The following is a 55,664-nucleotide window of genomic DNA, read 5'->3' as shown; positions in this document are numbered from 1 at the left end:
CGTCGGGCAGTCGCTGCGCGAAGCCTGTGCGTCGTCCGGCGATGCTTTCCGCTTCGGCGGCGAGGAATTCACCGCCCTTCTGCCGTCCTTCGGCGAGGCGGACGCCATGGTGCTTGCCGACATGCTGCGCGACAAGATCGGCGGCGTCGCACTCTCTTATGCCGGCCAGCGTCTCGGCGCCGTCTCCGTCTCCGTAGGCGTGGCGGCTTCGCCTACGGGCGGTTCGGTCGAGACACTTGTGACGCGTGCCGACGCGGCCCTGCTGGAGGCGAAAGCCGGCGGCCGCAACCGGACGATTGCTGCAAGCAACATCAGAAAATCGGCCTGAGGCGCAGGTCGGCTCCCTGCCGGCAACCGCCATGATGCCATGCCCCCCGGTCTGGCAGAAATTGCCACGCCGGGTCTGCTGTCGCTTATAGTGGACTGCGGGAGGGCGCATGGCCAAGGATCATCGGATGATCGTCGCTGGTGCCGGCAGCATCGGCTGCCACGCCGGGGCGTGCCTGGCGCTGGCCGGGCGCGACGTGAGCCTGTTGGCGCGGCCTCGCGTCACTGCCGCGATCAAGGCCGGCGGCCTGCGGGTCAGCGACGTCGACGGCTTCGACCGCCTGCTTGCCGCCGGCGCCATCGCAGTCACGATCGACCCCTCGGTGCTGTCCCACGCCGATGTCGTGCTGGTTGCCGTCAAGAGCGGCGACACCGCCGCCATGGCAGAGCTTGTCGCCCGGCATGCGCCGGAAAGTGCTGTCGTCGTCAGTTTGCAGAACGGCATCGACAACGCCGCCAAGCTGCGCGCAGCGCTTGGCCGGCACCGGGTGGTGGCTGGAATGGTACCGTTCAACGTCGTCCAGTCGGCCGAAGGCGAGATGCCACTACATGTCCGTCGCGCCAGCGCCGGCACGGTGCTGATCGAGGCGGGAGACGAAAGCTTGCGCAAGCTGCTCGACGTCGCGGGCTTTGCGGTCGCCACCCACGCCGACATGCCGGCGGTCCAGTGGGGCAAGCTTTTGATGAACCTCAACAATGCGCTGGTGGCGCTGTCCGGGTTGCCGCTGGCTGCACAACTGGCTGACGGCAGGTGGCGCCGCATCCTCGCCGGGCAGATCGATGAGGCGCTGGCGGCGATGAAGGCGAATGGCATCGCAGCGGCGAAGGTCACGACGGTGCCGCCCGCGCTGCTGCCGACCGTGCTGCGCCTGCCCGACTGGTTGTTCCTGCGCCTGGCCAAGCGCATGCTGGCCATCGACCCGATGGCGCGGTCGTCGATGTGGGAGGACCTCGAGCGGCGGCGGACGACCGAGATCGACGCGTTGCAGGGTGTCATCCTTGAGCTGGCGCGCAAGTCCGGAACGCCAGCCGCCCTGACCGAGCGGATCGTCGCCCTGGTGCGCGACGCCGAAACAAGGGGCAAGGGGTCGCCCAGGTTGAAGCCGGAGCAGGTCGCGGGCAGCTAGCGCGGTCAGCTAGCGTCGGGCCGTCTCGATCATCGTGATCTTCTGCCAGATCTTGCGCGACAGGTTCGAGCCGAGTTCCTCGATGTCGTTGACCGCCTTCAGCACCACGTCGTCATTGACCGACTGCGCGAACAGGGCGGCGAGCTTGCCGGTCAGCGACAGCATTTCGGAGCAATAGTCGAGATAACGCGCAAGGTCTGCCGACTTGGTGATGCGTGCCGGCGAATGCGGGGTGGGGCTGAAGCTTTCAGACAGCGTCGCCGGATCCTTGGTCAGCTGGTGCATGTCGATGACATGGATCAGCGAGCGCAGCCCGTGCAGCTGCCTGAACGTGCGCTTGCGCTTGATGTGTTCCTCCGCGCGGATCAGCGCAAGGAAGCCGAGCCCGGCGAGGATCAGCGTGTTAAGCGAGGCCTCTATGCCTTGCACGAAATCGAAGGCGCCGGTCGAGATGCGGTCGAAGGACAGGATGGTGCCGATGAACAGGAAGATGCCGGCACCCGACGCTATCGCCAGGCCGATGAGGATGCGCAGCCACCAGATCGGCTGCTCCAGCGCCTTGGCCGACGCGGCGAGGTCGCGTGCCAGGCGGACAAGCTCCTGGCTGACACGGGACAAGCCCGCATCGGGAAAACGTTCGCTGACGCGTTGGCTCAGTGTTTCGGCTGTTGCGATGATCTTGGCCGGGTCGAGCGTTCTGTAGGACATCGCACCCGGCCCTTTGCTTCAGGTTATTTCGGCGCGTTTGTGTAATTGCCGAACTGGTTCGGACCCGGCGTTCCGGGGAAGAAGCACAGCGCGATGAAGGCGAAGATCGATACCACCGGAATGAACAGCGCCACCGCAAACAGACCTGGCTTGTCGAAGTCGTGCAGGCGTTTGACGCTGAAGGCGATATGCGCCCACAGGAAGATCAGGAAAGTCGCCATGAACAGCATCGACCAGACCTGGGCTGCGCCGCTTTCCGGATGCACCCGCATGAACTGGTAGAGCGGGAACGACATCACCACCAGCATGAACAGGAAGCCAAGCAGATAGGCCGCGCGGTTGACGCGGCCCGAGAAGCGAAAGAACAACCAGAAGAGCTGGGATTTGTCAGGCAAGTGGGTCCGGTCCGAATTGGTTGGCGCCCCTGGTGCCTTCGAGGATGCCGAGTTCGACCAGGATCCAGATGGCGCCGATGACGGGCACGAGTGCGATCAGGCTCCACCAGCCCGACTTGTCGCGGTCATGCCAGCGTTTGGCATAGATTGCCAGTGCGAAATAGATCATGCCGATGGTGACGATGATGGAGATGACGCCGGCGCCTGAATTGCCGATGTCGAGGCCGAGCATCACGTCGAGCAGGTTGGCGACGATGCTGACGACGGCCATCACGCCGACACCGGCCCAGAACTTGGCTCGGTTGATGCGACCGTCAAAGCTGGTCAGAAGATACTTCCAGTCCATTTCACCCCTCCGAAGCTAACCGGCGCACATCTCTCTTGCGCCGGCTGAAGTTGCTTCGGTTTCAGTGAAAGATCAATCGCGCAGCAGCTCGTTGATCGAGGTCTTGGAACGGGTCTTGGCGTCGACGCGCTTGACGATGACGGCGCAATAGAGGCTCGGGCCGGCATCGCCGTTCGGCAGCGCCTTACCTGGCAGGGAACCCGCGACGACGACCGAATTGGCCGGAACCTCGCCATAGAACACCTCGCCGGTGGCGCGGTCGACGATCTTGGTCGACTGGCCGATGAACACGCCCATGCCGAGCACCGAGCCTTCGCGCACGATGCAGCCCTCGACGACTTCCGAGCGCGCGCCGATGAAGCAGTTGTCCTCGATGATGGTCGGGCCGGCCTGCATCGGCTCGAGTACGCCGCCGATGCCGACGCCGCCGGACAGGTGCACGTTCTTGCCGATCTGGGCGCAGGAGCCGACCGAAGCCCAGGTGTCGACCATGGTGCCGGTGTCGACATAAGCGCCGACATTGACGAAGGACGGCATCAGCACGGCGCCTGGGGCAACGAAGGCCGACTTGCGCACGACGGCCGAGGGCACGGCGCGGAAGCCGGCCTTTTCGAAGTCGACAGCGCCCCAGCCGTCAAACTTGGACGGCACCTTGTCCCACCACGACGCGCCGCCGGGTGCACCCGAGATCAGCTCCATCGGGTTGAGGCGGAAGGACAGCAGCACTGCCTTCTTGAGCCACTGGTTGACCTGCCATTTGCCGTCGTCCTGGCGCTGGGCGACACGGGCCGTGCCCTTGTCGAGCAGGTCGAGCGCGGTCTCGATGGCGTCGCGGACTTCGCCGCGGGTCGACGTCGAAATGCCGTCGCGTTCCTCGAACGCCCGATCGATGGTCTTTTCCAGGCTGGCGAGATCGGGCTTCGACATAAACATCTCCGTTACGGGCCGTTAAGGTTAAGGCTTCTAAGCTGGCATAAAATCGCGCGGACCCTATTTCAGGCTTATCTGGGGGTCAATCGCGGTGACGCCCCGGAATGTCGCGGGCAACGAAATTTGAGGTCGAACATATAATGAATCCAATGGACAAGGCTGGCTGGACGCCGCTGCCGCACTCCGACGAGGATCTGGAGCGCTCCAAGAGCGTGCCCGACACGCCGCAGACGCGTGCCTCGACCTACCGGCTTGCCTGGAACGATGAAGACTTCATGACCCAGCGCGACCTGCGCCCGGTGCGGCTGCAGCTCGAACTGCTCAAGACCGAGATGATCCTCGCCGAGCGCGGCATCCGTTCGACGGTCATCCTGTTTGGTGGTGCGCGCATTCCGGAGCCGGGCGGCGAGGCCTGGGCTGCCAAGAACGAGACGCAGCGCAAGAACCTCGAGGCCAACAGCAGATATTATGACGAGGCGCGCAAGTTTGCCCGCCTGTGCTCGCAGCATTCGGCCGCGTCCTACTATCGCGAGTTCGTCGTCGTCACCGGCGGCGGGCCGGGCGTTATGGAAGCCGGCAACCGCGGTGCCGACGATGTCGGAGCCCCCTCGATCGGCCTCAACATCGTGCTGCCGCACGAGCAGGCGCCCAACCCCTATGTGACGCCGGAGTTGTGCTTCAATTTCCACTATTTCGCCATCCGCAAGATGCACTTCGTCATGCGCGCCAAGGCGGTCGCCGTGTTCCCCGGCGGCTTCGGCACGATGGACGAGTTCTTCGAAACGCTGACGCTGATCCAGACCGGCCGCATGGAGCGCGTGCCGGTCATCCTGTTCGGCAAGTCATTCTGGAAGCGTGCAATCGACCTCGATTTCCTCGCCGACCAGGGCACGATCACGCCTGGCGACCAGGACATCATCGACTTTGTCGACACTGCCGACGAGGCCTGGGATATCATCGCCAAATTCTACAGCCTTTGAGCCGGCGTCCAGCGGCCGCGGCCGATGGACGAGCGTCACCAGCACGAAGGAAATGATCATCAGCAGATACCAGGCGCCGAGCTTCTGGATCGATACCGGCGTCCAGCCATCGTGCTGGCCGGGATAGATCCAGGCGCGCGACCAGGTGCCGATGTTCTCAGCAAGCCAGATGAACAGCGAAACCAGCAGGAAGCCGAGCAAAAGCGGCATGCGGTGGCGGAAGCGGAAGACGCGGTAGTGCACGACGGTGCGGAAATAGAGCACTGCTGTGACGGCAAACAGTCCGTAGCGGATGTCGATGATGAAATGGTGGGCGAAAAAATTGACGTAGATCGCCGCGCACAACAGCACAGTCGCCCATAGCGGCGGATACGACGTGTAGCGCATGTCGAAGATGCGGCTGACGCGGGCGAGGTAGGAGCCGACGGCCGCATACATGAAGCCCGAAAACAACGGGACCGCGCCGATGCGGAACAGGCTGTCTTCCGGGTAGGCCCAGGAACCTGCCTGTGTCTTGAACACCTCCATGGCCGTGCCGACGATGTGGAAGATCAGGATAACCTTGGCTTCCGACGGCTTTTCCAGCTTGAGCGCCAGCATCGCCAGCTGGATGGCGACGGCCGAGAGGAACAGGAAGTCGTAGCGAGCAAGGGCGCCCCCGTCCGGCCACCACAGCTTGGTCGCCATGATCAGCGCCAGCATGGCGCCGCCGAACAGACAGGCCCAGGCCTGCTTCAGCCCGAAGACGAGGAATTCGACGACCGCGCCAGAGAGGCCTCCGGCGGGCAGGCGGTCGAGAACGGCATGGGCCGCTGCATCGATCCGCGCCTCGACCGAGGTGAAACGGCTCAAGCGGCGTTGGCCTCGACGATGGTGGTCAGGAAGCTTGCGAGATCGTCGGTGACGTAGTCGACGTCGTCCTCATGCGTCGGATCGCTTTCCCAGATCTCGGAGAAGGTCGGCTCGAAATTGCGCGGCACGATCAAGACCGTGGTCATGCCGAGCGACTTCGGCACCGACAGGTTACGCGCCAGGTCCTCGAACATGACAGCGTTGGCGCCTGTCACCTTGTGCAAGGCGGCGAAGGTCTCGTAGGGCTGGCGCGCCGGCTTGGGCGTAAGCCCCGCGGCGACGATGTCGAAGATGTCGTCGAAATGGTCGAGGATGCCGAGCTGGCGCGCGGTGCGCTCGGCATGGCTGCGGTTGCCGTTGGTGAAGATGAACTTGCGGCCCGGCAATTGGCGGATGGCGGCACCCAGCACCGGGTCCGGCACAAGCCAGGAATAGTCGATGTCGTGGACGTGTTCGAGGAACGCGTCGGGGTCGATGCCGTGACGCTGCATCAGCCCGTTCAGCGTCGTGCCGTACTCCAGATAGAGCTCCTTCTGGAGCTTGCGCGCATCCTCGCGCGACAAGGTCAGAAGCTCCGCGACATAGCCGGTCATCTTCACGTCGATCTGCGAAAACAGATTCGAGTGGTGCGGATACAGCGTGTTGTCGAGGTCGAAGACCCAGTCGGTGACGTGGTCGAAGCGAGCGGGATCGGGTGTGTCGGTCATGCCGCCCTTATGCCACGGTTCGAGAATTTTGGAAGCACCTGCATAAGGCCAGTCTGGCTCTCGACAATGGCCAAAATTCGTTGGACACCAGATTCAACATGGTGGGTCAAATTTTAACTACCGATGAAAGATGACCTTCAGTTGATGCTGGCATTCCAAAGCCGGCAGGGAGTCGAAATGAAAATCGTCGTTCTTAAAACAGCCGCTGTGACCTTGATTTCAATCTTGGGTTCGCTTGCACTGGTCTTGACGATCGTGCCGGCGCTGGGAGGAAAAGTTGGCGCCATCGCCTGGCTGATGTGCTTGCTGTGCCCACTGTTCATTGCGCCTCCGCTGGGTTTCTTCACCTTCATGCAGGAGAGGAAGCTCAAGCTTGCCCATGAAGACCTGACACGGGCCCACGCTCAACTCGCCGCCGCCCATCGCCGCCTGTCGGAAAAGGCGAGCCGCGACGAGATGACAGGCATGCTCAACCGCGAGAACTTCTTTGCCGCGCTCGACGGCAGCAGGCGCAAGAGCGATCGCGGCGCGCTGCTGATCATCGACGCCGACCATTTCAAGCAGATCAACGACAGTTTCGGCCACCTGACTGGCGACCAGGCGTTGCTGCAGATCGCCGCCGCCATCACCCGTGGCGTGCGCGGCGGCGACATCCTTGGCCGCATCGGCGGCGAGGAGTTCGGCGCCTTCCTCGTGGGCGCGACGGTTGACGAAGCCAAGCTGGTGGCTGAGCGCATTCGCAGCGAGGTCGAGGCACTACGCTTCCAGCCGAGCGACGAGCGGGCCGTGCCGCTGACCGTCAGTATCGGTGGCACCGACTGCGAAGCGGAAGCAAATGTTTCCGAACTGATGCGCAACGCCGACAAGCGCCTCTATGAGGCAAAACGCCGGGGCCGCAATCGCGCCATCTTCGACATGGGCGTTCCCGAAGCGGCATAGCGGCCACGAATCGGTCACATGGTTTGGGTGGGGGCGTTGGCATTTGCCGCTGCCCCTTCTTGCTTTCGAGGGCGTTCGTTACCCTTCACCACGACGAATATCCCGCACGAAAATCGCGGTACATTCCGGTCGCCCCAAGGCCAAAAATGAGCGTGGGCTTAGACAACAGGCCGATTCGCCCTACATCGATCGCGTCGGCCTCGGATGTAGCCGGCATTACTGGTGCAACGTTTTTTCCGAACCTGTCGAAACCGGGCGGTTCTGAACGACCTATGTCCGCATGCGTGATGCGACTTTGAAGCAGATGCCTGCATGGAACCGTTCGGCGGCCTCACGGGCAGTGGCAGTCCAACGGTCGGCTTCCGAAGTCAAAGGAACCGGAAATGACATTTTCCCATAGCTCGCAGCCAACGCCCGAGGACGCCTATCCAAGGCGATGGATTGCGATGGCGATCCTGCTCCTGGCCGGCTTCATGAATCTGATCGACGTGACAATCGTCAATGTTGCCTTGCCGCGCCTGCAATCCGGGCTTGGCGCGACAAGCAGCCAGATCGAATGGGTGGTGGCAGCCTATGTGCTGGCCTTCGCGCTCGGCCTGCTGCCGTTTGGCCGGCTTGGCGACGTTGTCGGCCGCAAGCGTCTGTTCCTGATCGGCGTCGCGAGCTTCACCGTGTTTTCGGCGCTGTGCGGCCTGGCGCCGACGATGACGACCTTGATCCTTGCGCGCGTGCTGCAGGGCCTGGCCGGCGCCATGATGATGCCGCAGGTGCTGGCGATCACCCAAGTGATCTTTCCGCCGCAGGAACGTGGCTTCGCCTTCTCGCTCTTCGGCCTGTCGGCGGGCCTTGCTTCCGTCGCCGGTCCTCTCGCCGGTGGCATGCTGATCAGTGCCAACATTTTCGGCCTCGACTGGCGGCCGATCTTCCTGGTCAACATCCCGATAGGCATCATGGCGGTGATTGCCGGCCGGGCGCTCATCCCGGACATGCCTGGACGGCCGGAGCTGACGCAGGATCCGCTCGGCATTCTGATCGCCAGTGCCGCGGTCTTCCTGCTGGTGTTTCCGCTCATCGAGGGTCATGCCTATGGCTGGCCGCAGTGGACCTTCGTGATGATCGCACTGTCGCTCGGCGCAATGGTCAGCTTCTTCCTGCACCAGAAGTCGCGGGCGAAGGGGGGGAAAAGCCAGTTGCTTCCGGTAGCCCTGATGACCAACGGCAACTTCATGCTCGGCTCGGTGATGACCATGACCTTCTTCTCCGGCGTGGCGGGCTTCTTCCTGGTCCTTGCCGTCTTCCTGCAGACCGGTTTCGGCCTGACGCCGCTGCAGTCCGGGCTGACGACGGTGCCGTTTCCGATCGGCGTGCTGATCGCGTCGCTGATCTCGGGGCGGCTGGGCAGCCGCTGGCCGCAGCGGCGCATCGTTGCCGGCGCGCTGGTCATGGGCATCGGCATGGGCTGGCTGCGTTTCGTCGTCGCCAATGTCGGCGACGCCGTCGACCATTGGAACTTCGTCCTGCCGCTTTTGATGTGCGGCTTCGGCATGGGCATCGCCATCTCGTCGCTGTTCCAGACGGTGCTGTCTACCGTGCCGCCGCGCGATGCAGGTTCGGGCTCGGGCGCCGTGCAGGCCTTCCAGCAGATCGGCGCAGCCCTTGGCATTGCCGTTACCGGACAGATCTTCTTCTCGACCCTGGCCGTCAAGGCGAGCGAGCTTCCGCACATCGCCTTCGTCTCCGCCATGGAGCACGCGCTTGTCTACGAGATGGTGGCATTCGCCCTGGTGGCGGCGATGGTGTTCTTTCTGAAACCAGCCACCCCGCAAGGCAACCGCGGCCAAAGTGTCGAAGACAGGCAGCCGCTGTCCGTGGAGATGTGACGGCGCGCGCGGTCCGCTGGATCAATGCATCACCCCGAAAATCGATTCCGAATTGCGGGGTGATGCTGTAGACGCGGACATGCGGCCGCTCCGGCCGTCTTCAAGCCGACACTGAACCGACATGCCATTGTGGATCCCCATCACCATTGCCGCCGCCTTCCTGCAGAACCTGCGGTCGGTGGTGCAAAAGCACCTGAAAGGGGTGATGGGCACGACCGGTGCCACATTCGTGCGCTTCGGTTTCGGCTTTCCCTTCGCGCTTGCCTTTGTCGGGGTGCTGCATTTCGTCGTCGGCTACGAACTGCCGGCCCTGAACAGGACGTTCTTTGCCTGGGCGGTGGTCGGCGGCCTGGGCCAGATCGCCGCGACCTTCCTGTTGATCCACCTGTTCTCGTTCCGCAACTTTGCCGTCGGCACCGCCTATTCGCGCACCGAACCGGCGCAAGCGGCGTTGTTCGGGCTGTTGTTCCTCGGCGAACGCGCGACGGCGGGTGCTGTCGCGGCCATTGCCATCAGCGTCTTCGGCGTGATGCTGATCTCTGTCGCCCACACCGCATTCACAGCGCGAACGCTGGTGACCTCGGTGCTCAGTCGCAACGCGCTTATCGGTCTGGCCTCCGGTACGTTCTTCGGCATTTCGGCGGTCGCCTACCGTGCGGCGTCGCTGGCGCTCGGCGGGCCGAACTTCATGATGCAGGCGGCGGTCACGCTCGCCGTCGTCATCGTCTTCCAAACGCTGATCATGCTGGGCTGGATTCTGTGGAGGGAGCGCGACGAGCTGCCCCGCATCGCCAGGGCCTGGCGGCCGGCGCTGTTCACCGGTCTCGTCGGCGCCTCGGCTTCGTTCGGCTGGTTCATGGCGATGACGTTGCAGCAGGCGGCGATCGTCAAGTCACTCGCCCAGATCGAGATGCTGTTCACCTTCGCGTCGAGTGTCTTCTTCTTTCGCGAGCGCATCAACCGGCTCGAAATAGCCGGTTGTGCGCTGATCGTCGGCGGCATCCTAGTGCTGCTCGCTCTGGGCTGAGAGCCTAGACCGTCGCTGGATCGCGCGGCGGCTCGCCTTTCCAGCGCTTGATGATGCCGGCGAGGTCGCTGTTCTGGAAGGCATCCTTCAGCGTGTCGAAGGACGGCAGCACGAAATAGGCGCGCTGGAATTTGTCAATCTCGTAGGTCGTGCGCATCACCGTTTCGATGTCGAACGGCACCTGGTGCGCATCGGGGCTTTCAACAGCGAATTGCAGCTCGGTGAAGGACGACATCAGGCCTGCGCCGAAGGCCTTCAGCGGCTGGCCGGGTTCCTGCATCAGGCCGTATTCGGCCGTGTACCAGTAGAGCCGTGTGATCATTTCGTCGCCGCCGAGCGCGATCAGATCGGTCGCCTTCTCGCCATACATCTGCATGAAGTCGCCGAACACCGGCTGGCTCAGCACTGGCACATGGCCGAAGAAGTCGTGGAACATGTCGGGCTCGACGATGTAGTCGAGCTCGTCGCGCGTCCTCAGCCAGTTGGTGACGGGGAAGCGACGGTTGGCCAGGTGGTCGAAGAAGGGTTGCGCCGGGATCAGCCCGGGCACCGCCACGATCTCCCAGCCGGAGAGCTTGCGCAGCTTGTCACTGACGTCATGAAAGTCCGGAATGCGGTCGACCAGGCCGAGCGCCGACATGCCGTCAAGATAGGATTTGTGCGCCAGCCGCTGGGTCAGGCTGGTCTGGCGGTCGCACAGAGTGCGCCACACATCCTGCTCGGCAGCGCTGTAATCGTATTTCTGCTCGACGGTGAAATCCGGACGGCAGACGCTGTAGTCGCCGCGTAGCCCCTGGTCCGCGCACTCCCGTGCATAGTCTTGAACGCTCACGCTCATGTCCGATCCTCCCCGGAAACAGCTTCGATGAAGGAATCATAGGCGCTGGAGGCGAGCGGAATTCACCTCTTTGCGAGTGTTCGATGTTGTTTTGAGGTATATTTACCCAAATCTCCAAAATGGATGGTGAAAATGCCTCAGTTTGATGAGTTCGAGATCAGGATGCTCGACATTCTCCAGCGCGATGGACGCAAGCCGGTTTCCGAGATCGCGCAGGAGATCGGCCTGTCCAACACGCCATGTGCCCGACGTTTCGAGGCGCTGCAGGAAGCCGGCGTCATCAAGGGCTTTTCCGCCCGCATCGGACGCCGCGCCGTCGGCCTCATGGTCGAGGTCTTCGTCCAGGTCAGGCTGGTCAGCCACAGCGACGATTCGCCGGAAAAGTTCATCGCCGCCGTGCAACGCATGGACGAGGTCTCGGCCTGCTGGACGATGACCGGCGACTACGACTTCCTGCTGCATGTCATGGTGCCCAATGTCGACGACCTCAACGCCTTCGTCATGCACCGGCTGATGCGCCTGCAAGGCGTCCGCGACGTCCACACACAGCTGGTGCTGCAGAACATCAAGGGCCCCGGCCACGTGCCGCTCGCGCATTTGCGGGGCTAGGGAGCGACTAGGGATCGGGATAGGTGAGCGGGTAGCGCTCGCCAACGAGACAGTTGACGGGTTTCGAGGCCTGGATTTTCAGCACGCCGGGTGCATCCGCGATGCCGCCGACTTCGAGCACGAGCTTGCGGCGGATGGCCGTGACGAACTCGGATGCGAGGTGGATCGGCAGCACGAACGAGCCCGGCCCGCCGGTGACGCATTCGGCGTAATAGCGGTCGATGTCTTCCAGGCTGCCCGTCGGCCGGACGAGGATCGGCAGGCCGTTGATGACGATGCCCTTTGCAACCGCATTGTTGCGGGCGACCTCTACCGGCGCTCCGAGGTTGTTCGGTCCGTCGCCCGAAATGTCGATGACCTTCTTTTCTCCGCGGAAGACATTTTGCTCCAGCAGGTTGGCACCGAATGCCACCGCATTCGAGATCGACGTGCCGCCGGATCCGCCGATGGGCTTGACGGCGAGGGCGGAAGCGAAGGCATTGGCGCTCGCGGCATCGTCGATGATCTGCCAGGGGATCACCGATTCTGGCCGCACGTTTCCCGCCCACTCGAAATAGGTCACCGCGATGCGGCCGCGCGAGCCCGCCAGCACGGCATTGATGAAGTCGGGGTGGCGCAGCGCCTTGACGTAGCCGGCGCGCTGAAGCGCAAACTCGCCTTCGTCCATCGAACTCGAAACGTCGACGGCCAGCACCAGTTCGACATCCACCGTCCGGTCGTCCACGTCGATGGTCGGCGTGGCAGGCAGTTCGCAACCCGTGCAAAGGATCAGCGCCAGCGCAGCCAGCATTGTTCATCGTCCGAGGGACCCGGAGGTCAGTGTGTGTCAACGCAGGGAAAATGAAAGTCGCAACGCTTCAAGGCTTCGTGATTACGAGGCCTGCTCTTGAAACGACAAGGCCGGCAAAAGCCGGCCTGTCTTTGCGCACTGGGCAGGTCAGTCCTGCTGCTTACGGAACGATCAGCGTTCCCGCGCCGTGCTCGGTAAAGAGCTCGAGCAGCACCGAATGCGGCGTCTTGCCGTTGAGGATGACGACACCTTCGACGCCGCGCTCGATCGCCTCGATGCAGGTCTCGACCTTGGGGATCATGCCGCCCGAAATCGTGCCGTCCTTGATCAGCGCCTTGGCGTCGGCAACCGTCAGTTCGTCGATGAGTTTCTTGTCCTTGTCGAGCACACCGGGCACGTCGGTCAGGAACAAGAGGCGCGACGCCTTGACGGCACCGGCGATGGCACCCGCAAAGGTATCGGCGTTGATGTTGTAGGTGTGGCCGTCGCGGCCGGGCGCGACAGGCGCCAGCACCGGGATCATTTCGGAACGGGCCAAGAGGTCGAGCAGCGTGCGGTCGACTTCGACCGGCTCGCCGACGAAGCCGAGATCGATCACCTTCTCGATGTTCGAATCGGGGTCGACCATGGTCTTCTTGGCCTTTTCGGCGAAGACCATGTTGCCGTCCTTGCCGCACAGGCCGATCGCCCACTCGCCTTCGGCGTTGATCAGGGCGACGATCTCCTTGTTGATCGAGCCGGCCAGAACCATCTCGACGATCTCGACGGTTTTCTGGTCGGTGACGCGCAGGCCGCCCTCGAATTTCGATTCGATGCCCATCTTGGTCAGCATGGCGCCGATCTGCGGGCCGCCGCCGTGCACGACGATCGGGTTGACGCCGGACTGCTTCAGTAAGGCGATGTCGCGGGCGAAGGCGCGGCCGAGCTCTACATTGCCCATGGCGTGGCCGCCATATTTCACCACGACGGTCTTGTTTTCGTAGCGCTGCATGTAGGGCAAGGCCGCGGAGAGCAGGGCAGCCTGCATTTCGGCGGTGGCGGCGACGTTCGTCGTCATCGGCATGGTCCCGGATCGGTGGAAAAGGTCGGCGCGGTCTTAACCGGAAACCGGGCAGGGGGCAAATGGTTCGATGGCCTTGGCACAAAAGCCGTTTTGCTGGCGCGCGGCGGAAAATGGTTGCATGTCGCCCGGCCCTTTAAACAGCAGTTGCAAATAGTTCCGCGCCACGTAACTTGGCGTGCATGACCCCGCACGACATCACAAAGCTGATTGTTCGGACCTCGATGAAGGACCGTGCGGCCTTCGATTTGCTCTACCGGCAGACGAGCGCGAAACTTTTTGGCGTCTGCCTGCGTGTATTGAACGACAGGGCAGATGCCGAGGAAGCGCTGCAAGAGGTCTTCGTCAAGATCTGGACGAAAGCGGACCGCTTCGCAGTTTCTGATCTCAGCCCCATTTCGTGGCTCGTAGCAATCGCGCGCAATCATGCGATCGATCGCATACGGGCGCGGCGTCAGGCGCCTCTCGCGATCGACGAGGCGCTCGAGGTCGCGGACCCGGGGCCGGGGCCAGAGGCTGCAGCAGTGGCGGGCGGTGAAGCCGAGCGCATCCATGGCTGCCTGGAGGAACTTGAAAAGGACAAGGCTGCCGCTGTCCGCGGTGCCTATCTCAAGGGGGAGAGTTATAACGAACTCGCGGACCGCCATGGCGTGCCGTTGAACACGATGCGTACCTGGCTGCGCCGCAGCCTGCTCAAACTCAGGGAATGTCTGGAAAGATGACGCTCGCGCAAGACAATGGACAGGAACGTGGAGGCGACGACCTAGTCGCTGCCGAATACGTTCTCGGCGTCCTGCCTGCCGACGAGCGGCGTCAGGCCAGCGCCCGCATCGACGGCGAGCCTGGTTTCGCCCGCATGGTCGATCAATGGGAAGTGCATTTTTCCCCGCTCGCCGCGGCCTATCCGGAGATCGAGGCCCCGGCCTCGGTGAAGCCGGCGATCGACCGCAGGCTGTTCTCGGGAACCGCCACGTCGCCGGCACCCAGTGCGCAAGGCTCCGCGGGCCTGTGGGCCAGCCTTGCCTTCTGGCGCGGCCTGGCAACGGCGGCGGTCGCAGCCCTGTCCATCTACATTGCTGTTCCTTACATCAATCCGCCGGCCCAATTGCCGCAGGAGCGCATGGTCGCCTCGCTGGCTGCCGATGGCAGCGACGTCAAGTACATGGCGATGTACGACGCTGGCAGTGGCCAGATCGGCCTTTCGCACGTCTCCGGCGAGCGCGCCACCGGCAGGGATTTCGAACTCTGGATGATCGAGGGCAGCAACGCTCCGGTCTCGATGGGCGTCATCCCGGTCGGATCGACGATCCATATCGACGTCGATCAGGCGATGCGTGACAAGCTCGCCGCAGGCGCCGTGCTTGCCGTCAGTCTCGAGCCGACGGGCGGCTCGCCGACCGGTCAGCCGACCGGTCCGGTCGTTGCCGCCGGCGATCTGCGCGACATCTGATCCAGAAAAATTTGCTCGAATTTGTGGCGGGCTGAAACTTTTCCCCTGTGAAGATCGTACCTATAAGGTTTGTCAAAGATTAAGTTGAAAGAAATGAAATATTTTTCTCTAGAAAGTGAAACTAACTAATTTCGTGTACCGTAACTCCTTGTGCCTTTCCATCTAGGGAAACAACCCAAGGAGTTACAATATGCGTAAGATCTCTCTCGCTTTGCTCGCCGGTGCCTTTTCCGCTCTCGCCACCTTCGCCTATGCTGAAAACCCGATGGTTGGCGGTGCCGCGATGTTCGCCGACAAGAACATCGTCGAAAACGCGGTCAATTCGAAGGACCACACCACGCTCGTCGCTGCCGTGAAGGCTGCCGGCCTGGTCGAGACGCTGCAGGGCAAGGGCCCGTTCACCGTTTTCGCACCGACCAACGAAGCCTTCGCCGCACTTCCGGCCGGCACGGTCGAGACCCTGCTCAAGCCCGAGAACAAGGACAAGCTGACCAAGATCCTGACCTGCCATGTCGTTGGCGCCAAGGCGATGGCTGCCGATGTCACCAAGATGGTCGCCGATGATGGCGGCGCCCACAAGGCCAAGACCGTAGGCGGCTGCGAACTGACGCTGAAGGCCGATGGCGGCAAGGTCACGGTGACCGATGAGAATGGCAACGTCGCCAATGTCACGATTGCCGATGTCGAGCAGTCGAACGGCGTTATCCATGTCATCGACAAGGTTCTGCTGCCCAAGATGTAAGCCCGGGGGGCAGCGTGGTTGTGCGACGCTGTCGCTCCCTGAGGCGCGCGCAATCGGCAAAGCGCCCCGCAACGGTCAGCGTTGCGGGGCGCGGCCTGTTGTGCGCAAGCTTGTCGGTTTTCGCGCCAAACCCTCAAGCCCTGTTGATTTCGTCGTGATGCGGCGCCGGCCTATGGTCGGCTGGGAGAAATGCCATGGACCGCCGTACATTCTTGCTGGGCAGTGCCGCGATCGCCGTTCTTGCCGGCTTCGTCGTCTCGAGGCGATTGACCATCGCCGACCAGGCATTGGCTGAAAACTTCGAAGTCACCAAGACCGACGCCCAGTGGCGCGCGATCCTTTCTCCCGCCGCCTTTGCCGTGCTGCGCCAGGAGGACACCGAGCCGCCGGGGTCGAGCCCGCTGCTCAACGAGCACCGCAAAGGCACCTTCAACTGCGCCGGCTGTGACCTGGCCGCCTATTCGTCCGCTACCAAGTTCGATTCCGGCACCGGCTGGCCGAGCTTCTGGGATGCGCTCCCCAATTCGATCGGCACCAATGTCGATACCTCGCTGATGATGACCCGCACCGAAGTTCATTGCCGCCGCTGCGGCGGTCATTTCGGCCACATCTTCGACGACGGGCCACCTCCGACCGGAAAGCGCCATTGCATCAATGGGCTGGCACTGACGTTCCGCCCTGCCGCGGCCTGACCTTTTCTCGAAAAATCCCCTTGACCTCAAGATATATTGAGGTTGCATCAATGCGCTCTCACGAAATCCCGAATGGAAAAAGGAGAGCGGAAATGATCCAGAATATAGAGAACGATCAGAACGGCCCGGTGGCGTTCGTCAACATCTTCACCCTGAAGCCGGGCAAGCTGGACGAGTTCATCGCGTTGCAGAAGATCAACCTGGACCGTTCGATAGGCAATGTCCCGGGCTGGCGCGGCAGCCGGCTGCACCGGGCGATCGACGGCAATACGGCGATCATGATCAGCACCTTCGACACGGTTGCCGATCATCAGCGGGTTCATCAGACGCAAGGCTTCGCCGAACACATCGCCAAGGTCGGGCCACTGATCGAAAGCGTGACGCCGGCCTACTACCAGGTCGTCCACGAAGTGACGCAGGCCTGAGGCCGGTTGCCTCAGGCAACATGCGATGGCGGCCCTGATCAGCCGCCGTTGACCACCAGCGCGATCGCCGCGCGCAGTTCGTCCAGGCCTTCGTTCTTCTCGGACGAGGTCGCAAGAACGGTCGGGAAGGCGGCGGCGCGTTTCTTGATCTTGAGCAATGTGTCTTCGATCAGCGGCTGCACGCCTGCGGCCTTGATCTTGTCAGTCTTGGTCAAGACGATCTGGTAGGAGATCGCGGCCTTGTCGAGCAGGGTCAAAACCTCCTCGTCGTTCTTCTTGATGCCGTGGCGGGAATCGATCAGCAGGTAGACGCGCTTGAGCGTCACCCGGCCGCGCAGATAGTCGAACACCAGCTTTGTCCACGCGTCGACCTGTTCCTTCGGCGCCTGGGCGTAGCCGTAGCCGGGCATGTCGACCAGCGCCATCGGCGGCAGGTCGCCTGCCTCGCCGGAAAAGCCATCCGGGACGAAGTAATTGAGCTCCTGCGTGCGCCCCGGCGTGTTCGAGGTGCGGGCCAGGCCGCTGTGGCGAACCAGTGCGTTGATCAGCGACGACTTGCCGACATTCGAACGGCCGGCGAAGGCGATCTCCGGTGGCCCTTCCGGCGGCAGGAACTTCATGGACGGCACGCCGCGGATGAAAACCCACGGGCGCTTGAAGAGCTCGGCATCCACCGTGCGATTGGTCGTATGTTCGTTCAAGCCGCTGCCTCCAGCAGAGAAATATCCGAGCCGCGAATGGCCTTGAGGTTGCGGCCGATCTTGTCCACCGGCCAATCCCACCAGGCAATCGTCAGAAGCCGTTCGATGGTCTTGTCGTCGAAACGCTTCTTGACCACGACGGAAGGATTGCCGGCTACGATCGCATAAGGCGGTACGTGTCTGCTGACAACCGATTTCGCAGCAATGATGGCGCCGTGGCCGATATGAACCCCCGGCAGGATCACCGCTTCCATGCCGATCCAGACATCATTGCCGAGCACCGTGTCGCCGCGGACCTCCTGCTGCCAGGTGGCAAGGTCGAAGCCTTCCTCCCAGCCATGGCCGAAAATGTTGAACGGATAGGTCGAAAAGCCGGACATGGCGTGATTGGCGCCGTTCATGATGAAGCGCGCGCCTTCGGCGATCGCGCAGAACTTGCCGATGATCAGCTTGTCGCCGATGAAAGGGTAGTGGTGAAGCACGCATTTCTGCTGGAACAGATCGGGTCCGTCGGGATCGTCGTAGTAGGTGAAATCGCCGATCTCGATGTTTTCGGCGTCGACGAGCGACTTGAGGAAGCCGACACGCTTGTGCATCGGGATCGGGTGCTTGAGCGAAGGGTTAGGTCCATGCATGGCATTTCGTCCCCATTGATACACCTCCCTACCAGTATAGCGCGATCCGCGACGAAGACATCGGGTGCGATGATCTTGGAACATGTGGTTCTTGGATAGCTGAAGGGCCGGCTTGTTCGGCCGAGCTGCAAACCGGGGTTCCGCAAGGGCTTGCAGAACCCCGGCCTTTGCCGAGACGGTTCAATTCTGACCGGGGGGGATGGTCAGAGACCGCCACCCCGCAGGCTGATGCTTGAGAGGCATTGCTCAGCTACGCAGCAAGCAGGAAAAAAGTTTCAGCCCTCGGTTGAAGAAAATTCAGAGTCCTCAATGCGAAAAGCCCCGGAGTTTCCGGGGCTCTTCGGTTCGTCTCGACGGTCCGGCTATTCGGCCGGTGTCGGTTTCTTCTTGAACAATGCCATCAGATTGTCCCAGAGCTCGATCTTGGCGCCCTGGCGCTTCATGATCACGCCCTGCTGCAGGATCGACAGGGAGTTGTTCCACGCCCAGTAGATGACAAGGCCCGCCGGGAACGATGCCAGCATGAAGGTGAACAGGATCGGCATCCAGGTGAAGATCATCGCCTGGGTCGGATCCGGAGGCGTCGGGTTCATGCGCATCTGCAGGAACATGGTGACCCCCATGATCAGCGGCCAGACGCCGATCATGAGGAAGGCGGGAACGCCCCAGGGCAGCAGGCCGAACAGGTTGAACAGCGAGGTCGGATCCGGAGCGGCCAGGTCGTGGATCCAGCCGAAGAACGGTGCATGGCGCATTTCGATGGTGACGTAGAGCACCTTGTAGAGCGCGAAGAACACCGGGATCTGGATCAGCACCGGCCAGCAACCGGCCAGCGGGTTGATCTTCTCGGTCTTGTACAGCTCCATCATCGCCTGCTGCTGCTTCATCTTGTCATCCGCGTATTTCTCGCGGATTTCCAGCATCTTGGGCTGCACCATCTTCATGTTCGCCATCGACTTGTACGACTTGTTGGCGAGCGGGAAGAAGATGGCCTTGACGATGACGGTGGTGGCGAGGATCGCCAGACCGAAATTGCCGAGCAACTTGTAGAGCGTGTCGATGAGCCAGAACATCGGCTTGGTGATGAAATAGAACCAGCCCCAGTCGATCAAGAGGTTGAACTGGCGGATCTGGCGGTCCGCTTCATAGGCGTTGATCTTGGCCACTTCCTTCGCACCGGCGAAGACCAGTGTTTCGACGGTGGCTGACTGGCCAGCCGCGACCGTGATCGGGTCGGTCATGAAGTCGGCCTGGTAGCGTGGGCGGCCGTCCGCGAAATAGGAGAAGCGCGGCTGGAACGGCTGCTTGGCCGAAGGCACCAGGGACGCGGCCCAGTACTTGTCGGTGATGCCGAGCCAGCCGTTGGTCGACTTGCCGGGCAGGATCTGCTTGTCCTCCTCGATCGTCGAGTACTTGATCTCCTGCAGGCCTTCCGTGCCGGTGACGCCGATCAGGCCTTCGTGCAGCACGTAGGTCGAGGCATGCAGCGGCTTGTCGAAGCGGGTCAGGCGGCCGTAATTCGAAACCGCGACGTCGGCGGCGCCGGCGTTGGTGACCGTGTCGGTCACCGTGAACATGTAGTTCTGGTCGACGGCGATGGTGCGCTTGAAAGTCAGGTTCTTGTCGTTGGTGTAGGTCAGCGTGACAGGGGTTGCCGGCGTCAGCGTGGCATTGGCCTCTGCCGTCCAGACGGTATCGGGCCCGGGCACGGCGCCCGTGGCTTCGGAGCCGACGAAGCCGATCTCGCTGTAGAAGCCGGAGGGCAGGGCCTGCGGGTTCAAAAGCTCGATGACAGGCGAATTCGGTTCGACCGTGACGCGATAGTGTTTGAGGCTGATGTCGTCGATGCGCGCGCCGGTCAGGTTGATCGAGCCCTTGAGGCTTGGCGTGTCGACCGGGATGCGGCCGGAAGCCGCGAGCGCCTGGGCGCGGTCGGCCACGGCGACCTGGGTCGTCGGTGCGCCGGGGACACCGGCCTGAGGCGTCGCGGGCATGCTGGCGCCAGCGCCCGGTGCGGCACCGGGCTGCGCGGCCGGCGTCTGCTGAGCCACGCGCTCGGCCTCGATGCGCGCGGCTTCGCGCTGCGATTCGACGCGCGGGTTCATGTAGAACACCTGCCAGAGCGTCAGGATCAGCACCGACAAGGCGATGGTGATGAAGAAGTTACGGTTGTTTTCCATCGAAAGCCCTTATCGCGTTCCGCGAATACGCCGAGAAAGTTCGGCCGTTATCTGGCCGAAGGGGGCGGTGAGCACGTCTTCGCGCCCGACGATCACATAGTCTTTGCCGGCGGCCATGTCACCTGCGGCATGTGTACGAACGGCTTCCCTGAGGCGCCGCTTGACGCGATTGCGGACAACCGCGTTGCCGACTTTCTTGGTGACGGTGTAGCCGACCCGCGGCCCCGCACTGTCGTCGCGATCCAGAACCTCGACGAGAAAAAACCGCCCGCGCCGCTTGTCACCGCGGCGGACGGCCAGAAACTGTTTTCTTTTCAGAAGCCGTTCGGGGCCGCGTCCATGCGGAGCAGACCCCTCTGGCTTGCCGTCAGCGGGCAAGGTTCCCGCCTATGGCTTAGGCGGAAAGCCGCTTGCGGCCGCGGTTGCGGCGAGCTGCGACGACGCCGCGACCACCCTTGGTTGCCATGCGAGCACGGAAACCATGACGGCGCTTACGGACGAGTTTGGACGGCTGATAGGTACGCTTCATTTGTTTTTACACCGCGGCGTGCGGCCCTTCTTGATTCTGTCACTTTGTAACAGGAGCTTGGCTCAGCTTGCTTCGACGCGATCAAAAACCGCGACGGAAGCGGGTCCCGAGCGTGTGCGGGCTTATAGAAAGAAGGTACCGCGAAGTCAATCCGCCCGTGCCGGCGCCACCGAAGGTTGATTCCTGCTGTCAGCAGCAGACAGGGGATAGCGTCCCGGCTCTGACATTTTGCAGTGCGGAATTTGCAACTGCGTTGTGATCGCCTATCTTTGCCATAAAGGGGATGCAAGGCAGTTCGTGCTCATTTTAGTCCGAAGCGCATCATTCTCGCACTGGCCTCGCAGCAAAGAACAGCATGACTGAAGCAGCCGATACCGGTGTATTTCCCGGAAAACAGGCGGACCGTGCGGTTCCGCTTTCGCGCGGCCTGTCGGCCAAGCTGCTGCTGCTGACCATCGCCTTCGTACTCTTCGCCGAAGTGCTGTTCTTCCTGCCCTCGGTCGCAAGCTTCCGCATTCGCTGGCTCGAAGAGCGTCTGGCCACTGCAGCCGCCGTCGCCACGATCCTGGTACAGGGCGACCCGACCACACTTTCCCGCGCCGCCCAGAACGACGTGCTGGCGGCGATCGGCGCCAAGGCGATCGCCGTTCGCGATGGCGGCGTGTCCCGCCTGCTTGTCGTCGCCGACATGCCGCCCGAAGTCGACGAGCATATCGACATCGCCAAGGAAGGCGTGCTGGACTCGATGCCCGACGCCATCGACACGCTGCTGTTCGGCGGCAACCGCATGCTTCGCGTCTATGGCCGGGTCGGCGAGAGCGCCAAGGAGTTCGAACTCGTCATCCCGGACTATCGGCTGCACCGCGCCATGCTCGCCAATGCGCGCTACATCGTCTTCGTCTCGCTGCTGATCTCGCTGTTCACCGCGGCACTCGTCTATGCCGCCATCGACCGCATCATGATCAGGCCCATCCGCACCATGACACGCTCGATGCTGACCTTCTCCGATGCGCCGGACAATCCCGCCGGCGTCATCGTGCCCGAAGCCCGCTCCGACGAGATCGGGCTCGCCGAGCGCGAACTGGCGGCGATGCAGACGCATCTGCAGCGGATGCTGCACGAACAGAAGCATCTCGCCGACCTTGGTCTTGCCGTATCGAAGATCAACCACGACATGCGCAACATCCTGGCCTCGGCGCAGCTGATGTCCGACCGCTTGCGCATGGTCAAGGATCCTGCCGTGCAGGCTTTTGCGCCGAAGCTGCTGAGGACGCTCGACCGGGCGGTCGCCTATTCCGAGAACGTGCTGTCCTACGGCCGCGCCCAGGAGCCGGCGCCGGCGCGCCGACGCCTGCGGCTGAGCCAACTGGTCGATGACGTCCACGGCCTGCTCGGCCTCGAGGCCGAGCAGGGCATCGAATTCTTCAATGCCGTCGATACCGAATTCGAGATCGAGGCCGATCCCGACCAACTATTCAGGGTGCTGACCAATCTGTGCCGTAACGCCGTGCAGGCCATGGCGGGTGCCGCCGACAGCGCCATCGTCAATCGCCTGACCGTCTATGCCGAGCGTGAGGGCAGCGTCAGCCGCATCCTGGTTGCCGATACCGGCCCTGGCCTGCCGCAAAAGGCGCGCGAGAACCTGTTTGCCGCCTTCCGCGGCTCGGCCCGCAGCGGCGGCACCGGTCTTGGCCTCGCTATCGCCTACGAGCTGGTGCGTGCCCATGGCGGCCAGTTGGAGCTTGTCGAGAGCGCCGGCGGTCGCACAGTGTTTGCCGTCACCATTCCCGATCAGCCGGTTCGCCTCGATGAGGCGCGCCAGGGCATGCGCCGTCCGGCCTGATCAAAAAACTTTGCCGGCGGCGGCTTGCATTTCCCAATTCGAGCCGTTAGGTAGCGCCGGTCGCTGCAGTCGATTGACCGCAACGTGTTGGCCGTTCATTCGGCCTGATGCGCGCCCGTAGCTCAGCTGGATAGAGCACCAGACTACGAATCTGGGGGTCAGAGGTTCGAATCCTTTCGGGCGCGCCATCTTCCAAGCCGCAACGTCTCAAGTCTCCTGGCCTGGCTAGAGGTCGGTCATCTTTATGCCGCGTCGGATTTGCTGCGCCACCAACTCGATGAGGTTGAGGAGTAGGACTTGCCCGCCCGGGTACGTCGACGTCTAAACCAGGTGCCACCATGGGTGACTAAGAACCAGGAGTGGCTGGAGCGCACTGCCTCTCCCATCCGGACGGCCACCAGTCTCCGCGCAGGTGCCCGTGGTCGTCGTCGGTAATCCAGGTTAGCGGCTCCGCGCTTCAAGTCTTCGCATCGGCGCAATGCCCATTCCAGCATCGCCAGTGTCATGAAACCAATTGTTGTTTCGTCTGCCTGCTGCTCGCGCCAGCAGAGCGCCTGACGGCATCGCTGCCATGACTGTTGCTGCGCTGGACGGCATCAAGGGCATGCAAGGTGCCGCGCTGGCCTCGACAATGGCACAAGGCTGTTCAGCAGCGGTAGCGCCGCCAGCCGATCGATGAAGCTGGAGCCTGCCTGCCGCAAGCGCCTCTCGTTGCGTCACGGGGCGCCGACAGCTTTTCCCAGAAAGTTTGAACAGGGCGGCTTGCAATTCGCCAAGTCAGCGGCTAGTTAGCGCCGGTCGCTGCGGTCGATTGATCGGAGCGTCCCGGCCGTTTCCTTGATGGCCTGTTGCGCGCCCGTAGCTCAGCTGGATAGAGCACCAGACTACGAATCTGGGGGTCAGAGGTTCGAATCCTTTCGGGCGCGCCATTTTCCCGCACCAATGCAGTCAGGTCACTTCACTCCAGACTGGGCCTTGTCTATTGCCTGCTCGCCCTGAGGCATTTCGCTGGCCCGTCGTTCAGCTGACCGTATTTTCCTTCTTGTGCTCGCAGTCGTGGCCGCTGCCCTGGCCGCCCGGCTGCGGACAGTTTTCACCGGTGCATTCCTGGGCTTGGGCGCGAGTGATCGCTGTCGGCCCGCCGGCACTGGCGACCAGAAGAATGGCGGTCGAGAGGGTGAAAAGGAGCAGGCGCATGACATCTCCTTGTGGCTGGGGCGGCTAAATGCCGGCGCGAAGGCCGGTTGGCGCGGCATGATCGACGTCGCGCGGCAAGTGGGTTGCCCTAGCGGCAGCATAGCGCAACTTGCCTTGCGGTAAAGCGCTGCTCCGCGGGGCTGACGATGGGGAAACAATGCCGCAGGGCGGCAGTGCGTCGCCATCGTATTTGCATTTGCCGCGCCGGCATTTTTTGTTTAAGGCCAAGCTCATGTCGCACTTGCCCGAGACTTTGCTCGCCGGTTATCGCAACTTCATGAACGGTCGCTACGCGGCCGAGACGGACCGTTACAAGTCCCTGGCGCGCGAAGGCCAGTCGCCCGAGACCCTGGTCATTGCCTGCTGCGATTCTCGTGCCGCACCCGAAACCATCTTCGATTCCGGCCCTGGTGAGCTGTTCGTCGTCCGCAACGTCGCCAATCTCGTGCCGCCTTATTCGCCGGATGGTGAGTTCCATTCGACCTCGGCGGCGCTCGAGTTCGCCGTGCAGGCGCTGAAAGTCAAGAACATCGTCGTCATGGGCCACGGCCGTTGCGGCGGTATCCGTGCAGCTCTCGACCCCAACATGGCGCCGCTGTCGCCCGGCGACTTCATAGGCAAGTGGATGAGCCTTGTGGCACCGGCTGCCGAAACTGTGACCAGCAACACGATGATGACGCAGACCGAACGCCAGACGGCCCTCGAGCGCATCTCGATCCGCTACTCGATCGCCAATCTGCGCACCTTCCCGTGTGTGAAGATTCTGGAGCAGAAGGGCAGGCTGGAACTGTTCGGCGCCTGGTTCGACATCTCGGCCGGCGAGTTGTGGGTCATGGATCGCGAAACCGGCGATTTCGAGCGCACCTCCATCGCCTGACCTTGGCCGCTGGCCTCATTTCAAAGACTTGAATGGCCTGACGTCTCCGGCCTAGCTTTGCGCATGAGCCTTGGACGCCTGTGCCATGGCCGCGCGGCGAGGAGCCAAGCCATGACAACTGCCCAGCCCCGTCATTTGCTCGACGGCAGCCATCGCCGCATGTTCATCGGTGGCGCCTGGGTAGAGGCGGCGTCCGGCCAGACGATGGAAACGCGCAATCCTGCCACCGGCGTCGTCATCGCCACGGTGCCGCGCGCCGGCAAGAAGGATATCGAGCGCGCCGTCGCCGCTGCGCGCAATGCGTTTGATGGTCCATGGAGCCGTTTCAAGCCGCATGAGCGGCAGAAGCTTCTGCTCAGGGTCGCCGAGCTGTTCGAGCGCCATTGGGAAGAGATCTGCGTTTCCGACACCACCGACATGGGCCTGCCCATCGCGCGTGCTCGGGGCAATGCCAACCGCGTCCTTGGCATGCTGCGCTATTATGCCGGCATGGCGACGGCGCTGCACGGCCAGACCATCGACAACTCGCTTGCCGGCGACATCGTCTCCTACACCCGCAAGGAGCCGATCGGGGTCGTTGGCGCCATCATCCCGTGGAACGCGCCGACCGCAGCGTCGGTCTGGAAGATCGGCCCGGCATTGGCCACCGGTTGCACGGTTGTGCTGAAGCCGTCGGAGGAGGCGCCGCTGACCCCGCTTCTGATCGCCGAACTGATGGCCGAGGCTGGTGTCCCCGACGGCGTCGTCAACATCGTTACCGGCACCGGCACCGAGGCCGGCGCGCCGCTCGCCGAGCATATGGGCGTCGACAAGATCGTCTTTACCGGGTCGACGGCCACCGGCCAGAGCATTGTCCGCGCCTCGGCCGGCAACCTCAAGCGCGTGTCGCTTGAGCTCGGCGGCAAGTCGCCGGTCATCGTCTGCACTGATGCCGATCTCGAGCGCGCGGTGCCGGTTGCCGCCATGTCTGTCTTCGCCAATTCCGGCCAGATCTGCATCGCCGGCTCCAGGCTGTTTGTCGCGCGACAGATCCACGACGAGTTCGTCGCGCGGCTGGCCGCCTATGCAACCGGCTTGCGCATTGGCAACGGCATCGACCCCGAGACCGAGATCGGCCCGCTGATTTCGCTCCGCCAGCTGCAGCGCGTCGAGGGCTTTCTGCGCGCCGGTTCGGAGGAGGGCGCGCGGCTCGTCGTCGGTGGCACCAGGCTGTCGCAAGGCGCGCTGGCTGCAGGAAACTTCGTCGCCCCCACCGTCTTCGCTGGCGTCTCCGACACCATGCGCATTGCGCGCGAGGAGATTTTCGGACCGGTTATCTCGGCCCTGCCGTTCGACACACTCGACGAGGTGGTGCGGCGCGCCAACGACACTCCATACGGCCTCGCCGCCGGCGTTTTCACCCGCGACCTCGCCACTGCCCACCAGCTGTCACGACGGCTGCAGGCCGGCTCGGTATGGGTCAACACCTATCACGCGATCGACCCGGCGGTGCCGTTCGGCGGCTACAAGATGAGCGGCTACGGCCGCGAGGGCGGCACTGATCATCTCGACGAATACCTCAACACCAAGGGCGTGTTCATCCGTATCGATTGAGGGCGGCCGCAACGAAAAGGCCGCGCCCGGCTGCCGGGCGCGGCTTCTTTTTTCGGCTGTGTGCAGTCTATTCAGTCCATCAGCTGGAATTCGTAGAGCCTGCGATAGAGGCCTTCGGCCTCGATCAGGTCGGCATGGCGACCCTGCTCGACGGCCTTGCCGTCCTGCATCACCACGATGTTGTCGGCCTGGTGAACGGTCGACAGGCGGTGCGCGATGGCAATCGTCGTGCGGCCGGATGAGAGTTTCTCCAGCGCCTCGCGGAACAGCGCTTCGGACTCGGCATCGAGTGCGCTGGTGGCTTCGTCGAGCAGCAGAACATTGGCATCGCGAAGAATTGCGCGGGCAATCGACAGGCGCTGCTTCTGGCCACCAGAGAGCAGGGCGCCGTTTTCGCCGACCTGCGTGTCATAGCCGCCCTTGAGCGCCATGATGAAGTCATGCGCGTTGGCCGCCTTGGCGGCTGCGATCACCTCTTCATCGCTGGCGCCGTCGCGGCCAAGGCGGATGTTGTGCATGATCGTGCCGGAGAACAGGAACGTGTCCTGGCTGACATAGGCGATGCGGTCGCGGACCGAATGCAGTGTGGCATGGGCGATGTCCTGGCCGTCGAACAGCACCTGGCCGCTGCTGGGGTCGTACATGCGCATGATCAGGTTCATGATCGTTGACTTGCCGCTGCCCGAAGGGCCGACCAGCGCCGTCATCTTGCCGGGCGGGAAGGTGAGGTCGAGATCGCGCAGCACCGGTTCGCCGTCGGCATAGGAAAAGCTGACGTCCTTGAGCTCGATCTTGCCGGAACCGGGCACGAGAGCCTCTGCGCCCGGCTTTTCCGCAAGCGTCAGCGGACGGTCGGTGAGTTCGAACATCATGCGCACGCCAACCAGACCCGCTTCCAGCGAGACACGGAAGCGGGCCAACCGCTTGGCCGGCTCGTAGGCCAGCAGAAGCGCGGTGATGAAGGACATGATGCTGCCCGGGGTTTGGCCGCCCTGGACGACCAGATAACCGCTGACCAGCACGACGCCGGCGATGGCAAGGCCGGCAAGCGTCTCCATGATCGGGCTGGTACCGGCTTCGAGGGCCGCGATGGAGTTGGCGCGCCTTTCGACGTCGGAGACGGCGCGATGCATGCGGACTCGCATCGTCGCTTCCAGGTTGAACGACTTGACGATCCTGACGCCGATGGTCGTTTCCTGCATCACCTGCACGATCTGGGCCAGCGACATGAATTCGGCCTCCATGATCTTGCGCACGCGGCGCAGGATCAGGTTGACGCCGAAGATGGCGATCGGCCCGACGATGAAAGCGACCAGCGACAGCACCGGCTGCTGGTAGACCATCACGGCTATGAGACCGATCAGCGAAAACAGGTCGCGCACGAACGAGGTGACGATGACGTCGAGCACAACGCGCGCCGCCTGCGCATTGTGCGTGACGCGGGTGATCAGGTCGGCCGAAGGGATCGAATGGTAGAAGGAAATGCCCTGCGCCAGGATGCGGTCATAGATCTTGCGCTGGCGGTCGGCGATGATCGAGTTGCCGACGCGGCTCAGGAAAAATGCCTGCACGAAGGTCGCGACACCCTTGAGGATGAAGATCCCCGCAACCATCGCCGCGATCATGTAGACGCGGTTGATATCCTTGCCGATGACGAATTCGTTGGTGATGTCCTGCATGATCCAGGCGCTGGCCGCCGTCATGGCGGCCACCACAAGCATCGCAACGATGGCGATGCCGTAGCCAAGCGCATGCTGGCGGAACGACTCCCTGACCAGTCTCCAGATTAGGAGATGATTCTGCGACGGACGAAAAAATCGAGGCAAATCAATAAGTCCTTTGGGCGCTAATCCCCCGCGCCGGCCTGTATAATGCAGCTCTCCGCGAAGGGGAACTGTCGTTGATCTTAGGCTCCGGGCTTACTGTCGCAGCATCCATGGCCCAGTGGACAGCCGGCTACCGCAGATTGCCGCTTCCGGCGATTTCGCATACCGTTGACCAAACGATAAAAAGTCGCCTTCGCCAAAAAAGACCAAAACCAGCCAGAGGTGGATCGTATGCACAGCAGCTCCAAAAATTCAGGCATTTCCAGACGCACGTTGATCAAGGCCGCGGGTGCTTCCGCCGCGGTCGCGGCCGTGGGCTTGCCCGGCCGGCTTTTCGCCGCCGACCCGATCAAAGTCGCGGCCATCTACACCGTCCCGGTCGAGCAGCAGTGGGTCAGCCGCATCCACAAGGCGGCCAACGCCGCCAAGGATCGTGGCGACATCGAATATGTCTATTCGGAAAACACCGCCAACAACGACTATGAGCGCGTCATGCGCGAATATTGCGAGGCCGGCCACAAGCTGATCGTCGGCGAGGTCTTCGGCGTCGAGGATGCTGCCCGCGCAGTCGCCAAGGACTACCCCGACGTCGCCTTCCTGATGGGCTCGAGCTTCAAGCCCGATGCAGCCGTGCCGAATTTCTCGGTGTTCGACAACTACATCCAGGATGCGTCCTATCTCTCGGGCCTCGTTGCCGGCGCGATGACCAAGTCGAAAAACATCGGCATGGTTGGCGGCTATCCGATCCCAGAGGTCAACCGCCTGATGAACGCCTTCATGGCGGGCGTGAAGGAAGTGGCGCCAGACACCAAATTCCAGGTCGCCTTCATCGGCTCGTGGTTCGATCCGCCCAAGGCCAAGGAAACCGCCTTCGCCCAGATCGATGGCGGTGCCGACCTGCTCTACGCCGAGCGTTTCGGCGTGTCTGACGCCGCCAAGGAAAAGAAAGTGCTGGCCATCGGAAACGTCATCGACACTCAGGCCGACTATCCCGAAACGGTGGTCGCCTCCGCACTCTGGCACTTCGAGCCGACGCTCGACAAGGCGATCGCGGAAGTGAAAGCCGGCACCTTCAAGGCCGACGACTATGGCGTCTACTCCTTCATGAAGAACGGCGGCTCGTCGCTTGCGCCGCTTGGCACCTTCGAGGGCAAGGTGCCTGACGAGATCAAGGCCAAGGTCGCCGAGAAAGAAAAGGCGATCAAGGACGGCTCGTTCACTGTCGAGATCAACGACGCCGAGCCGAAGTCGAGCTGATGACAGCGTTCTTCTCCCCCCGTTTACGAGGGAGAAGATGCCGACAGGACGATGAGGGGCAACGTATCCTCTCCGATTTCGGCACTGCCCATCATCCGGCCCTTCGGGCCACCTTCTCCCCGCAGGCGGGGAGAAGGGACCTCCAGCTGCCGTCGCCGCTTCATGACAACTGAGCCCAGCATCGTCCTTCGCCTCTCCGGCATCACCAAGCGTTTCGGCCCGCTGACGGCCAACGACGCCATTTCCTTTGAGCTGAAGCGCGGCGAGGTGATCGCGCTGCTCGGCGAGAACGGCGCCGGCAAGACGACGTTGATGAACATCCTGTTCGGCCACTATGTTGCCGACGAAGGCACTGTCGAGGCGTTCGGCAAGCTGCTGCCGCCGGGCGATCCACGCGCGGCCCTCGATGCCGGCATCGGGATGGTGCACCAGCATTTCACCCTCGCCGACAACATGACCGTGCTGGAGAATATCGCGCTGGGCACCCAGGGCCTGTGGCGAGCCAGGCTCGACAGGGCAGCCGCGCGCCGTCGCATCGAACAGTTGTCCGCTGATTTCGGCCTGACCGTCGATCCTGCGGCTACCGTGGCCACACTGTCGGTGGGGGAGCGCCAGCGCGTCGAGATCCTCAAAGCGCTCTACCGCGACGCCCATGTGCTGATCCTCGACGAGCCGACGGCAGTGCTGACGCCGGCCGAGACCGACGCGCTGTTCCGCACGCTGAAGCTGCTCGTCGCCAAGGGCCTTTCGATCATCTTCATCTCCCACAAACTTCATGAGGTGATGGCCGTCAGTGATCGCGTGCTGGTGCTGCGCGCCGGCCGGCTCGCCGGCGAACGGGAGACGAAATCGACCGACCGCAAGGAACTTGCCGCGCTCATGGTCGGCCAAGAGGTCAAGCCGGCAGAGGTCAGTCCGGTCCATGCAGGTGCGGCCCTGCTGGCACTCGACCGCGTCTCGACGGCGCGCCATAACGGCGCCGGCCTCGACGAGGTGTCGCTGACACTCAACGCCGGCGAGATCACCGGCCTTGCCGGTGTTTCCGGCAACGGGCAGGCAGCGCTCGCCGCACTCATGTCAGGCACCCAGCGCCCGACCGGCGGCGCGATTTCCATCGCCGGCCACGCGGTTGGCGACTGGTCCCCGCGCGCCGCCCTCGGCCATGGCATCGCCCGCATCCCCGAGGACCGCCATGCCGTCGGCACGATCGGCGACATGAGCGTTACCGAAAATGTCATCGCCGAGCGTTATGGCAGCTCACGTTTCAGCCGCATGGGCTTCCTCGACTGGACGGCGGCGCGCCGCTTCGCCGAGGAGATCATCGCCGACTACGACGTCAAATGCCCATCGCCCGAGGCGCGCATCCGCCTGCTTTCGGGCGGCAACATGCAGAAGCTGATCCTCGGCCGCGCGCTCGACCCCGAACCGGCGGTTATCCTCGCCAGCCAGCCGACGCGCGGCCTCGACGTCGGCGCCGTCGCTTATGTCCACCGCATGCTGCTCGCCGCGCGTGAGCGCGGCGCGGCGGTGCTGCTGATCTCGGAGGACCTGGAGGAAATCCTGGCGCTTTCCGACCACATCGTCGTGATGTCCAAGGGCAGGTTGTCCGCGCCATCGGCGCGCGGTGAACGGACGATCCGCGAACTGGGTGAACTGATGGCCGGACATGGCGAAGAAGGGCAGGCAGCGTGAGCATGGAACGAGAGGCACTCCACGCCACCCCTCTCTGTCCTGCCGGACATCTCCCCCGCAAGGGGGGAGATCATGCTCCCATTAGCGCCACAGCCAGTCACCAACGTCGCAATGCTGGTCCTTGCAAGCCAGCAGGGCGGTCGCGGTCGGCGCCGCAGCCAATCTCCCCCCTTGCGGGGGAGATGTCCGGCAGGACAGAGGGGGGTGCTGTCCCGCAAACATCTCGGGCCACGGAGCAGACCCATGCGGCTTGAGCCCAAACCCGCGCCATCACTGGCGGTCACGCTATTGTTCCCGCTGGCGGCGATCGTCGCCACGCTGCTCATCACGTCGTTGCTGGTGCTCGTCGCCGGTGCGTCGCCGCTGTCGGTGTTCTACCTCGTTGCCAAGGGTGCGGCTGGTTCGCAGTTCGCGCTCCTGGAAACCCTGACGCGCGCGACGCCGCTGATCTTTACCGGGCTTGCCGTTGCCGTCGCCTTCCGGGCCAAGCTCTGGAACATCGGGGCCGAGGCGCAGCTCTATGTCGGCGGCATCGTCACCGTGGTGCTCGGCACCGGCGCGCTGCCGCTGCCCGCGCCCATTCTCATCCCTATCATCATGGTCGCCGTCATGGCCGCGGGCGCGTTGCTGCTGCTCGGACCCGCCGTGCTGAAGACCCGCTTCGGCGTCGACGAGGTTGTGACTACGCTGCTGCTCAACTTCATCGTGCTGCTGTTCGTGTCGATGCTGCTCGAAGGCGTGCTCAAGGACCCGATGGGGCTGGGCTGGCCGCAGTCGCAGAAGGTCATCGCCGAGGCGCAGCTGCCGCGCATCATCCAGGGCAAGCGCCTGCATTATGGCTTCGTCATCGCCATCGTCTCGGCCATTGTCGTCTGGGTCATCATGAAGAAGACCGTGCTCGGCTACGAGATGCGCGCCGTCGGCCACAACCCCGAAGGCGCGCGCTTCGTCGGCATTCCCGTCAATCTCGTGCTGATGAAGACGGCACTCCTGTCGGGCGGCCTCGCGGCGCTCGCCGGCTTCTCCGAGGTCTCGGGCCTCAAGGGCAACCTGACGCTCGACCTGTCGCCGGGCTACGGCTACTCGGGCATCGTCGTTGCCATGCTGGCAATGCTGAACCCGCTCGGCGTGATTGCCTCGGCCATCTTCGTCGCCGGCATCTTCGTCGGCGCCGATGCCATGAGCCGTGTTGCCAAGGTGCCGAGCTACATCGCCGACGTCATGGTCGCCACGTCGCTCTTGACGATGGTGGTAGCGATCCTGCTGACGCGCTTCAGGGTGAGGTGGAGGTGATGATCGCTGTGATCCTTCGCGCCTCGCCTGCCGGCCATCTCCCTCACAAGGGGAGAGATCAGTCGCATCGACGCCACACCAGTTCCTTTTGTTTCCCGGGGTGCTTTGGCAGACACGGAGTTTCCGTTCCGAGGCGAACGATTGTGCGAGGCGCTGGCGACGGCCTGATCTCCCCCCTTGAGGGGGAGATGGCCGGCAGGCCAGAGGGGGGCAACGTCGAGCGCCAGCGTTGTTTGGTATCGAGGCGGAGAGCTCTCTGATGGATGCGCTTGAAATCCTCTTCACCGCCTCTTTCTGGGTCGCCGCCATCCGCATTGCTTCGCCGCTGATCTTCGCCACCATGGGCGAGCTGATCTGCGAGCGCGCCGGCGTGCTCAATCTCGGCATCGAAGGCATCATGACCGCCGGAGCCTTCGCCGGTTGGTTCACCGTCTATGCCGGCGGCGACCTGTGGACCGGCGTTCTTGTAGCGGCCCTGGCGGGGGCCATGTTCGGCTTGTTGCATGCGACGCTGACCGTGCCGCTCGGCCTGTCGCAGCATGTCGTCGGCATCGGTGTCACGCTGCTCGCCACCAGCCTCACCTATTTCACCTATCGCCTGGCGCTGCCTGAGGTAACCTCGCCGCCCAAGATCGAGCCATTCCAGCCATTGCCGATCCCTGGTCTGTCCAAGATCCCCATCGTCGGCGAAGCGCTGTTTTCGCAGACGCCGCTGACCTATCTCGCCTTCCTCACCGTCGCCGTCGTTGCCTGGGTGCTCTACCGAACACCCGTTGGCCTTGCCGTCCGCGCCGCCGGCGAAAACCCGGCGGCCGTGGAAGCGCAGGGCATCTCGGTCACCGGCATCCGCATGGGCGCGGTGGTGGTCGGCAGCGCGCTGATGGCCGTCGGCGGCGCCTTCCTCACAATGTCGGCGTTCAACTCGTTCTTCTTCGAGATGATCAACGGCCGTGGCTGGATCTGCATCGCACTCGTGGTGTTCGGCTCGTGGCGGCCGGGCAAGGCGCTGATCGGCGCCATCCTGTTTGCCGCCTTCGACGCCTATCAGGTGCGCCTGCAGCAGATGTCGGGCGGCGTCGTGCCTTACCAGCTGTTCCTGATGATGCCCTATGCGCTGTCGATCCTGGCCCTGATCCTGGTGGCGCGCCGCGCTACCTATCCGAAAGCGCTGATGATCCCCTACCAGAAAGGCGAGAGATGAGCTTCGACCTGATCGTCAAGGGCGGTACGCTGCCCGATGGAACCGTCGCCGATATTGGCATCAAGGGCGACAGGATCGCTGCCATCGAGCCGAAAATCGACGCAGCGGCCAGGAACGTCGTCGACGCTTCCGGCAACCTCGTCACACAGCCCTTCGTCGATCCGCATTTCCACATGGACGCGACCCTGTCCTACGGCCTGCCGCGCATCAACGCTTCGGGCACGCTGCTCGAAGGCATCTCGTTGTGGGGCGAACTCAAGCCGCTGCTCACCCATGAGGCTGTCAAGGAACGCGCACTCGCCTATTGCGATTGGGCCGTGTCGATGGGCCTGCTCGCCATTCGCACCCATGTCGACACCTGCGACGACCGCCTGCTTGCCGTCGAAGCCTTGCTTGAGGTCAAGAAGCAGATCGCGCCCTATATCGACCTGCAACTCGTCGCCTTCCCGCAGGACGGGCTCTATCGCTCGCCCAATGCACGCGCCAACACCATCCGCGCCCTCGACATGGGTGTCGATGTGGTCGGCGGCATTCCGCATTTCGAGCGCACAATGGCCGACGGCACGCGCTCGGTGACCGAACTCTGCGAGATCGCGGCAGCGCGCGGACTGATGGTCGACCTGCATTGCGATGAAACAGACGACCCGCTGTCGCGCCACATCGAGCAGTTGGCCTACGAGACCCAGCGTCTCGGCCTGCAGGGCAGGGTGGCCGGTTCGCACCTGACATCGATGCACTCCATGGACAATTATTACGTCTCGAAGCTTTTGCCGCTGATTGCGGAAGCCGGCGTGTCGGCGATCCCCAACCCGCTCATCAACATCATGCTGCAGGGGCGCCACGACACCTATCCCAAGCGCCGCGGCATGACCCGCGTGCCGGAAATGCTGAAGGCAGGCATCCGCGTCGGCTGGGGCCAGGACTGCGTGCTCGACCCCTGGTATTCGCTCGGCACTGCCGACATGCTCGACGTCGCCTTCATGGGCCTGCACGTCGCCCAGATGTCTTCGCCTGCCGACATGCGCCGCTGCTTCGACATGGTGACCAAGGTGAATGCCGAGATCATGAGGCTCGACCATTTCGGGCTCGAAGTCGGCAAGACCGCAAGCCTCGTCGTGCTCGACGCCGGCAACCCGATCGAAGCGGTGCGCCTGCGTGCCGAACGATTGTGCGTTGTCGCCAAGGGCAAGGTCGTGGCCGAGCGCCCGAAGCGCGAAACCGTGCTGTCCATCAGCGGACGTCCGGCAAGCATCAACCGTCGCCATGTGGTGCCGCCGCAGGCGAATTGACCTGCTCTGGGGCGTGGCAGCCAGTCACAAAAAAGTCTACAACAGAACTCAAGATTCGCGGCGTCGCGGAAGGAGCAGGTCATGTTGTCGAGGTCGGTTTTCCTGGTTTTCGTGGCAGCTTTGCTTGCCGGCTGCGTGTCGGCGGAAGAACAGCGCGCCCGCGACGAAGACAATTGCCGCTCCTACGGCTTCACCAAGCGCAACGACGCCTTCGCCGAGTGCCTGCAGCGCATCGAGCTCGATCGCCGCGCCGAGTTCCGCCAGAGCAAGTCGTCGTTCGACGACTGGAACCGGCCTGTCGTGGTCTATCGCCCGATCGTCGTCGCGCCGAAGCCGTAACCGCTGGTACTGCGACAGGGCAACGCATGGTCCAGGCCAGATTGCCCTCGCCATTGCTCTTTCAAGCGCATAGATAGCCTCAATCCGGGCCCGTCGCCCGGCGGATTGGCACCATGACGTTTAGACAAGCCCTGGCCCTCCCGAAGAACAACATGGTTCTTGCGGGCATCCTCCTCATGTTGCTGGGCGACTTCATGTTCGCGCTCAACGATGCGATGGGCAAATGGCTGGTCGAGAGCTTCTCGGTCGGACAGGTGCTGTTCATCCGCTCGATCGGCGCCTTCATCATTCTTGGCCCGATGATCTACAGGCAGGGGCTCGGTCCGCTGACCAATGTCGAGCGCCCCGGCCTGCAGGTGTTGCGTGTCGTGCTCGCCACCGCCGACACCGCCTTTTTCTACGCCGCCGTCGCCTATCTGCCGCTGGCCGACGTCATGACCTTCTACATGGCCGGCCCGATCTACATCGCCGCGCTGTCGCACTTCTTCCTCGGCGAAAAGGTCGGCTGGCGCCGCTGGCTGGCCATCGTGCTTGGCTTTTGCGGCGTGGTCATCGCGCTCCGCCCGTCGTCGGCGTCGCTGTCCTGGCCGTCGCTGTTTGCCGTTGTCGGCAGCATGTCCTTTGCCATCAGCCTGATCCTCAGCCGCAAGCTGCGCGCCACCAACGACACGACGCTGGTGACCTGGCAGACGGTAGGCGCGCTGATCATGGGCGGCGTCCTTGCCGCCTCCGACTGGCAGCCGGCAAGCGCCATCGACTGGTCGGCCATGCTGTTGCTCGGTGTCGTCGCCTGCGCGGCACATCTGCTGATCACCCGCGCCCTCAAGCTCGCGCCCGCCTCGCTGCTTGCGCCGCTGCAATACACACTGCTGATCTGGGCCGTGGTCATGGGCATCGCCTTCTTCGGCGACTATCCGGATGCGCAAATCCTGATCGGCTCGGCGATCATCGTCATCGCCGGCCTATTCATCTTCCACCGCCAGAAGGTGGTCGACAAGGCCGAACCCGAGACGGTGCCGACCAGCGTACACTGACAAGTTTAGCTCCTTCACCAATAGCGGGTTTAGCCTCTCCCCAGAAGCGGGGGGACGTCGGCCTGCTCTCGGCAATGAGGTGTCATCGGCGGTAAGATGTTCGGATACCTCCCCCTTGTGGAGAGGGGGGATAGACCTACCGCCCCAGCACCAGCGCCCAATAGCGCTTGTCGCTGCCTTTGCTCTCGCGCACATAGGCGAGGCCGAATTTGCCGAAGCGCGGGTCGAGCATGTTGCGGCGGTGGCCCGCCGAGTTCATCCACATCGAGAACAGCTTGGCCGGCTCCATGCCGCCATGGGCGATGTTTTCGGCCGCGGCGCCCTCGACGCCGCCATCCTTCATGCGCGCCGCGAAATCCTTGCCCCAGCCGGTGGTGTGCTCCATCTTGCCGCTGCGCGCCATGTAGGCGGCTTGCTGCAGGGCGGCGCGCTCAAGCGTCGAGTCAGGGCTCAGCGGCGGCAGGCCATGCTCGGAGCGGATGGTCTGCAGGTAGGTGACGCCGGTCGACGACGCACCGGATCCGTCGCCGGCAATGTTGGCTGCAGTCTGGCAGGCGGCCAGGAACAGCAGGGGCCCAAGAGCGGTCGCCCGCATCACCGTACCTGTCAGTCGCGCCATGGTCTTTTCCTTGTCTGTCGTCATTGGCGACCGTTGATAAGGTTGATCATGGCTTTTTGGCGAGCATGGCGCCTCGGGGTGGGCGGGACCTTGGGACCGCGCACGACCTTTTCCGAGGATCGATTCTGGCTTTGCCGGTCGCAGCTACGCCTTCACCCTTGCCGCTGCCGGATCGAACAGCGGCTCCATATGGATCTTCGCCGGCACGCGCTCCATGGCAACGACAAGCTCGTAGCTGCCACCTGCAAGGAAGGCGTCGTCGACGCCGCCGGTATTTCTGACATAGCCGAAGCCGATGTTCTCGCCGACCGTGTAGCCATAGCCGCCGCTGGTGAGGTAGCCGACCGGCTGGCCGTCGCGCAGGATCGTCTCTCGACCGACAAGCACGACATTCTTGTCGTCGACGGTAAAGCAGGCAAGCCGCTTGGTCAGCGCCGCGTCGCCGAGCTTCTCCAGCGCCTTGCGACCGAGGAAGTCGGTGTCTTTCCTGAGCTTCACCGCCCAGCCGAGCCCGGCTTCGAATGGTGTGTCGTTGGGGGTGATGTCGGAACCCCAGGCGCGATAGCCCTTTTCCAGGCGCAGCGATTCCAGCGCGCGGTAGCCGACAGGGCGGATGCCGTGAGGCTGGCCCGCCGCCATCAGCGCGTCGAACACCTCACCGGTGGCGCCGATCGGCACATGCAGCTCCCAGCCGAGCTCGCCGACATAGGTCACGCGCAGCGCCCGTACGGTCGCACCGGCGATGGCGACCTCTCTGACATGGCCGAAGGGGAAGGCCGCGTTGGAGACGTCGGCAGCAGTGACCGCTTCGAGCACCCTCCGCGCATTCGGCCCCATCAATGACAACGTGCCGAACTGCTCGGTCACGTCGACCAGCTTCGCGTCATATCCAGACGGGATGTGGTCGCTGATCCAGGCGAGATCGTGGGTGCGGAAGCCGGTGCCGGTGACGATGTAGAATTTGTCGTCGGCCAGCCGGGCAACGGTGAGGTCGGCCTCGATGCCGCCGCGCGTGTTCAAGAGCTGCGTGTAGGTCAGGCGTCCCACGGGCTTCGACACGTCATTGGCGCAGATGAAGTCGAGCGCTTTCTGCGCGTCCTTGCCAATCATCTCGTATTTGGCGAAGGACGACTGGTCGAACACGCCCACCGCCTCGCGCACATGCCGGTGTTCATCGCCGACCGTCGCGAACCAGTTCTGCCGGCCCATGGCGTAGACGTCCTTTGGCTCTACGCCTTCCGGGGCGAACCAGTTGGGCCGCTCCCAGCCGAGCTTGGAGCCGAACACGGCACGGTGCTTCTTCAGCCGCTCATAGAGCGGCGACACGATATAGGGCCGGCCGCTGGCATATTCCTCGTGCGGATAGCCGATCGTGTAGTGCTTGCCATAGGCCTCGAGCGTGCGGTCTGACACCCATTGCCGGTCGCGGTGCAGGCCTGAGAAGCGCCTGATGTCGACCACCCAGAGGTCGAGCGGCGCCTCGCCGTCGACCACCCATTGCGCCAGCACCCAGCCGGCGCCGCCGCCCGAGGCGATGCCGAAGGCGTTGAAGCCGGCGCCGACGAACATGTTCGAGCATTCAGGCGCCACGCCAAGGATGAAATTGCCGTCGGGCGTGAAGCTTTCCGGCCCATTGATCATCTGCTTGACGCCGACATCGGCCAGTCCGGGCACACGTTCGATCGCCTGCACCATATGCTGCTCGAAATGATCGAAATCGTCGTCGAACAGGCGGAATTCCCAGTCGTTGGGCACGTCATCGGTGGTCCAGCCCTGCGGGTTTGGCTCGTAGCCGCCCATGACAAGCCCTCCAACCTCTTCCTTGAAATAGGTGCGACGGTCGGGGTCGCGCAGCGTCGGCGCGTCGGTGGCGAGGCCGGGCAGCTTCTCGGTGATGATGTATTGGTGCTTGACGGGCTGCAGAGGCACGTTGATGCCGGCCATCGCACCGACCTGCCGCGCCCATTGGCCAGCGCAGTTCACCACCTTGTCGCAGGCAACGTCGCCCTGATCGGTCTTCACCTTGAGGATGCGACCGTCCTTCATCTCGAAGCCGGTGACGTGCACGTTTTCGAACAGTTTGGCGCCATGCATGCGCGCGCCCTTGGCCAGCGACTGGGTGATGTCGGAGGGGCTCGCCTGGCCGTCGGTCGGCAGCCATGACGCCCCTGCCAGGTCCGAGGTGTCCATCAACGGCCACATGCGCTTGACCTCTTCCGGCGACACCAGCTGCATGTCCATGCCGAAACTCTTGGCGGTCGTCGCCAGCCGCTTGTATTCTGTCCAGCGGTCCTGGTTGGTGGCAAGCCTGAGGCAACCGGTCATCTTCCAGCCGGTGGCAAGCCCGGTCTCGGCCTCCAGCCCCTTGTAGAGCTCGACCGAATATTTCAGCACCCGCGTGATCGAGGCCGACGAGCGCAACTGTCCTACCAGGCCCGCCGCGTGCCAGGTCGAACCCGAGGTCAACTTGCCCTGTTCGAGCAGGATCACGTCGGCCTTGTGGTCGCGTGCCAGGTGATAAGCCGTCGAGCAGCCGATGATGCCGCCGCCGATGACGACGATCTGCGCGTGCGAGGGGAGGGCCATAGCTACAGTTTCCCGTACTGGTTCTGGTAGGTTTCGAGCGCCGCCTTGAATTTTTCGAGGTTCTCGGCGGTGTAGGCGACGTAATCGCTGCCCGGGGCGGTGAGGTACAGTTCCGAGACCATGCTCCACATCGCCTCGCGCAGCAGCGAGGCGCATTGCATGGCCTGGTGCGAGCGCCGGATCGCCTGGTCGGGTCTGCCGCCGAAATAGACGGTCAGAAGCTCGTCCGACTCCTCCGCCGTCATGCCGGCATTGGAGGCGGTACCGGCAAGGTCGAACATCGCGGTCGAGAAACCGGCATATTCGAAGTCGATGAGCCAAAGCCTCGAGCCGTCGTCGAGGAAGTTGGCCGGCAGCAGGTCGTTGTGGCTGAAAATGATCGGCAGCGGCGCTTGCGCCTTTTCCAGCTTGTCGGCCAGGTCGAGATAGCGCGCCAGTTCCTGACACATCCGGCTGTTGCCGGCGGCCAGCGTGCGGGCATAGTCACGGATGACGTGGAAGGCCCAGAACATGAAGCCCGCGCCGGAGACATGGCGGGGCATCTCGTCATGGAAGCGCTTGACCAAGTGGGCGATGCGTCCGGCATTGGCCCGCACATCGTCGGCGCCATAGGTCTTGGCGCCGAGGAACGCGCTGACCATGACGCCAGGCGCGGCATAGCGCAGCTCCGGTGCAAAACCGGCCTCATGGGCCGCACGCGCCACCATCGCCTCGCGGTCGCGGAAGACGTGATGGAACGGATAGTCCTGGCCGAAGCGGACGACATGGCGGCCGTTGCCGTCTTCGACCAGCCAGCTCTCGTTGCTGATGCCGCCCTTGAGTGGCGCAATTGTCAGCGTCCCGTTCCACAGGGGCAGGGCGCGAATGCGGTCCATTGTTGTCAACGCAGCCATCCCCTTACTCCAATCCCAGCCGTGCCTTTGTCCGAGCGGCCCCGGCCGAGATCAGCCGGTCGGCAATGATGGCGATGAAGGCCACCGCCAGACCAGCAACAAGCCCGCGTCCAGTATCGGCCTTGGTCAGGGCGATGTAGACCTCCTGGCCAAGATCCCGAGTGCCGACGAGCGCCGTGATCACAAGCATCGACAGGGCAAACATGATGGTCTGGTTTAGCCCCAACATGATTTCGGGCAGCGCCAGCTTGATCTTGATCCTGGTCAGCAATTGCCATTGCGTGCAGCCCATTGCGGTGCCGGCTTCGATCAGGCGCGGATCGACCTTGCGCAGGCCATGCACGGTGTAGCGAATTGCCGGAGAGATCGCATATGCCACCACCGCAATCATGGCGGTGAAGTCGCCGACACGGAACAGCATCACCGCCGGCATCAGGTAGACGAAGGATGGCAGCGTCTGCAGTGTGTCGATGATCACCTGCACCCAGTTCCACAGCCTGTCGCGCTGGGCAGCGGCGATGCCGATGGGAACGCCGATCAGGCAAGCCAGAACGACGGATATTCCGCACAGATAGACCGTGATCATCGCCTTTTCCCACTGGCCCGTGGCGGCGATCAGGAAGGCAAGCGCGCCGGTCAGCATTGCCAGGCGAAGGCCACCGAGGCGATAGCCGGCGAAGGCCAGGAGTGCTGTCACTCCCGCCCAGGGCAGTCCGAGCAGCAGTCGCTTGAGCGGCACCAGTATGTTCAGCAGAACTGCGTTCTTGGCCGCTTCCAGCGTATCGAAGTAGTTGACGTTGATCCAGCCGACGACATTCGACCAGAACGAGCCGGTCGAGAGCTGGAGCGCCGGCGGATAGGTTTGCAGTGCCGGCATGGCGAGACCGGCAACACCGGCCAGAACGATCATTGCCAATGCCGCCACGATGTAGGGATGACGAGCCGGGAGGCTGGTCGACACGGCGGGCGGCGTCATTGTGCCGGCGCGCGCGGCAAACGCCTGGCTCAAACGGTCGAGCGCGATCGCCAGTGCGACGATGGCAAGTCCAGCCTCCAGGCCAGCGCCGATGTCGAGGCGCCGCAACGCCGCCAGAACATCGAAGCCGAGGCCTCCGGCGCCGATCATCGAGGCGATGATCACCATATTTAGCGACAGCATGATCACCTGGTTGACGCCGACCATCAGGCTGTCCTTGGCCGATGGCACAAGCACACGCCATGTCATCTGCCGGCGCGTGCAGCCGATCATCCTGCCAAGGTCGAGCGTGTCGGAAGGCACCGCGCGCAGCGCGAGCGTGGCAATGCGGGTCATCGGCGGCATCGCGTAGATCACCGTCGCCACCACTGCCGCTGTCGGCCCGAAACCGAACAGGAACAGGATCGGCACCAGGTAGGCAAAGACCGGAATGGTTTGCATCAGGTCGAGCACTGGGGTGAGTGCCCGTTCGAACCAGTGCCAGCGATAGGCAGCAATGCCAAGCAGCAGCCCGCCAATCACCCCGATCGGCACCGCAACCAGGATCGAGGCGAGCGTTGCCATTGCGCTCTGCCATTGGCCGAAGGCTGCCAAGAAGCCAAAGCACAGGACCACCAGTGTCGCGAGCTTGCGGCCTCCGGCATGAAAGCCGATCAGGCCAATGGTCGCGGTCACTGCGACCCATGACAGCGGTGGCAAAATCTGGACCGCGCCTGAGCCCTGGCCTTTGAGAAAGCCGGTCGCCAGCAGGCTGAGCGCGCAGCGGTAAGGCAGGTCGATCAGGGCAGCAATGAACCGGGTCAGGTCCTTGAAGCTGAACAGTCCGAAATGCGCCTCATTGACTAGCCATTTCATGAAATCGCCGATCCATCGTCCAGCGGGGATGATCGCTGCACTGGGATATTCGAAGGCCCAGTCATAGGCCCCGCCAAACCGCCAAAGCACGATGAAGGCGCCGGCAGCGACGATCCAGGGAATGAGCCCGCGCGGCAAGCCAATTGGACCGGCGGCAGCTTCGACGCTGGAGTTGGCCGGGGCGGTCATCGTCATCCCCGCATCAGCACGTCGACGACGTCGGTTCGAAGCAGTTGGCCCAACATGTTGCCTGCTTCGTCGATGACACCGACGCACTCGTTGGAACCGTCGAAAAGTGCGACGGCTTCCGACACGGTGGCCCGCGCCGGCACAGATGTTTTCGGCTGCGCGCCTTGTACCGGTTTCATGATCGATTGCGCCTTGATCACCTTGGCTTTCGGGACGTTGCGGGTGAACTCGGCGACATAATCGGTGGCCGGGGCAAGCACGATGTCCTCGGGCGTGCCGATCTGCACGACGGCCCCATCCTTCATGATGGCGATGCGGTCGGCCAGCCTGATCGCCTCGTCGAAATCGTGGGTGATGAAAACGATTGTCTTGTTCAGTACCGATTGCAGGCGAATGAACTCGTCCTGCATTTCGCGCCGAATGAGCGGGTCGAGCGCCGAGAAGGGCTCATCGAGGAACCAAAGCTCCGGTTCCACTGCCAGCGACCTGGCAATGCCGACTCGCTGCTGCTGGCCGCCGGAGAGTTCGCGCGGGAAGACACCTTCCTTGCCAGACAGGCCGACAAGTTCAACCATGCGGCGCGCCAGTTGCTCCCGTTTCTGCCGCTTGACGCCCTGAACCTCTAGCGGAAAGGCCACATTCGCAAGCACCGTCAAATGCGGCAGCAAAGCGAATTGCTGGAACACCATGCCCATCTGGTGGCGGCGGATTTCGATCATCCGGGCTTCGTCGGCGGCGAGCAGGTTTTCGCCGTTGAACAGGATTTCGCCTGAGGTCGGCTCGACCAGGCGCGACAGGCAGCGCACCAGGGTCGACTTGCCAGAGCCCGACAGCCCCATGATGACGAAGATCTCGCCGTCACGGACCTCGAGATTGACGTTGCGTACCGCGCCGACGAGGCCTGCTTTCACAAGATCGTCGCCGGTGACCGATGCCGGCTCTCTCGCTCGCAGGAAATCGCGCGCGCCGGAGCCGAACAGCTTCCAGACATTGCGGCAGACGAGTTTAGGTTGGCTATCGTTCATCGACCCGGCTGACAATGCTTGCGGGAAATCTGCCCTTCGGCCATGGGGCCGAAGGGGACGCGAGTCATTCGTTCCGCCCGAGGCGGGAATGCGGTCTATTTCTTGATCCAGCCGGACCAGCGGGCTTCGTTAGCGCCCATCCACTCCGCTACCACGTCGCTGACGCTCTTTCCGTCGAGGTCGACCTTTGTGATCATCGCGCCCATCTCGTCATTGTCGATCGTGAACGCCTTGATCGCCGCATAGGCGCCAGGCCATTTGTCCTTGACGCCTGACCAGCCGACTTTCCAGATTTCGCCGAAAGGCTTGCCGCAATCATATTGGGCTGCGGCATTCGAGCCCCATTTCGGGTCCTCGTAGCATTCCTTGGTATAGGCTGGGAATTCGACCCATTCTCCCTTGTATTTGGCCGGCGCCCAGTGCGGTGCGTAGATCCACAGCATGATCGGCGCCTGCCGCTGATAGGCGCTTTCGAGTTCGGCAAACAGTGCGGCGTCGGTGCCGGCATGGATTACTTCGAAGGGCAGGTCGAGCGCCTGCACACGCTCATCGTCGAAGCCGCCCCAGGTGACGGGGCCGCCGAGGTAGCGCCCCTTTGGGGCGGTTTCAGCGGTGGAGAATGCCTCGGCGCACGACGCTTCCTTCAGTGCCTCCCAATTGGGAAGGCCCGGGCACTTCTCCTTCATGTATTCGGGGAACCACCATTCTTCCTTGGCCTTCATGCCGGTCGGGCCGATGTTCTCGACCTTGCCGGTTGCCGTCGCCGCGTCCATTGCGTCGCGTCCGGTGGTTTCCCACATCTCCATCGCCACATGCAGGTCGCCGGCTTCAAGCCCGGCAAACTGAGCGAGATAGTCGGCCTGGACATATTCAATGTTGTATCCGGCCTTCTTCAGCACTTCGCCCATGATCTCGGTGGTGATCAACTGACCGGTCCAGTCGTGTAGTGTCAGCTTGATCGGGTCAGCGGATTCCTGTGCCGTGGCCGGTGCCATGGCAAACGCAGCAGACAGCGTCAGTGCTATCGCTGCGGACTGCAAAACCTTGTTGCGCGCGAACATGTCGTGCCTCCTGATCACCCTCTGAAGATGTTGTTTCTTTTTGGTATACCCGAAGGCCCGCACGGCATTGGCGACGGCGGCTCCTGCCAGGTCACTGCATGAGTGTCACGCAGCGTAATGCACGTTGTCAACGAGTGTTTGAGGTTTTATGTGTTTTTTTGACCGATGAATGTGGAATTTTGGTCAAGGAACGGCCATCATGCCACGAAACAAGTCAAGCCATTGTACGTCTCCTAACAGGTCTGCAAGATGAATCACTCCAAGCGCCACAGCGAAATCCTGCGCCTGCTCGAGGATGAGGGTACGATCACCATCGCAGACCTCGCCGACAAGCTTGGCGTCTCGCTGGAAACCGTGCGCCGCGACGTCAAGCCGCTTGCCGACGGTGGCTCGATCCTCAAGATGCACGGCGCCATCGGCCTTCCTTCGGTCGTCGGCGAAGCGCCTTTCGAGCGGCGCATGCGCGACAATGCCGACGCCAAGCGCGCCATCGCCAGGACTGTCGCCGCCACCATCCATGACGGCGAGTCGGTCATGCTCGATACTGGCACGACGACAAGCTACCTGGCGCGCGAGCTTCTCGGCCATCGCCGCCTGACGGTGGTGACCAACTCCTCCGACATCGCCCGTACGCTGGCGACGGTGAACGGCAACAAGGTCTACATGGCCGGCGGCGAGTTGCGCAGCGACAGTGGTGCGGCCTTCGGCATCTCGGCGATCGAGTTCGTCAGCCGCTTCGCCGTCGCCCATGCGGTGATCTCGGCCGGTGCTGTCGATGCCGAAATCGGCATCATGGACTACAATCTCGAGGAGGCTGAGTTCGCCCGCGTCGTGCTGGCGCGCGGCCAGCGTTCGGTGGTCGTCACCGACCACAGCAAGTTCGGCCGCAAGGGCCTGGTCCAGGTATGCGGCTTCCAGGGCTTTACCGAGCTCGTCACTGACAAGCAGCCATCCGACGACCTTGCCCAAGCCCTGGCCGACGCCGGGGCTCAGCTCACTATCGCGGGGCGTTGAACCAGACCTCAGGCCTGCGCGAAGACCAGCTTGAAGCAGGCGCCTTTCCTGTCGCTGCCGGCGAGCTCGATGCGGCCGCCATGGATCTGCATGATCTCGTGTACGAGGTTAAGTCCGAGGCCGGCGCCATGGCCGCGCGGGCGCAGGCGATAAAACGGCTCGAAGATCTTCTCCCGTTCCGCCGCCGGCACGCCGTCGCCCTCGTCCGAAACCTCGATCGTGGCCGGGCTGTTGACGCCGATGGTGATCCTGCCGGCATTGCCGCCGTGCTCGATGGCATTCTGGACGAGATTGGTGATGGCGCGCTCGACGGCGGTGCGGTCGCCATTGGCAAACAGCTCGCCGCGTGCCGGTTCGAACGACATCTCGTAGCCGGCGGCAAAGGCCATCGGCGCCAGGTCGACGACGACCCCACGGGCCACCGCCACCAGGTCGAAGCGGGTGAATTGCTGTGTCTGCCGGCCGAGCCGCTGGATGTCGAGAAGCTGGTCCGTCAGCGTCGACAGCCGCGCCGTGTCCTGCAGCAGCCGCGCCCGTTCGGGCGTCGCCGGCAGCGAGGTGATGCGCGTGTTGAGGATGGCGACCGGCGTCCGCAGCTCATGCGCGGCGTCGATCAGGAAGCGTTTGTGCCGCTCGTAGCCCTTGTCGAGACGGTCGAGCGCGCCGTTGACGGCCTTCACCAGCGGCGCGATTTCGGTTGGGATTGCCTCGATTGGCAGGCGGACGCCGCGTTCTTCGACGTCGATCTTCTCGGCGAGAGTGGCAGCGCGCCGCATACCCTTGAAGGCATTGCGCACGACAAGGGGAATGACGATCAAGGTCGCCAGGCCCATGACGCCGCCGACGGGCAGAATGATGTCGGTGAACAGCTCCGGGGTTATCGACACCAGAGCCATGTAGTGAAACTCACCCTGCGCGCCAGTGAAAATCTGCACGCGACCAGCCGCGGTATCTGCCCATTGGACGGTCGCCGACGTCTGCGTGCCGCCAAACTGCTTCACGAAAGTCGCATCGTTGATGTAGTCGAGCGAAGAAGGAATGTCGATCAGCAGGCGGGGCACCTCGCCTTCGGAGATCTTGTTGCCTTCCGTGTCTCGCACGATGAACCAGAGGTTTGGCACCTCAGCGCGCAATCCGGCGAGCAGTGGTCCTTCCTTGAGCGTCAGCTTGCCGGCGTCGTCCTTGCGCACGGTCTTGCGCAACACGTCGATCGCGCGACCCTCATAATTGTCCGGGATCACGCCGGCGATGGTCAGCCCGGCGAGCAGGATAACGATCATCAGCGTCAGCAGAACGACCTGCAACACCACCAGGCGCCACACCAGCTGCCACTTCAGCGAGCGCGGCCGGAAGAAGCGCTGGATGTAGAAAAGCAGGCGCGCCAGTCTCATGAAATCTCGCGCAGCAGGTAGCCGACGCCACGCACACCGTTGATCTCGACCTTGCCGTCGGCCTCGGCCAGCTTGCGCCGGAGCCGCGACACATGGGTGTCGAGCGCATTGGACTGGATCTCGTCGTCGAGGCCGAACACTGCTTCCATCAGCGACGAACGTTGCACCATGCGGCCCGTCCGACGCAACAGCGCTTCCAGCACCAGCAGCTCACGGCGCGGCAGCGTCAGCGGCTCGCCGCGGACCATGACCTCGCGATGGCCGAGATCGAAGGACAGGTCGCCGGCACGGATGACCTGCGTCTGCACATTGGCCGGCCGGCGCAACAGCGCGCGCAACCGCGCCAGCAGCTCCTCGAAGGCGAAGGGCTTGGCCAGATAGTCGTCGGCGCCCATGTCGAGCCCGTCGACCTTGTCGGAGGTGTCGCTGCGTGCCGTCAGCACCAGCACCGGTGTTGCGTTGCCGCGCGCGCGGATCTTCGGCACCAGCGTCAGGCCGTCGCCGTCGGGCAACTGCCGGTCAAGCAGGATCGCGTCGTAGTTCTCGCTGGCGGCAAAGTCGCCAGCCTCCAGCAGCGATGCGGCGTGATCCACCACCATGTCGTATCGCCGCAACGCCGTCTTCAAAGCCGAAGCCAGTTCTGGCTCGTCTTCCACAAGCAGTATGCGCATTTCAGTCCTCGAAGGGCCCCTCGGTGCCGCCCGGCTATTCCCTCAACATTGCAGAAGCATTGCGCAATAAAGGCCAGGACCGAGTGCAGCCGCCGAAATGCCCGGTTCTCAGGCTTTGTCGCAATGCATGTGCAATCCAGCGGCCTCAAACAGCTTTCGCTAAAGGCAGGCGACCGATTCGCCGGCAGACGATTTCGAAAGAGGTTCGCAATGGCCGCAAATGACACTTTATCCTTTCTCATGGCATGGGCCACCGCGCCACTCAAGGTCGCCTCGATTGCGCCGTCCAGCTCCAGCCTGGCGACGCTGATGACCCAGGAGCTTGGCCCCGAGACCGGACCGGTCCTCGAACTCGGCGCCGGCACCGGCCCGTTCACCCGCGCCATGCTGGCGCGCGGCGTCAGGGAAAGCGACATGACGCTGATCGAATTCAACAGCGATTTCGCCCATTTGCTCAGGTGCCGCTTCCCCAAGTCGCGGGTGCTGGAAATGGATGCGGCCGATCTGCGCTACCGGCCGATCTATGACGGCCCGATCGCTGGCGCGGCTGTCAGCGGCCTGCCCTTCCTGGCGATCCCGCCACGCCAGACGCTCTCCATTCTGGAAGGTATTTTCGCCAATCTCCGGCCCGAGGGGGCGATGTACCTATTCACATACGGCTTCCGGTGCCCTATTGATCAGCCGCTTCTCGACAGGCTCGATCTCGAAGTGACGCGCATTGGCCATACCTTCCGCAACCTGCCGCCGGCAGCTGTTTATCGGATCACAAGGATGAAGCCGGCAAAGAGTTACGACTGGCGCTTTTCATGATTCCATCTTTCCTGGGCTTCGGCCTGCTCGGCGCGGCATGTCTTGCCTTTACCGAGAAGGTCTCGCCTGTTCCGCCATCGCATGTGCTGCTGCTGTTCCTCGGCATGACGGCTGCACCGGACGTTTCGACGCTTGTCGCGTTGATGTTTGCGACGACTTTCGGTTCGACCTTGGGATCGATGATCTGGTACACCGGCGGCAACTGGCTGGGGCCCGATCGCGCCGATGCAGCGGTACGACGGTTCGGCAAATACATCTTCCTCAAGCACGCCACCTATCAGCGGCTGACGGTGGCTTATCGCCGCAACAACTTCCGCGCATCGCTGATCGCCCAGCTGGTGCCGGTGGCGCGGACCTATCTCGCGCTCGAGGCAGGCGTGCTCAGGCTACCGTTCGTGCCCTTCGCGATCGCCACCATGACCGGCGCCTTCATCTGGAACGCAGCCTTCCTGATTGGCGGCTATATGATGCGCGACAGCGACCACGACCCGGTGACCATCGGCTTTCGCATCATCGCCATCGTCGTCGTCGCCGAGATCGTCTTTCTCGTAGCCCTGCGCCACAGCGCGCGAGGGGAGGACAAGGACCATCCCTCGGGCGAGACGCACCCATGACGGCCGGTGCCCGGCAACAGGCAACCTGCCGCCGGGCACTGCCTTCGATCGGGTTGTGGCAGCCTCAGCCCTGGATCACGCGATAGAAGTTCCAGTAGGACGAGCCTGAGACGACGAACGGCTCGAGCTTCTTGCCCCATTGTGCATGGGCGTCGATCTTGGACAGCTTGGCGAACATCTCTTCGATCTGCGCCAGGCTTTCGACGTTGTGGTTGACCTCGATTGTGGCTTCCTTGGCGCCGATCGATCCGGTCAGGATCTGCATGGCCATCTTGTCGGTTCCGGCCTGCGGACCGATTTCCCGTTCCCATTGGCGCAACAGATCGATGGCGCTTTGCTTGTGCCCGAAGCGGGCATCGATCTTCCAGCGTGCGACGAACATGGCTTCCTCCCATCTGGCGGGCGACCATTCGCCCGCATCCGATCACTCGTCCCAGGCCTGCACGACGGTCTGCTGCGCGATCTTGCCGTCCTTGAGTTCCAGCATCGCAGCGCAGAAGACCTTGGTGCCGTCCGGGTAGGCGCAGTCCTGCGAGAAGGCGAGGTTGTCGCCTTGCGCAATTGTCAGGTCGACGCGATGGCTCATCGCGCGGCTGCAGATGTCGTCCCAGAAGGTGGTGATCGCCGCGCGGCCGCGGATTTCGCGCGGCTTGCTGGGCGGGTTGTTACGGTCGATGACCCGCACCAGCGCGTCGTCGGCGTAGAAACTGGACAGCATCGGCCCGTCGCGGCTTTCGATCGCCTTCTTGATCGAGGCACCGGTGACGGCTTCCTTGGTGGTAAGCATTTTTTCCTCCTGTCGGCCGGCCTCCCGAGGCGGCCCTGTGTTGCGACGGTCCCTGTTAGGACCTCGAAAACTACTGCGACTTCGCCTTGGCGGCGGCCATTGCCGTGTCGACCTCCTGCTTGAACTGTGGGTAGTCGACCTGCATGCCGTTCAGCACCGTCGACCAGTGGCGGACGACGGCCGCCATCGCCACCGCCTCGCGGATTTCCTCGTCGGTGGCACCGTTGGCCTTGGCCGCGGCAGTGTGGAAATAGACGCAGTACTGGCACGGTATCTGGGCGGCGACGGCGAGGCCGAGCAGCTCCTTGGTCTTGCCGTTCAGCTCGGTCTTGGGATTGAGCTGGATGCCCTTGAACTCGGCCCAGGCGCCGGCAATGCCCGTTTCCGGAAATGCTTTGAAGAAGCTGGGCACCGAACCGAGCGTGGCTTCGATGTCCTTGTAGGTCGCCTCGGCAGAGGCGTCTTCGGCGCCGGCGCTCGAAGCCAGAACGGCGAGGCCAGCTGCCATGGCCAGCGTGGTGAGCATTCCCCTTGCCTTCGTCATGTCTTCCTCCTTCGCAGTTTCGAGGCGTTGTTTCCGCCTGCCTGCATCGGAAAACTTTAGTCCCGGGCGCGACATCGCCGCTTCGCCCGAAAAGGCCACTGCTCCTATGGCCCGTCCGGGCCAGTCTGCCGCACCGCGAATGCTGCCGCTGCCGCGCGCGATGGCAAGTCGAGCTTGGTCAGGATGTTGGCGACATGGCGTTTCACCGTGTGCTCGCTGAGGCTGAGTTCGATGGCGATGGCCGCATTGCTCTTGCCGTCGGCGATGAGCGCCACGACTTCGTTTTCGCGCGCCGTCAAGGCCGAAGGCTCGGCTGCGGCGGGCGTGCGGCTGCGGCATGCCGGTTCGAGATGCTGCTCCGACGTCGCCTCGACCAGCGCCAGCGGGCCGTCGAGGTCGTCGAGCGTCAGGCGGCCGGCGTCGACGAAATGCAGGCCCGAACCGGTCGCGATTTCGGAGACAAGCCGCGATGCCAGGATGCCGCCGCGCCCGGCATGCTCGGCAATCTTGACGGCGACGCGCACGGTCAGCCCCGACGGCGGTCCGCGCGCATCGATTTCGCCGACATGCACGCCCTGGGCACTGGCGATGCCGATGGCCTGAGCCGCGTCGCGCAGTGCCGCCGCGCATCTGATGGCGCGCGCCGGTCCGTCGAAACGCGAAATCGCTACGTCGCCATACTGGTCGGCAATGCGGCCGCCATGCCTGCCGACCAGCAGGCGCATTGTTTCCTGGAAGCGCAGGCTGCGTTCGCTCCACATCCGGTCGCCGAGCCGCGCCGTGTCCGAAATGCGCGTCACCAGCAGCGCCGCCAGAACCCGGTCGGTGTCAGGCGGGGCATGGGTACCGGTCAGGAATTCCTCGATCAGGTCGGCGACGCGGTTGACGTCGCCGGTCCATATCGGATGGTCCCGTCCTGAAATCTCGCAGAGCCTCGCATCTGGAATATTCCGGGCAAGGTAGCGGCTGGCCTCGGGGTCGACACGGGCATCGTTGCGGCGGTGGATCAGAAGCGTCGGCGCCCGGATGCTGGCCAGGGAGCCGCGCACGTCGATTTCGGCGTTCATCCGGGCCAGTGCCGCTGCCGCCGTCGGGCTTGCCGACAGGCGCTCGAAACGCGCCCACCAGGCGGCGAAGCGGGCGTCGTCGAGACGGCCCGGGGCGAAGTTCTGCAGCGTGGCACCAGTGCCCCAATTGCTTTCTGCCGCGTCGATGAAGGCCTCGAGCCGGGCTCTGTCCATCACCCATTTGTGGAACTGCGCATAGCCGGCATAGAGCACCAGCGAGCGTGTCCGTTCGGGATAGGTCGCGGCAAACAGGATCGCCATCGGCGCGCCCTCGGAGGCGCCGAGGATCGCCGCACGGCTCGATCCCGCGGCATCCATCACCGCGCGCACGTCGTCCATCCGCGTTTCGAGGCTGGGCAGCGCATTCGCGTCGACGCGGTCGGAAAGCCCGGTGCCGCGCTTGTCGAACAGGATCAGGCGCGAGAAGGCCGAAAGGCGCGACAGCAGCCGGCTGTAGCCTTCGTCTTCCCAGTGCAGGTCGAGATTGGAGATGAAACCGGGAACGAAGACGAGGTCGAGCGGACCCTGGCCAACCACCTGATAGGCGATCCGGACGTCACCGCTGCGCGCATATCGAGTAGCGATCGGCCTTGCCACAGCCATTCCGCCTGCGAATTGCATTAGGTCTGGCTAAGACTAGCAGGTTTCCGGCGGGAAGGTGAGGGGCCTTCGCCGGCCCCGGGGCCTGCTTTCAGGCTGCGTCCTGCCTGGGGCGCCGGATCTTGGCGGCGGCGTCGATGACCAGCGGCTTCATGCCCTTGCCGCCTTCGTCGAACATCTCGAAGAACTGGCGCCGCATGCGCGGATCCCAGAAGTCGTTGATGTGCTTGGCGACGCCTGCAACACCCTCGTCATGGGGCTTGGACTCGAAGAATGTCGCGATCTGGTTCGCCATGTAGACGAGCTTTTCCTTCGTCCCCATCTTGTGCTCTTCATGCGACATTTTTGGCGGCTCCGGTGGTCACGCGGTCTGGATGGGTGAAGATGTCGAAATCGTCGCCGCGCACCAGTGCGATCAGCGTCATGCCGGCCTGTTCGGCGGTGCGGATGGCGAGTGCCGTCGGTGCCGAAACGGCGATGATGAAGGGCGCCCCGATGGCTGCCGTCTTCTGCACCATTTCCACCGACACGCGGCTGGTCACCACCACGGCGCCCGTACCGCCGCTGATGCCGGCTTTGTTCAGCGCACCCGCAAGCTTGTCGAGCGCATTGTGGCGGCCGACGTCCTCGCGTGCTGCCACGATGCCCTTGCCGGGCACGTAGAAACCGGCGGCGTGCACCGCGCCTGTCTCGGCATGCAGCGGCTGTACCTTGGACAGCAGCTTCACCGCCTGCACGATGTCGTCGGCGGAAAGCCCTGATGACGATGTGTGGACGTCGTCGACCGAACGCATCGCCTCCTCGATCGATTCGATGCCGCAAAGGCCGCAGCCGACGGGACCGGCAAGCCGGCGGCGGCGTTGCTCGAAGCGCTTGTTGGCCTTGTCCTTGAGCCTGATCTGGATGTCGATGCCGGCCTCGACATCGAGCACTTCGATCGTTTCGATCTCGTTGACCGAGCCGATGATGCCTTCGGTCAGCGAGAAGCCGAGCGCGAAATCCTCGAAATCGGCCGGGCTTGCCATCATGACCGCATGGGTGGTGCCGCCATAGGACAGCGCCACCGGGGTCTCCTCCGGCACCATGCGATTGGCCACCGTGGTGCCGCTCGCCCGGCGGGCGAGGCGGCTTGTCTGGGTGATGGCAGGCCGGTCGGTCACCGCAAGTCTACTCCGCCGCTTCCAGATGGCCGGCGATGCGGCGGCTCTGCTGCGCCTGCTCGTTGTAGTCCTTCTGCCAATCCGAAGGACCGTTGGAGGCGCCGACCTGAACCGCCGTCACCTTGTACTCGGGACAATTGGTTGCCCAGTCCGAGAAGTCGGTGGTGATGACGTTGGCCTGCGTGTCGGGGTGGTGGAAGGTGGTGTAGACGACGCCCGGCGACACCCTGTCGGTGATCTGTGCCCTGAGCGTCGTTTCGCCGGCACGGCTCTGCAGCCTGACCCAGTCGCCGTCGCGCAGGCCGCGCTGTTCGGCGTCGTGCGGATGGATTTCCAGCAGGTCCTCGGCGTGCCAGGCAACGTTCTCGGTGCGCCGTGTCTGCGCGCCGACATTGTACTGGCTGAGGATGCGGCCGGTGGTCAAAAGCAGCGGGAAACGCGGGCCGGTCTTTTCGTCGGTCGCGACATACTCGGTGCGGATGAACTTGCCCTTGCCGCGGACGAAGCCGTCGATGTGCATGATCGGCGTGCCTTCCGGCGCCTTTTCGTTGCACGGCCACTGCACCGAGCCCATCTTCTCCAGGAACTCGTAGGAGACGTTGGCGAAGCTCGGCGTCGTCTTGGCCACCTCGTCCATGATCTCGGACGGGTGCTGGTAGTTCCAGGTCAGGCCCATCGCCTGGGCGAGGCGCTGCGTCACTTCCCAGTCGGCGAGGCCGTTCTTCGGTGCCATCACCTTGCGCACGCGGTTGATGCGGCGCTCGGCGTTGGTGAAGGTGCCGTCCTTCTCGAGGAAGGTCGAACCGGGCAGGAACACGTGGGCGTAGTTGGCGGTCTCGTTGAGGAACAGATCCTGCACGACGACGCATTCCATGGCTTCCAGGCCGGCCGACACGTGCTTGGTGTCGGGATCCGACTGGAGGATGTCCTCGCCCTGGATGTAGATGCCCTTGAAGGTGCCGTCGACGGCAGCATCCAGCATGTTGGGGATGCGCAGACCCGGCTCGTTGTCGAGCTTGACGCCCCACAGGCTGTCATAGATGTCGCGCACCGCGTCGCCCGAGATGTGGCGGTAGCCCGGCAGTTCGTGCGGGAACGAGCCCATGTCGCAGGCGCCCTGAACGTTGTTCTGGCCGCGCAGCGGGTTCACGCCGACGCCTCTGCGGCCGATATTGCCGGTCAGCATGGCGAGGTTGGCGATGCCGATGACGGTCGTCGAACCCTGGCTGTGCTCGGTGACGCCGAGGCCGTAATAGATCGCGCCGTTGCCGCCGGTGGCGTAGAGGCGGGCCGCACCGCGGATGGTCTCGGCCGGAACGCCCGACAGCTTCTCGACTTCCTCGGGGCTGTGGCGCGGATCCGAGACGAACTCGGCATAATCCTGGAATTCCGACCAGTCGCAGCGCTCGCGGATGAACTTCTCGTCGAACAGTCCTTCGGTGACGATGACATGCGCGATCGCGGTAACCACGGCGACGTTGGTGCCCGGCTTCAGCGCCAGATGATGCTCGGCCTCGATATGGGCCGACTTCACCATTTCGGTGCGGCGCGGATCGATGACGATAAGCTTGGCGCCGGCGCGCAGGCGCTTCTTCAGGCGCGAAGCGAACACCGGGTGGGCCGACGCAGGGTTGGCGCCGATGATCAGCGCGACATCGGTGTCCTCGACCGAGTCGAAGTCCTGGGTACCGGCCGACGTGCCATAGGTCTGGCCGAGGCCGTAGCCGGTCGGCGAGTGGCAGACGCGGGCGCAGGTGTCGACGTTGTTGTTGCCAAAGCCCTGGCGGATCAGCTTCTGCACGAGGAAGGTTTCCTCATTGGTGCAGCGCGACGAGGTTATGCCGCCGATGGCGCCGCGGCCGTACTGATACTGGATGCGGCGGAATTCCTTGGCCGTGTGTGTCAGCGCCTCTTCCCACGACACTTCACGCCACGGATCGGTGATCTTGTCGCGGATCATCGGGTTGAGGATGCGCTCCTTGTGCGTGGCATAACCATAAGCGAAGCGGCCCTTGACGCAGGAGTGGCCACGGTTGGCCTTGCCGTCCTTCCACGGCACCATGCGCACCAGCTCGTCGCCGCGCATCTCTGCCTTGAACGAGCAACCGACACCGCAATAGGCGCAGGTGGTGACGACCGAGTGCTCGGGCTGGCCGATCTCGATCACAGACTTTTCCGTCAGCGTCGCCGTCGGGCAGGCCTGCACGCAGGCGCCGCAGGAAACGCACTCGCTGTCGAGGAACAGTTCATGCGCGCCGGGCGAGACACGGCTGCCGAAGCCGCGGCCTTCGATGGTCAGCGCAAATGTGCCCTGCACCTCTTCGCAGGCCCGCACGCAGCGCGAGCAGACGATGCATTTGGACGGGTCGTAGGTGAAATACGGGTTGGACTCGTCCTTGGCCATCCACTTGAAGTTTGCGACGCCGTCATTCTTGGCGCGAACATGGTTGTCGCCTTCATAGCCGTAGCGCACGTCGCGCAGGCCGACGGCA

The 55,664-nt window shown here is 63.5% G+C and carries 55 protein-coding genes, 2 tRNA genes and 1 pseudogene (2 of these 58 only partly in view); 27 read left to right on the top strand and 31 right to left on the bottom strand.

Annotation, left to right across the window (positions count from 1 at the left end; translation table 11 throughout):
- Both SLT36_RS27690 and SLT36_RS27685 read left to right on the top strand, forming a co-directional pair.
- Positions 1-328, top strand: the final stretch of a protein-coding gene (locus SLT36_RS27690) for a diguanylate cyclase (protein ID WP_432285151.1). It extends 1,460 nt beyond the left edge of the window; 328 of the gene's 1,788 nt are visible here — the last part of the coding sequence; its start codon lies off the left edge, out of view; it ends in the stop codon at positions 326-328.
- 109 nt (positions 329-437) lie between these two features.
- Entirely contained in the window at positions 438-1,454 is a 1,017-nt protein-coding gene (locus tag SLT36_RS27685) for a 2-dehydropantoate 2-reductase (protein ID WP_432285150.1), read from the top strand.
- 9 nt (positions 1,455-1,463) lie between these two features.
- On the opposite strand, the gene SLT36_RS27680 is transcribed toward SLT36_RS27685, so the two are convergent.
- The 4 genes from SLT36_RS27680 to dapD all read right to left on the bottom strand — a co-directional run bounded on the left by SLT36_RS27680 (position 1,464) and on the right by dapD (position 3,830).
- On the bottom strand, positions 1,464-2,162 hold the full coding sequence (locus SLT36_RS27680) for a hypothetical protein (protein WP_067965641.1): 699 nt from the start codon (positions 2,160-2,162) through the stop codon (positions 1,464-1,466).
- Positions 2,163-2,185: 23 nt separating this feature from the next.
- Positions 2,186-2,557: a DUF805 domain-containing protein gene (locus tag SLT36_RS27675; protein WP_432285149.1), complete on the bottom strand. Its 372-nt coding sequence runs from the start codon at positions 2,555-2,557 to the stop codon at positions 2,186-2,188.
- Positions 2,550-2,903 (bottom strand): DUF805 domain-containing protein, encoded by a 354-nt coding sequence (locus tag SLT36_RS27670; RefSeq protein WP_432285148.1) that lies wholly within the window; start codon positions 2,901-2,903, stop codon positions 2,550-2,552. The genes SLT36_RS27675 and SLT36_RS27670 overlap by 8 nt, the downstream gene beginning before the upstream one ends.
- 72 nt (positions 2,904-2,975) lie before the next feature.
- Entirely contained in the window at positions 2,976-3,830 is an 855-nt protein-coding gene (gene dapD, locus SLT36_RS27665; protein ID WP_432285147.1) for a 2,3,4,5-tetrahydropyridine-2,6-dicarboxylate N-succinyltransferase, read from the bottom strand.
- A gap of 143 nt (positions 3,831-3,973) precedes the next feature.
- Between dapD and SLT36_RS27660 the strand changes: the two genes are divergently transcribed.
- On the top strand, positions 3,974-4,813 hold the full coding sequence (locus SLT36_RS27660; protein ID WP_432285146.1) for an LOG family protein: 840 nt from the start codon (positions 3,974-3,976) through the stop codon (positions 4,811-4,813).
- A gap of 3 nt (positions 4,814-4,816) precedes the next feature.
- Here the strand turns inward: SLT36_RS27660 and SLT36_RS27655 are convergent.
- Together SLT36_RS27655 and SLT36_RS27650 are read right to left on the bottom strand one after the other, a co-directional pair.
- A pseudogene (locus tag SLT36_RS27655) lies at positions 4,817-5,665 on the bottom strand (DUF817 domain-containing protein); the annotation flags it as partial.
- On the bottom strand, positions 5,662-6,372 hold the full coding sequence (locus SLT36_RS27650) for a pyrimidine 5'-nucleotidase (protein WP_067965631.1): 711 nt from the start codon (positions 6,370-6,372) through the stop codon (positions 5,662-5,664). The gene SLT36_RS27650 and the pseudogene SLT36_RS27655, both read right to left, overlap by 4 nt.
- A gap of 177 nt (positions 6,373-6,549) precedes the next feature.
- Between SLT36_RS27650 and SLT36_RS27645 the strand changes: the two genes are divergently transcribed.
- From SLT36_RS27645 to SLT36_RS27635, 3 genes are all read left to right on the top strand, one after another.
- Positions 6,550-7,311: a GGDEF domain-containing protein gene (locus tag SLT36_RS27645; protein ID WP_432285145.1), complete on the top strand. Its 762-nt coding sequence runs from the start codon at positions 6,550-6,552 to the stop codon at positions 7,309-7,311.
- A gap of 383 nt (positions 7,312-7,694) precedes the next feature.
- Positions 7,695-9,191 carry an MFS transporter gene (locus SLT36_RS27640; RefSeq protein WP_432285144.1) on the top strand — a complete coding sequence of 499 codons (1,497 nt, stop codon included), beginning with the start codon at positions 7,695-7,697 and terminating at the stop codon, positions 9,189-9,191.
- Positions 9,192-9,312: 121 nt separating this feature from the next.
- Positions 9,313-10,218 (top strand): EamA family transporter, encoded by a 906-nt coding sequence (locus tag SLT36_RS27635; protein ID WP_432285143.1) that lies wholly within the window; start codon positions 9,313-9,315, stop codon positions 10,216-10,218.
- A gap of 4 nt (positions 10,219-10,222) precedes the next feature.
- Here the strand turns inward: SLT36_RS27635 and phhA are convergent, their stop codons facing one another.
- Positions 10,223-11,056 carry a phenylalanine 4-monooxygenase gene (phhA, locus tag SLT36_RS27630; RefSeq protein WP_432285142.1) on the bottom strand — a complete coding sequence of 278 codons (834 nt, stop codon included), beginning with the start codon at positions 11,054-11,056 and terminating at the stop codon, positions 10,223-10,225.
- A 132-nt stretch (positions 11,057-11,188) separates the two neighbouring features.
- On the opposite strand from phhA, the gene SLT36_RS27625 reads away from it, so the two are divergent.
- The gene (locus tag SLT36_RS27625) at positions 11,189-11,665 is read left to right on the top strand and encodes an Lrp/AsnC family transcriptional regulator (RefSeq protein ID WP_115733974.1); all 477 of its coding nucleotides are present in this window, start codon (positions 11,189-11,191) and stop codon (positions 11,663-11,665) included.
- Between the two features lie 7 nt (positions 11,666-11,672).
- On the opposite strand, the gene SLT36_RS27620 is transcribed toward SLT36_RS27625, so the two are convergent.
- Positions 11,673-12,455: a DUF1194 domain-containing protein gene (locus SLT36_RS27620; RefSeq protein WP_432285141.1), complete on the bottom strand. Its 783-nt coding sequence runs from the start codon at positions 12,453-12,455 to the stop codon at positions 11,673-11,675.
- Between the two features lie 160 nt (positions 12,456-12,615).
- On the bottom strand, positions 12,616-13,518 hold the full coding sequence (gene argB, locus SLT36_RS27615; RefSeq protein ID WP_172582946.1) for an acetylglutamate kinase: 903 nt from the start codon (positions 13,516-13,518) through the stop codon (positions 12,616-12,618).
- A gap of 179 nt (positions 13,519-13,697) precedes the next feature.
- On the opposite strand from argB, the gene SLT36_RS27610 reads away from it, so the two are divergent.
- The 5 genes from SLT36_RS27610 to SLT36_RS27590 all read left to right on the top strand — a co-directional run bounded on the left by SLT36_RS27610 (position 13,698) and on the right by SLT36_RS27590 (position 16,824).
- The gene (locus SLT36_RS27610; RefSeq protein ID WP_432285140.1) at positions 13,698-14,237 is read left to right on the top strand and encodes a sigma-70 family RNA polymerase sigma factor; all 540 of its coding nucleotides are present in this window, start codon (positions 13,698-13,700) and stop codon (positions 14,235-14,237) included.
- Entirely contained in the window at positions 14,234-14,965 is a 732-nt protein-coding gene (locus tag SLT36_RS27605; protein ID WP_432285139.1) for an anti-sigma factor, read from the top strand. Before SLT36_RS27610 ends, SLT36_RS27605 begins: the two co-directional genes overlap by 4 nt.
- Positions 14,966-15,155: 190 nt before the next feature.
- The gene (locus tag SLT36_RS27600; protein ID WP_432285138.1) at positions 15,156-15,707 is read left to right on the top strand and encodes a fasciclin domain-containing protein; all 552 of its coding nucleotides are present in this window, start codon (positions 15,156-15,158) and stop codon (positions 15,705-15,707) included.
- 194 nt (positions 15,708-15,901) lie between these two features.
- A complete protein-coding gene (gene msrB, locus SLT36_RS27595) occupies positions 15,902-16,399 on the top strand; it encodes a peptide-methionine (R)-S-oxide reductase MsrB (RefSeq protein ID WP_432285137.1) in 498 nt (165 codons plus the stop codon).
- Between the two features lie 92 nt (positions 16,400-16,491).
- Complete coding sequence (locus SLT36_RS27590) at positions 16,492-16,824, top strand: antibiotic biosynthesis monooxygenase family protein (protein WP_432285136.1); 333 nt, start codon at positions 16,492-16,494, stop codon at positions 16,822-16,824.
- Positions 16,825-16,862: 38 nt separating this feature from the next.
- Here SLT36_RS27590 and yihA read toward each other — a convergent pair whose 3' ends face one another.
- The 5 genes from yihA to rpmH form a co-directional block, all read right to left on the bottom strand.
- A complete protein-coding gene (gene yihA, locus SLT36_RS27585; RefSeq protein WP_067965613.1) occupies positions 16,863-17,525 on the bottom strand; it encodes a ribosome biogenesis GTP-binding protein YihA/YsxC in 663 nt (220 codons plus the stop codon).
- Positions 17,522-18,160 carry a CatB-related O-acetyltransferase gene (locus SLT36_RS27580; protein ID WP_432285135.1) on the bottom strand — a complete coding sequence of 213 codons (639 nt, stop codon included), beginning with the start codon at positions 18,158-18,160 and terminating at the stop codon, positions 17,522-17,524. Before SLT36_RS27580 ends, yihA begins: the two co-directional genes overlap by 4 nt.
- A 362-nt stretch (positions 18,161-18,522) precedes the next feature.
- Positions 18,523-20,340: a membrane protein insertase YidC gene (yidC, locus tag SLT36_RS27575; RefSeq protein ID WP_432285134.1), complete on the bottom strand. Its 1,818-nt coding sequence runs from the start codon at positions 20,338-20,340 to the stop codon at positions 18,523-18,525.
- A gap of 9 nt (positions 20,341-20,349) precedes the next feature.
- Positions 20,350-20,718: a ribonuclease P protein component gene (rnpA, locus tag SLT36_RS27570; protein WP_067965606.1), complete on the bottom strand. Its 369-nt coding sequence runs from the start codon at positions 20,716-20,718 to the stop codon at positions 20,350-20,352.
- 16 nt (positions 20,719-20,734) lie between these two features.
- Complete coding sequence (gene rpmH, locus SLT36_RS27565) at positions 20,735-20,869, bottom strand: 50S ribosomal protein L34 (RefSeq protein WP_008833937.1); 135 nt, start codon at positions 20,867-20,869, stop codon at positions 20,735-20,737.
- A 355-nt stretch (positions 20,870-21,224) separates the two neighbouring features.
- Between rpmH and SLT36_RS27560 the strand changes: the two genes are divergently transcribed.
- The 3 genes from SLT36_RS27560 to SLT36_RS27550 all read left to right on the top strand — a co-directional run bounded on the left by SLT36_RS27560 (position 21,225) and on the right by SLT36_RS27550 (position 23,641).
- The gene (locus SLT36_RS27560; protein ID WP_432285133.1) at positions 21,225-22,712 is read left to right on the top strand and encodes a sensor histidine kinase; all 1,488 of its coding nucleotides are present in this window, start codon (positions 21,225-21,227) and stop codon (positions 22,710-22,712) included.
- Between the two features lie 111 nt (positions 22,713-22,823).
- Positions 22,824-22,900: transfer RNA gene (locus SLT36_RS27555), tRNA-Arg, on the top strand.
- 664 nt (positions 22,901-23,564) lie between these two features.
- A tRNA-Arg gene (locus tag SLT36_RS27550) sits at positions 23,565-23,641 on the top strand.
- A gap of 91 nt (positions 23,642-23,732) precedes the next feature.
- Here the strand turns inward: SLT36_RS27550 and SLT36_RS27545 are convergent.
- On the bottom strand, positions 23,733-23,909 hold the full coding sequence (locus SLT36_RS27545) for a hypothetical protein (RefSeq protein WP_432285132.1): 177 nt from the start codon (positions 23,907-23,909) through the stop codon (positions 23,733-23,735).
- 232 nt (positions 23,910-24,141) lie between these two features.
- Here SLT36_RS27545 and SLT36_RS27540 point away from each other — a divergent pair, with 232 nt between their 5' ends.
- On the top strand, positions 24,142-24,786 hold the full coding sequence (locus tag SLT36_RS27540) for a carbonic anhydrase (protein WP_115733430.1): 645 nt from the start codon (positions 24,142-24,144) through the stop codon (positions 24,784-24,786).
- Between the two features lie 111 nt (positions 24,787-24,897).
- The gene (locus SLT36_RS27535; protein ID WP_432285131.1) at positions 24,898-26,379 is read left to right on the top strand and encodes an aldehyde dehydrogenase family protein; all 1,482 of its coding nucleotides are present in this window, start codon (positions 24,898-24,900) and stop codon (positions 26,377-26,379) included.
- Positions 26,380-26,450: 71 nt separating this feature from the next.
- Here the strand turns inward: SLT36_RS27535 and SLT36_RS27530 are convergent, their stop codons facing one another.
- Positions 26,451-28,058, bottom strand: coding sequence for an ABC transporter ATP-binding protein (locus tag SLT36_RS27530; protein ID WP_371818659.1), 1,608 nt, complete (start codon positions 28,056-28,058; stop codon positions 26,451-26,453).
- Positions 28,059-28,436: 378 nt separating this feature from the next.
- Here SLT36_RS27530 and SLT36_RS27525 point away from each other — a divergent pair, with 378 nt between their 5' ends.
- The 7 genes from SLT36_RS27525 (at position 28,437) to SLT36_RS27495 (ending at position 36,310) form a co-directional block, all read left to right on the top strand.
- Complete coding sequence (locus SLT36_RS27525; protein WP_432285130.1) at positions 28,437-29,462, top strand: BMP family protein; 1,026 nt, start codon at positions 28,437-28,439, stop codon at positions 29,460-29,462.
- A gap of 162 nt (positions 29,463-29,624) precedes the next feature.
- A complete protein-coding gene (locus SLT36_RS27520; protein WP_432285129.1) occupies positions 29,625-31,154 on the top strand; it encodes an ABC transporter ATP-binding protein in 1,530 nt (509 codons plus the stop codon).
- A 243-nt stretch (positions 31,155-31,397) separates the two neighbouring features.
- Positions 31,398-32,447 (top strand): ABC transporter permease, encoded by a 1,050-nt coding sequence (locus SLT36_RS27515; RefSeq protein WP_432285128.1) that lies wholly within the window; start codon positions 31,398-31,400, stop codon positions 32,445-32,447.
- 259 nt (positions 32,448-32,706) lie between these two features.
- Positions 32,707-33,648 (top strand): ABC transporter permease, encoded by a 942-nt coding sequence (locus SLT36_RS27510; RefSeq protein WP_432285127.1) that lies wholly within the window; start codon positions 32,707-32,709, stop codon positions 33,646-33,648.
- Positions 33,645-34,937: an amidohydrolase family protein gene (locus SLT36_RS27505; protein ID WP_432285126.1), complete on the top strand. Its 1,293-nt coding sequence runs from the start codon at positions 33,645-33,647 to the stop codon at positions 34,935-34,937. The genes SLT36_RS27510 and SLT36_RS27505 overlap by 4 nt, the downstream gene beginning before the upstream one ends.
- A gap of 81 nt (positions 34,938-35,018) precedes the next feature.
- A complete protein-coding gene (locus SLT36_RS27500; RefSeq protein ID WP_432285125.1) occupies positions 35,019-35,276 on the top strand; it encodes a hypothetical protein in 258 nt (85 codons plus the stop codon).
- 113 nt (positions 35,277-35,389) lie between these two features.
- Positions 35,390-36,310: a DMT family transporter gene (locus SLT36_RS27495; protein WP_432285124.1), complete on the top strand. Its 921-nt coding sequence runs from the start codon at positions 35,390-35,392 to the stop codon at positions 36,308-36,310.
- Between the two features lie 136 nt (positions 36,311-36,446).
- Here SLT36_RS27495 and SLT36_RS27490 read toward each other — a convergent pair whose 3' ends face one another.
- The 6 genes from SLT36_RS27490 to SLT36_RS27465 all read right to left on the bottom strand — a co-directional run bounded on the left by SLT36_RS27490 (position 36,447) and on the right by SLT36_RS27465 (position 44,514).
- A complete protein-coding gene (locus SLT36_RS27490) occupies positions 36,447-36,929 on the bottom strand; it encodes a CAP domain-containing protein (RefSeq protein WP_432285123.1) in 483 nt (160 codons plus the stop codon).
- 144 nt (positions 36,930-37,073) lie between these two features.
- Positions 37,074-39,515 carry a GcvT family protein gene (locus SLT36_RS27485; RefSeq protein ID WP_432285122.1) on the bottom strand — a complete coding sequence of 814 codons (2,442 nt, stop codon included), beginning with the start codon at positions 39,513-39,515 and terminating at the stop codon, positions 37,074-37,076.
- 2 nt (positions 39,516-39,517) lie between these two features.
- Complete coding sequence (locus SLT36_RS27480) at positions 39,518-40,399, bottom strand: phosphotransferase (protein ID WP_432288516.1); 882 nt, start codon at positions 40,397-40,399, stop codon at positions 39,518-39,520.
- A 13-nt stretch (positions 40,400-40,412) separates the two neighbouring features.
- Positions 40,413-42,434, bottom strand: coding sequence for an ABC transporter permease (locus SLT36_RS27475; RefSeq protein WP_432285121.1), 2,022 nt, complete (start codon positions 42,432-42,434; stop codon positions 40,413-40,415).
- The gene (locus SLT36_RS27470; protein WP_067965579.1) at positions 42,431-43,453 is read right to left on the bottom strand and encodes a quaternary amine ABC transporter ATP-binding protein; all 1,023 of its coding nucleotides are present in this window, start codon (positions 43,451-43,453) and stop codon (positions 42,431-42,433) included. The genes SLT36_RS27475 and SLT36_RS27470 overlap by 4 nt, the downstream gene beginning before the upstream one ends.
- 95 nt (positions 43,454-43,548) lie before the next feature.
- A complete protein-coding gene (locus SLT36_RS27465; RefSeq protein WP_067965577.1) occupies positions 43,549-44,514 on the bottom strand; it encodes an ABC transporter substrate-binding protein in 966 nt (321 codons plus the stop codon).
- Positions 44,515-44,763: 249 nt separating this feature from the next.
- Here SLT36_RS27465 and SLT36_RS27460 point away from each other — a divergent pair, with 249 nt between their 5' ends.
- Positions 44,764-45,528, top strand: a complete 765-nt coding sequence (locus SLT36_RS27460; RefSeq protein ID WP_432285120.1) for a DeoR/GlpR family DNA-binding transcription regulator — start codon at positions 44,764-44,766, stop codon at positions 45,526-45,528.
- 8 nt (positions 45,529-45,536) lie between these two features.
- On the opposite strand, the gene SLT36_RS27455 is transcribed toward SLT36_RS27460, so the two are convergent.
- Entirely contained in the window at positions 45,537-46,919 is a 1,383-nt protein-coding gene (locus tag SLT36_RS27455; RefSeq protein ID WP_432285119.1) for a sensor histidine kinase, read from the bottom strand.
- A complete protein-coding gene (locus SLT36_RS27450) occupies positions 46,916-47,590 on the bottom strand; it encodes a response regulator transcription factor (RefSeq protein ID WP_067965571.1) in 675 nt (224 codons plus the stop codon). Before SLT36_RS27450 ends, SLT36_RS27455 begins: the two co-directional genes overlap by 4 nt.
- A 210-nt stretch (positions 47,591-47,800) precedes the next feature.
- Between SLT36_RS27450 and SLT36_RS27445 the strand changes: the two genes are divergently transcribed.
- Complete coding sequence (locus SLT36_RS27445; RefSeq protein WP_432285118.1) at positions 47,801-48,400, top strand: class I SAM-dependent methyltransferase; 600 nt, start codon at positions 47,801-47,803, stop codon at positions 48,398-48,400.
- Positions 48,397-49,014: a DedA family protein gene (locus SLT36_RS27440; RefSeq protein ID WP_432285117.1), complete on the top strand. Its 618-nt coding sequence runs from the start codon at positions 48,397-48,399 to the stop codon at positions 49,012-49,014. The genes SLT36_RS27445 and SLT36_RS27440 overlap by 4 nt, the downstream gene beginning before the upstream one ends.
- Before the next feature lie 64 nt (positions 49,015-49,078).
- Here SLT36_RS27440 and SLT36_RS27435 read toward each other — a convergent pair whose 3' ends face one another.
- The 7 genes from SLT36_RS27435 to fdhF form a co-directional block, all read right to left on the bottom strand.
- Positions 49,079-49,396 (bottom strand): hypothetical protein, encoded by a 318-nt coding sequence (locus SLT36_RS27435; RefSeq protein ID WP_067965566.1) that lies wholly within the window; start codon positions 49,394-49,396, stop codon positions 49,079-49,081.
- A gap of 42 nt (positions 49,397-49,438) precedes the next feature.
- Entirely contained in the window at positions 49,439-49,801 is a 363-nt protein-coding gene (locus tag SLT36_RS27430) for a nuclear transport factor 2 family protein (RefSeq protein WP_432285116.1), read from the bottom strand.
- A gap of 70 nt (positions 49,802-49,871) precedes the next feature.
- Positions 49,872-50,345 (bottom strand): carboxymuconolactone decarboxylase family protein, encoded by a 474-nt coding sequence (locus SLT36_RS27425; protein WP_432285115.1) that lies wholly within the window; start codon positions 50,343-50,345, stop codon positions 49,872-49,874.
- 104 nt (positions 50,346-50,449) lie between these two features.
- Positions 50,450-52,015, bottom strand: coding sequence for an alpha/beta fold hydrolase (locus SLT36_RS27420; protein WP_432285114.1), 1,566 nt, complete (start codon positions 52,013-52,015; stop codon positions 50,450-50,452).
- Positions 52,016-52,103: 88 nt separating this feature from the next.
- The gene (locus tag SLT36_RS27415; protein ID WP_432285113.1) at positions 52,104-52,355 is read right to left on the bottom strand and encodes a formate dehydrogenase subunit delta; all 252 of its coding nucleotides are present in this window, start codon (positions 52,353-52,355) and stop codon (positions 52,104-52,106) included.
- A complete protein-coding gene (fdhD, locus tag SLT36_RS27410) occupies positions 52,345-53,172 on the bottom strand; it encodes a formate dehydrogenase accessory sulfurtransferase FdhD (RefSeq protein ID WP_432285112.1) in 828 nt (275 codons plus the stop codon). Before fdhD ends, SLT36_RS27415 begins: the two co-directional genes overlap by 11 nt.
- Before the next feature lie 7 nt (positions 53,173-53,179).
- Positions 53,180-55,664 carry the 3' portion of a formate dehydrogenase subunit alpha gene (gene fdhF / locus SLT36_RS27405; protein ID WP_432285111.1) on the bottom strand. 395 nt of this gene lie beyond the right edge of the window, so 2,485 of the gene's 2,880 nt are visible here — the last part of the coding sequence; its start codon lies beyond the right edge, outside the window — the gene reads right to left on this strand; it ends in the stop codon at positions 53,180-53,182.

Origin of the sequence: Aminobacter sp. BA135, assembly GCF_050859125.1 — a bacterium.
In the GTDB taxonomy this organism is placed as follows: domain Bacteria; phylum Pseudomonadota; class Alphaproteobacteria; order Rhizobiales; family Rhizobiaceae; genus Aminobacter; species Aminobacter ciceronei.
Note: the sequence above shows the minus strand (reverse complement) of the source record. Positions and strands in the feature narration are given on the sequence as shown.

Bases quoted from the DNA above. Each gene is read 5' to 3' on its own strand.
- SLT36_RS27495 (WP_432285124.1), top strand. From the start codon at position 35,390: ATGACGTTTAGACAAGCCCTGGCCCTCCCGAAGAACAACATGGTTCTT.
- SLT36_RS27525 (WP_432285130.1), top strand. From the start codon at position 28,437: ATGCACAGCAGCTCCAAAAATTCAGGCATTTCCAGACGCACGTTGATC.
- SLT36_RS27535 (WP_432285131.1), top strand. From the start codon at position 24,898: ATGACAACTGCCCAGCCCCGTCATTTGCTCGACGGCAGCCATCGCCGC.
- msrB (WP_432285137.1), top strand. From the start codon at position 15,902: ATGGACCGCCGTACATTCTTGCTGGGCAGTGCCGCGATCGCCGTTCTT.
- SLT36_RS27435 (WP_067965566.1), bottom strand. From the start codon at position 49,396: ATGTTCGTCGCACGCTGGAAGATCGATGCCCGCTTCGGGCACAAGCAA.
- SLT36_RS27660 (WP_432285146.1), top strand. From the start codon at position 3,974: ATGAATCCAATGGACAAGGCTGGCTGGACGCCGCTGCCGCACTCCGAC.
- SLT36_RS27465 (WP_067965577.1), bottom strand. From the start codon at position 44,514: ATGTTCGCGCGCAACAAGGTTTTGCAGTCCGCAGCGATAGCACTGACG.
- SLT36_RS27500 (WP_432285125.1), top strand. From the start codon at position 35,019: ATGTTGTCGAGGTCGGTTTTCCTGGTTTTCGTGGCAGCTTTGCTTGCC.
- SLT36_RS27540 (WP_115733430.1), top strand. From the start codon at position 24,142: ATGTCGCACTTGCCCGAGACTTTGCTCGCCGGTTATCGCAACTTCATG.
- SLT36_RS27470 (WP_067965579.1), bottom strand. From the start codon at position 43,453: ATGAACGATAGCCAACCTAAACTCGTCTGCCGCAATGTCTGGAAGCTG.
- SLT36_RS27430 (WP_432285116.1), bottom strand. From the start codon at position 49,801: ATGCTTACCACCAAGGAAGCCGTCACCGGTGCCTCGATCAAGAAGGCG.
- argB (WP_172582946.1), bottom strand. From the start codon at position 13,518: ATGCCGATGACGACGAACGTCGCCGCCACCGCCGAAATGCAGGCTGCC.
- SLT36_RS27520 (WP_432285129.1), top strand. From the start codon at position 29,625: ATGACAACTGAGCCCAGCATCGTCCTTCGCCTCTCCGGCATCACCAAG.
- SLT36_RS27455 (WP_432285119.1), bottom strand. From the start codon at position 46,919: ATGAGACTGGCGCGCCTGCTTTTCTACATCCAGCGCTTCTTCCGGCCG.
- SLT36_RS27530 (WP_371818659.1), bottom strand. From the start codon at position 28,058: ATGCAGGACATCACCAACGAATTCGTCATCGGCAAGGATATCAACCGC.
- SLT36_RS27420 (WP_432285114.1), bottom strand. From the start codon at position 52,015: ATGGCTGTGGCAAGGCCGATCGCTACTCGATATGCGCGCAGCGGTGAC.
- SLT36_RS27545 (WP_432285132.1), bottom strand. From the start codon at position 23,909: ATGCGCCTGCTCCTTTTCACCCTCTCGACCGCCATTCTTCTGGTCGCC.
- SLT36_RS27600 (WP_432285138.1), top strand. From the start codon at position 15,156: ATGCGTAAGATCTCTCTCGCTTTGCTCGCCGGTGCCTTTTCCGCTCTC.
- SLT36_RS27450 (WP_067965571.1), bottom strand. From the start codon at position 47,590: ATGCGCATACTGCTTGTGGAAGACGAGCCAGAACTGGCTTCGGCTTTG.
- SLT36_RS27490 (WP_432285123.1), bottom strand. From the start codon at position 36,929: ATGGCGCGACTGACAGGTACGGTGATGCGGGCGACCGCTCTTGGGCCC.
- yidC (WP_432285134.1), bottom strand. From the start codon at position 20,340: ATGGAAAACAACCGTAACTTCTTCATCACCATCGCCTTGTCGGTGCTG.
- phhA (WP_432285142.1), bottom strand. From the start codon at position 11,056: ATGAGCGTGAGCGTTCAAGACTATGCACGGGAGTGCGCGGACCAGGGG.
- SLT36_RS27505 (WP_432285126.1), top strand. From the start codon at position 33,645: ATGAGCTTCGACCTGATCGTCAAGGGCGGTACGCTGCCCGATGGAACC.
- SLT36_RS27560 (WP_432285133.1), top strand. From the start codon at position 21,225: ATGACTGAAGCAGCCGATACCGGTGTATTTCCCGGAAAACAGGCGGAC.
- SLT36_RS27580 (WP_432285135.1), bottom strand. From the start codon at position 18,160: ATGCATGGACCTAACCCTTCGCTCAAGCACCCGATCCCGATGCACAAG.
- SLT36_RS27590 (WP_432285136.1), top strand. From the start codon at position 16,492: ATGATCCAGAATATAGAGAACGATCAGAACGGCCCGGTGGCGTTCGTC.
- SLT36_RS27635 (WP_432285143.1), top strand. From the start codon at position 9,313: ATGCCATTGTGGATCCCCATCACCATTGCCGCCGCCTTCCTGCAGAAC.
- SLT36_RS27425 (WP_432285115.1), bottom strand. From the start codon at position 50,345: ATGACGAAGGCAAGGGGAATGCTCACCACGCTGGCCATGGCAGCTGGC.
- SLT36_RS27475 (WP_432285121.1), bottom strand. From the start codon at position 42,434: ATGACGATGACCGCCCCGGCCAACTCCAGCGTCGAAGCTGCCGCCGGT.
- SLT36_RS27625 (WP_115733974.1), top strand. From the start codon at position 11,189: ATGCCTCAGTTTGATGAGTTCGAGATCAGGATGCTCGACATTCTCCAG.
- SLT36_RS27685 (WP_432285150.1), top strand. From the start codon at position 438: ATGGCCAAGGATCATCGGATGATCGTCGCTGGTGCCGGCAGCATCGGC.
- SLT36_RS27610 (WP_432285140.1), top strand. From the start codon at position 13,698: ATGACCCCGCACGACATCACAAAGCTGATTGTTCGGACCTCGATGAAG.
- SLT36_RS27680 (WP_067965641.1), bottom strand. From the start codon at position 2,162: ATGTCCTACAGAACGCTCGACCCGGCCAAGATCATCGCAACAGCCGAA.
- SLT36_RS27645 (WP_432285145.1), top strand. From the start codon at position 6,550: ATGAAAATCGTCGTTCTTAAAACAGCCGCTGTGACCTTGATTTCAATC.
- SLT36_RS27650 (WP_067965631.1), bottom strand. From the start codon at position 6,372: ATGACCGACACACCCGATCCCGCTCGCTTCGACCACGTCACCGACTGG.
- SLT36_RS27485 (WP_432285122.1), bottom strand. From the start codon at position 39,515: ATGGCCCTCCCCTCGCACGCGCAGATCGTCGTCATCGGCGGCGGCATC.
- SLT36_RS27515 (WP_432285128.1), top strand. From the start codon at position 31,398: ATGCGGCTTGAGCCCAAACCCGCGCCATCACTGGCGGTCACGCTATTG.
- SLT36_RS27620 (WP_432285141.1), bottom strand. From the start codon at position 12,455: ATGCTGGCTGCGCTGGCGCTGATCCTTTGCACGGGTTGCGAACTGCCT.
- dapD (WP_432285147.1), bottom strand. From the start codon at position 3,830: ATGTCGAAGCCCGATCTCGCCAGCCTGGAAAAGACCATCGATCGGGCG.
- rpmH (WP_008833937.1), bottom strand. From the start codon at position 20,869: ATGAAGCGTACCTATCAGCCGTCCAAACTCGTCCGTAAGCGCCGTCAT.
- SLT36_RS27415 (WP_432285113.1), bottom strand. From the start codon at position 52,355: ATGTCGCATGAAGAGCACAAGATGGGGACGAAGGAAAAGCTCGTCTAC.
- SLT36_RS27460 (WP_432285120.1), top strand. From the start codon at position 44,764: ATGAATCACTCCAAGCGCCACAGCGAAATCCTGCGCCTGCTCGAGGAT.
- SLT36_RS27670 (WP_432285148.1), bottom strand. From the start codon at position 2,903: ATGGACTGGAAGTATCTTCTGACCAGCTTTGACGGTCGCATCAACCGA.
- SLT36_RS27440 (WP_432285117.1), top strand. From the start codon at position 48,397: ATGATTCCATCTTTCCTGGGCTTCGGCCTGCTCGGCGCGGCATGTCTT.
- SLT36_RS27640 (WP_432285144.1), top strand. From the start codon at position 7,695: ATGACATTTTCCCATAGCTCGCAGCCAACGCCCGAGGACGCCTATCCA.
- SLT36_RS27605 (WP_432285139.1), top strand. From the start codon at position 14,234: ATGACGCTCGCGCAAGACAATGGACAGGAACGTGGAGGCGACGACCTA.
- SLT36_RS27445 (WP_432285118.1), top strand. From the start codon at position 47,801: ATGGCCGCAAATGACACTTTATCCTTTCTCATGGCATGGGCCACCGCG.
- SLT36_RS27510 (WP_432285127.1), top strand. From the start codon at position 32,707: ATGGATGCGCTTGAAATCCTCTTCACCGCCTCTTTCTGGGTCGCCGCC.